Source organism: Burkholderia sp. D-99, from assembly GCF_011605345.1.
Taxonomy (GTDB): domain Bacteria; phylum Pseudomonadota; class Gammaproteobacteria; order Burkholderiales; family Burkholderiaceae; genus Burkholderia.
In genome coordinates this window covers 1-56131 of record NZ_JAAOXM010000021.1, presented here as the reverse complement: position 1 = coordinate 56131, position 56131 = coordinate 1, and the positions used below count along the sequence as shown (strand labels likewise).

General features: G+C 62.6%; 59 protein-coding genes and 4 tRNA genes (1 of these 63 cut by a window edge). 4 read left to right on the top strand and 59 right to left on the bottom strand.

Going from position 1 to position 56131, the window contains the following annotated elements; translation table 11 throughout:
* The 4 genes in view from HAV18_RS38605 to HAV18_RS38590 are tightly spaced (each overlapping or abutting the next) and all read right to left on the bottom strand, a layout consistent with a single transcriptional unit that may run on beyond the window.
* Positions 1 to 1272, bottom strand: partial view of a type IV pilus secretin PilQ gene (locus tag HAV18_RS38605; RefSeq protein ID WP_166966069.1) — the 5' portion only. The gene continues 360 nt to the left of window position 1, outside the view; only the first 1272 of its 1632 coding nucleotides appear in the window; its start codon is at positions 1270 to 1272; its stop codon lies beyond the left edge, outside the window.
* Positions 1269 to 2135, bottom strand: a complete 867-nt coding sequence (locus HAV18_RS38600) for a pilus assembly protein (RefSeq protein WP_166966067.1) — start codon at positions 2133 to 2135, stop codon at positions 1269 to 1271. Before HAV18_RS38600 ends, HAV18_RS38605 begins: the two co-directional genes overlap by 4 nt.
* Positions 2132 to 2740, bottom strand: a complete 609-nt coding sequence (locus HAV18_RS38595) for a fimbrial protein (RefSeq protein WP_166966065.1) — start codon at positions 2738 to 2740, stop codon at positions 2132 to 2134. Before HAV18_RS38595 ends, HAV18_RS38600 begins: the two co-directional genes overlap by 4 nt.
* A complete protein-coding gene (locus HAV18_RS38590) occupies positions 2737 to 3663 on the bottom strand; it encodes a competence protein ComA (RefSeq protein ID WP_166966064.1) in 927 nt (308 codons plus the stop codon). Before HAV18_RS38590 ends, HAV18_RS38595 begins: the two co-directional genes overlap by 4 nt.
* 219 nt (positions 3664 to 3882) lie before the next feature.
* Here HAV18_RS38590 and HAV18_RS38585 point away from each other — a divergent pair, with 219 nt between their 5' ends.
* Positions 3883 to 6276 carry a penicillin-binding protein 1A gene (locus HAV18_RS38585; protein ID WP_208102292.1) on the top strand — a complete coding sequence of 798 codons (2394 nt, stop codon included), beginning with the start codon at positions 3883 to 3885 and terminating at the stop codon, positions 6274 to 6276.
* Positions 6277 to 6355: 79 nt separating this feature from the next.
* On the opposite strand, the gene cyaY is transcribed toward HAV18_RS38585, so the two are convergent.
* Entirely contained in the window at positions 6356 to 6682 is a 327-nt protein-coding gene (gene cyaY / locus HAV18_RS38580; protein ID WP_166966060.1) for an iron donor protein CyaY, read from the bottom strand.
* Between the two features lie 36 nt (positions 6683 to 6718).
* Here cyaY and HAV18_RS38575 point away from each other — a divergent pair, with 36 nt between their 5' ends.
* Positions 6719 to 6997, top strand: a complete 279-nt coding sequence (locus tag HAV18_RS38575) for an LPS translocon maturation chaperone LptM (RefSeq protein WP_166966058.1) — start codon at positions 6719 to 6721, stop codon at positions 6995 to 6997.
* Positions 6998 to 7077: 80 nt separating this feature from the next.
* Here HAV18_RS38575 and msrQ read toward each other — a convergent pair whose 3' ends face one another.
* The 5 genes from msrQ to HAV18_RS38550 all read right to left on the bottom strand — a co-directional run bounded on the left by msrQ (position 7078) and on the right by HAV18_RS38550 (position 13126).
* Positions 7078 to 7764 carry a protein-methionine-sulfoxide reductase heme-binding subunit MsrQ gene (gene msrQ, locus HAV18_RS38570; protein ID WP_166966056.1) on the bottom strand — a complete coding sequence of 229 codons (687 nt, stop codon included), beginning with the start codon at positions 7762 to 7764 and terminating at the stop codon, positions 7078 to 7080.
* A 20-nt stretch (positions 7765 to 7784) separates the two neighbouring features.
* Positions 7785 to 8780: a protein-methionine-sulfoxide reductase catalytic subunit MsrP gene (msrP, locus tag HAV18_RS38565; protein ID WP_166966055.1), complete on the bottom strand. Its 996-nt coding sequence runs from the start codon at positions 8778 to 8780 to the stop codon at positions 7785 to 7787.
* A gap of 158 nt (positions 8781 to 8938) precedes the next feature.
* Positions 8939 to 10129 carry a c-type cytochrome biogenesis protein CcsB gene (gene ccsB / locus HAV18_RS38560; RefSeq protein ID WP_166966053.1) on the bottom strand — a complete coding sequence of 397 codons (1191 nt, stop codon included), beginning with the start codon at positions 10127 to 10129 and terminating at the stop codon, positions 8939 to 8941.
* A gap of 4 nt (positions 10130 to 10133) precedes the next feature.
* Entirely contained in the window at positions 10134 to 12350 is a 2217-nt protein-coding gene (locus HAV18_RS38555; protein ID WP_166966051.1) for a cytochrome c biogenesis protein ResB, read from the bottom strand.
* A gap of 122 nt (positions 12351 to 12472) precedes the next feature.
* Complete coding sequence (locus tag HAV18_RS38550; protein ID WP_166966098.1) at positions 12473 to 13126, bottom strand: cytochrome c; 654 nt, start codon at positions 13124 to 13126, stop codon at positions 12473 to 12475.
* Positions 13127 to 13340: 214 nt separating this feature from the next.
* Between HAV18_RS38550 and yihA the strand changes: the two genes are divergently transcribed.
* Both yihA and hemB read left to right on the top strand, forming a co-directional pair.
* A complete protein-coding gene (yihA, locus tag HAV18_RS38545) occupies positions 13341 to 14000 on the top strand; it encodes a ribosome biogenesis GTP-binding protein YihA/YsxC (RefSeq protein WP_166966049.1) in 660 nt (219 codons plus the stop codon).
* A gap of 253 nt (positions 14001 to 14253) precedes the next feature.
* A complete protein-coding gene (gene hemB / locus HAV18_RS38540) occupies positions 14254 to 15252 on the top strand; it encodes a porphobilinogen synthase (protein WP_021161736.1) in 999 nt (332 codons plus the stop codon).
* A gap of 156 nt (positions 15253 to 15408) precedes the next feature.
* Here hemB and dsbD read toward each other — a convergent pair whose 3' ends face one another.
* The 49 genes from dsbD to HAV18_RS38295 all read right to left on the bottom strand — a co-directional run bounded on the left by dsbD (position 15409) and on the right by HAV18_RS38295 (position 53508).
* On the bottom strand, positions 15409 to 17256 hold the full coding sequence (gene dsbD, locus HAV18_RS38535) for a protein-disulfide reductase DsbD (RefSeq protein WP_166966047.1): 1848 nt from the start codon (positions 17254 to 17256) through the stop codon (positions 15409 to 15411).
* Complete coding sequence (gene cutA / locus HAV18_RS38530; protein ID WP_166966045.1) at positions 17249 to 17575, bottom strand: divalent-cation tolerance protein CutA; 327 nt, start codon at positions 17573 to 17575, stop codon at positions 17249 to 17251. Before cutA ends, dsbD begins: the two co-directional genes overlap by 8 nt.
* Positions 17576 to 17776: 201 nt before the next feature.
* Entirely contained in the window at positions 17777 to 18172 is a 396-nt protein-coding gene (gene rplQ, locus HAV18_RS38525) for a 50S ribosomal protein L17 (protein ID WP_006477175.1), read from the bottom strand.
* Between the two features lie 149 nt (positions 18173 to 18321).
* A complete protein-coding gene (locus HAV18_RS38520) occupies positions 18322 to 19299 on the bottom strand; it encodes a DNA-directed RNA polymerase subunit alpha (protein ID WP_006477176.1) in 978 nt (325 codons plus the stop codon).
* 124 nt (positions 19300 to 19423) lie between these two features.
* Positions 19424 to 20047 (bottom strand): 30S ribosomal protein S4, encoded by a 624-nt coding sequence (rpsD, locus tag HAV18_RS38515; RefSeq protein WP_166966043.1) that lies wholly within the window; start codon positions 20045 to 20047, stop codon positions 19424 to 19426.
* A gap of 154 nt (positions 20048 to 20201) precedes the next feature.
* Positions 20202 to 20603 (bottom strand): 30S ribosomal protein S11, encoded by a 402-nt coding sequence (gene rpsK, locus HAV18_RS38510; protein ID WP_004197937.1) that lies wholly within the window; start codon positions 20601 to 20603, stop codon positions 20202 to 20204.
* A 28-nt stretch (positions 20604 to 20631) separates the two neighbouring features.
* A complete protein-coding gene (rpsM, locus tag HAV18_RS38505) occupies positions 20632 to 20997 on the bottom strand; it encodes a 30S ribosomal protein S13 (protein ID WP_006477178.1) in 366 nt (121 codons plus the stop codon).
* A gap of 38 nt (positions 20998 to 21035) precedes the next feature.
* Positions 21036 to 21152: a 50S ribosomal protein L36 gene (gene rpmJ / locus HAV18_RS38500; RefSeq protein ID WP_004199844.1), complete on the bottom strand. Its 117-nt coding sequence runs from the start codon at positions 21150 to 21152 to the stop codon at positions 21036 to 21038.
* Positions 21153 to 21172: 20 nt separating this feature from the next.
* Positions 21173 to 21391 carry a translation initiation factor IF-1 gene (gene infA / locus HAV18_RS38495; RefSeq protein ID WP_004521905.1) on the bottom strand — a complete coding sequence of 73 codons (219 nt, stop codon included), beginning with the start codon at positions 21389 to 21391 and terminating at the stop codon, positions 21173 to 21175.
* 8 nt (positions 21392 to 21399) lie between these two features.
* Complete coding sequence (gene secY, locus HAV18_RS38490) at positions 21400 to 22749, bottom strand: preprotein translocase subunit SecY (RefSeq protein WP_006482915.1); 1350 nt, start codon at positions 22747 to 22749, stop codon at positions 21400 to 21402.
* Positions 22750 to 22791: 42 nt separating this feature from the next.
* Positions 22792 to 23226 carry a 50S ribosomal protein L15 gene (gene rplO / locus HAV18_RS38485; RefSeq protein WP_006482880.1) on the bottom strand — a complete coding sequence of 145 codons (435 nt, stop codon included), beginning with the start codon at positions 23224 to 23226 and terminating at the stop codon, positions 22792 to 22794.
* A 26-nt stretch (positions 23227 to 23252) separates the two neighbouring features.
* On the bottom strand, positions 23253 to 23435 hold the full coding sequence (rpmD, locus tag HAV18_RS38480) for a 50S ribosomal protein L30 (RefSeq protein ID WP_006400644.1): 183 nt from the start codon (positions 23433 to 23435) through the stop codon (positions 23253 to 23255).
* Positions 23436 to 23450: 15 nt separating this feature from the next.
* A complete protein-coding gene (gene rpsE / locus HAV18_RS38475) occupies positions 23451 to 23969 on the bottom strand; it encodes a 30S ribosomal protein S5 (protein ID WP_006752931.1) in 519 nt (172 codons plus the stop codon).
* Between the two features lie 14 nt (positions 23970 to 23983).
* On the bottom strand, positions 23984 to 24349 hold the full coding sequence (gene rplR / locus HAV18_RS38470) for a 50S ribosomal protein L18 (RefSeq protein ID WP_006477183.1): 366 nt from the start codon (positions 24347 to 24349) through the stop codon (positions 23984 to 23986).
* A 12-nt stretch (positions 24350 to 24361) separates the two neighbouring features.
* Complete coding sequence (rplF, locus tag HAV18_RS38465) at positions 24362 to 24892, bottom strand: 50S ribosomal protein L6 (protein WP_006477184.1); 531 nt, start codon at positions 24890 to 24892, stop codon at positions 24362 to 24364.
* A gap of 18 nt (positions 24893 to 24910) precedes the next feature.
* Positions 24911 to 25306, bottom strand: a complete 396-nt coding sequence (gene rpsH, locus HAV18_RS38460) for a 30S ribosomal protein S8 (RefSeq protein WP_006477185.1) — start codon at positions 25304 to 25306, stop codon at positions 24911 to 24913.
* A gap of 14 nt (positions 25307 to 25320) precedes the next feature.
* Positions 25321 to 25626, bottom strand: a complete 306-nt coding sequence (rpsN, locus tag HAV18_RS38455; protein WP_011350676.1) for a 30S ribosomal protein S14 — start codon at positions 25624 to 25626, stop codon at positions 25321 to 25323.
* A 7-nt stretch (positions 25627 to 25633) separates the two neighbouring features.
* Positions 25634 to 26173, bottom strand: a complete 540-nt coding sequence (gene rplE / locus HAV18_RS38450) for a 50S ribosomal protein L5 (protein ID WP_006477186.1) — start codon at positions 26171 to 26173, stop codon at positions 25634 to 25636.
* Between the two features lie 16 nt (positions 26174 to 26189).
* The gene (gene rplX, locus HAV18_RS38445; RefSeq protein ID WP_006477187.1) at positions 26190 to 26498 is read right to left on the bottom strand and encodes a 50S ribosomal protein L24; all 309 of its coding nucleotides are present in this window, start codon (positions 26496 to 26498) and stop codon (positions 26190 to 26192) included.
* 9 nt (positions 26499 to 26507) lie between these two features.
* Positions 26508 to 26876 carry a 50S ribosomal protein L14 gene (gene rplN / locus HAV18_RS38440; RefSeq protein WP_006482918.1) on the bottom strand — a complete coding sequence of 123 codons (369 nt, stop codon included), beginning with the start codon at positions 26874 to 26876 and terminating at the stop codon, positions 26508 to 26510.
* A gap of 310 nt (positions 26877 to 27186) precedes the next feature.
* Positions 27187 to 27459 carry a 30S ribosomal protein S17 gene (gene rpsQ, locus HAV18_RS38435; RefSeq protein ID WP_006477189.1) on the bottom strand — a complete coding sequence of 91 codons (273 nt, stop codon included), beginning with the start codon at positions 27457 to 27459 and terminating at the stop codon, positions 27187 to 27189.
* Positions 27456 to 27650, bottom strand: coding sequence for a 50S ribosomal protein L29 (gene rpmC / locus HAV18_RS38430; RefSeq protein WP_006400652.1), 195 nt, complete (start codon positions 27648 to 27650; stop codon positions 27456 to 27458). Before rpmC ends, rpsQ begins: the two co-directional genes overlap by 4 nt.
* Positions 27651 to 27659: 9 nt before the next feature.
* Positions 27660 to 28076: a 50S ribosomal protein L16 gene (gene rplP / locus HAV18_RS38425; RefSeq protein WP_006752927.1), complete on the bottom strand. Its 417-nt coding sequence runs from the start codon at positions 28074 to 28076 to the stop codon at positions 27660 to 27662.
* Between the two features lie 2 nt (positions 28077 to 28078).
* Entirely contained in the window at positions 28079 to 28879 is an 801-nt protein-coding gene (gene rpsC, locus HAV18_RS38420; protein WP_006482899.1) for a 30S ribosomal protein S3, read from the bottom strand.
* Between the two features lie 11 nt (positions 28880 to 28890).
* Positions 28891 to 29220, bottom strand: coding sequence for a 50S ribosomal protein L22 (gene rplV / locus HAV18_RS38415; RefSeq protein ID WP_004199272.1), 330 nt, complete (start codon positions 29218 to 29220; stop codon positions 28891 to 28893).
* Positions 29221 to 29232: 12 nt separating this feature from the next.
* Positions 29233 to 29508: a 30S ribosomal protein S19 gene (rpsS, locus tag HAV18_RS38410; protein ID WP_004199273.1), complete on the bottom strand. Its 276-nt coding sequence runs from the start codon at positions 29506 to 29508 to the stop codon at positions 29233 to 29235.
* A gap of 10 nt (positions 29509 to 29518) precedes the next feature.
* The gene (gene rplB, locus HAV18_RS38405) at positions 29519 to 30346 is read right to left on the bottom strand and encodes a 50S ribosomal protein L2 (protein ID WP_006482900.1); all 828 of its coding nucleotides are present in this window, start codon (positions 30344 to 30346) and stop codon (positions 29519 to 29521) included.
* A 2-nt stretch (positions 30347 to 30348) separates the two neighbouring features.
* Entirely contained in the window at positions 30349 to 30663 is a 315-nt protein-coding gene (rplW, locus tag HAV18_RS38400; RefSeq protein WP_004199275.1) for a 50S ribosomal protein L23, read from the bottom strand.
* Complete coding sequence (gene rplD / locus HAV18_RS38395) at positions 30660 to 31280, bottom strand: 50S ribosomal protein L4 (RefSeq protein ID WP_166966041.1); 621 nt, start codon at positions 31278 to 31280, stop codon at positions 30660 to 30662. Before rplD ends, rplW begins: the two co-directional genes overlap by 4 nt.
* Positions 31280 to 31930: a 50S ribosomal protein L3 gene (rplC, locus tag HAV18_RS38390; protein ID WP_006482922.1), complete on the bottom strand. Its 651-nt coding sequence runs from the start codon at positions 31928 to 31930 to the stop codon at positions 31280 to 31282. The genes rplD and rplC overlap by 1 nt, the downstream gene beginning before the upstream one ends.
* 178 nt (positions 31931 to 32108) lie before the next feature.
* On the bottom strand, positions 32109 to 32420 hold the full coding sequence (gene rpsJ, locus HAV18_RS38385; protein WP_004199280.1) for a 30S ribosomal protein S10: 312 nt from the start codon (positions 32418 to 32420) through the stop codon (positions 32109 to 32111).
* A gap of 284 nt (positions 32421 to 32704) precedes the next feature.
* Positions 32705 to 33895: an elongation factor Tu gene (gene tuf, locus HAV18_RS38380; protein ID WP_011350666.1), complete on the bottom strand. Its 1191-nt coding sequence runs from the start codon at positions 33893 to 33895 to the stop codon at positions 32705 to 32707.
* 39 nt (positions 33896 to 33934) lie between these two features.
* A complete protein-coding gene (gene fusA, locus HAV18_RS38375; protein WP_166966039.1) occupies positions 33935 to 36037 on the bottom strand; it encodes an elongation factor G in 2103 nt (700 codons plus the stop codon).
* Between the two features lie 123 nt (positions 36038 to 36160).
* The gene (gene rpsG, locus HAV18_RS38370; protein ID WP_006477195.1) at positions 36161 to 36631 is read right to left on the bottom strand and encodes a 30S ribosomal protein S7; all 471 of its coding nucleotides are present in this window, start codon (positions 36629 to 36631) and stop codon (positions 36161 to 36163) included.
* Between the two features lie 172 nt (positions 36632 to 36803).
* Positions 36804 to 37184, bottom strand: coding sequence for a 30S ribosomal protein S12 (rpsL, locus tag HAV18_RS38365; RefSeq protein WP_166966037.1), 381 nt, complete (start codon positions 37182 to 37184; stop codon positions 36804 to 36806).
* Between the two features lie 227 nt (positions 37185 to 37411).
* Positions 37412 to 39259, bottom strand: a complete 1848-nt coding sequence (gene recQ, locus HAV18_RS38360; protein WP_166966035.1) for a DNA helicase RecQ — start codon at positions 39257 to 39259, stop codon at positions 37412 to 37414.
* A 316-nt stretch (positions 39260 to 39575) separates the two neighbouring features.
* The gene (rpoC, locus tag HAV18_RS38355) at positions 39576 to 43823 is read right to left on the bottom strand and encodes a DNA-directed RNA polymerase subunit beta' (RefSeq protein WP_166966033.1); all 4248 of its coding nucleotides are present in this window, start codon (positions 43821 to 43823) and stop codon (positions 39576 to 39578) included.
* A 21-nt stretch (positions 43824 to 43844) separates the two neighbouring features.
* Complete coding sequence (gene rpoB, locus HAV18_RS38350) at positions 43845 to 47951, bottom strand: DNA-directed RNA polymerase subunit beta (protein ID WP_166966031.1); 4107 nt, start codon at positions 47949 to 47951, stop codon at positions 43845 to 43847.
* Between the two features lie 377 nt (positions 47952 to 48328).
* Positions 48329 to 48703, bottom strand: coding sequence for a 50S ribosomal protein L7/L12 (gene rplL / locus HAV18_RS38345; protein ID WP_047899578.1), 375 nt, complete (start codon positions 48701 to 48703; stop codon positions 48329 to 48331).
* Positions 48704 to 48766: 63 nt separating this feature from the next.
* Positions 48767 to 49264 (bottom strand): 50S ribosomal protein L10, encoded by a 498-nt coding sequence (gene rplJ / locus HAV18_RS38340; protein WP_021161756.1) that lies wholly within the window; start codon positions 49262 to 49264, stop codon positions 48767 to 48769.
* A 295-nt stretch (positions 49265 to 49559) separates the two neighbouring features.
* On the bottom strand, positions 49560 to 50258 hold the full coding sequence (gene rplA / locus HAV18_RS38335; protein ID WP_006482906.1) for a 50S ribosomal protein L1: 699 nt from the start codon (positions 50256 to 50258) through the stop codon (positions 49560 to 49562).
* Positions 50259 to 50690: a 50S ribosomal protein L11 gene (gene rplK, locus HAV18_RS38330; protein WP_006477201.1), complete on the bottom strand. Its 432-nt coding sequence runs from the start codon at positions 50688 to 50690 to the stop codon at positions 50259 to 50261.
* Between the two features lie 141 nt (positions 50691 to 50831).
* Positions 50832 to 51389 carry a transcription termination/antitermination protein NusG gene (gene nusG, locus HAV18_RS38325; protein ID WP_006400672.1) on the bottom strand — a complete coding sequence of 186 codons (558 nt, stop codon included), beginning with the start codon at positions 51387 to 51389 and terminating at the stop codon, positions 50832 to 50834.
* Between the two features lies 1 nt (position 51390).
* On the bottom strand, positions 51391 to 51771 hold the full coding sequence (secE, locus tag HAV18_RS38320) for a preprotein translocase subunit SecE (protein WP_006482892.1): 381 nt from the start codon (positions 51769 to 51771) through the stop codon (positions 51391 to 51393).
* 43 nt (positions 51772 to 51814) lie between these two features.
* A tRNA-Trp gene (locus HAV18_RS38315) sits at positions 51815 to 51890 on the bottom strand.
* Between the two features lie 59 nt (positions 51891 to 51949).
* Complete coding sequence (gene tuf / locus HAV18_RS38310) at positions 51950 to 53140, bottom strand: elongation factor Tu (RefSeq protein WP_011350666.1); 1191 nt, start codon at positions 53138 to 53140, stop codon at positions 51950 to 51952.
* Positions 53141 to 53206: 66 nt separating this feature from the next.
* A tRNA-Thr gene (locus tag HAV18_RS38305) sits at positions 53207 to 53281 on the bottom strand.
* A 24-nt stretch (positions 53282 to 53305) separates the two neighbouring features.
* Positions 53306 to 53379 (bottom strand) — tRNA-Gly (locus tag HAV18_RS38300).
* 43 nt (positions 53380 to 53422) lie between these two features.
* A tRNA-Tyr gene (locus HAV18_RS38295) sits at positions 53423 to 53508 on the bottom strand.
* Positions 53509 to 56131: the final 2623 nt, after the last annotated feature.

The window sequence follows — 56131 nt, the reverse complement described above, 5'->3', positions numbered from 1 at the left end:
GTCGAGCACGACGCGCCCGTCCGGCGTGATCTGCGGCTCGACCTCGAGCTTGAGCGTCGCCCGGCGGAACTGCACGCCGCTCACGCCATTGCCGACCTTCGCCTGGTACGGCAGCTCCGACCCCTGTTCGACGATGGCCTTGACGCGATCGGCGGTCACCACGCGCGGACTCGAAACGATCTGGCCCCGCCCCTGCGCCTCGAGCGCGCTCAGTTCGACGTCGAGCACGCGGCTGAGCGGCGCGGCAAACAGCGTGAAGCCGGCAGTCGCCGCCTCGAAGCCGCCGAGCGGCCGCGCAGCAAGGTCGAGCGCGTTGCGCGCGCCGGCCGCGAACGTGGCGCTCTCGCCCGACGACGGCGGCGCCTGCGCCCGCAGCGCGACGCGTGCGCCGAGATTACGCGAAAAACCCTGCTCGCCCTCGACGATGCGGGCCTCGATCCGGACCTGCCGCGACGGCCGGTCGATCGCATCGATCAGGCTCGCGATCTGGTCGAGACGCGGCGCGAGATCGGTGACGAACAGCAGGTTCGTGCGCGGATCCGCGGCCGCGGCACCGCGCTTCGACAGCAGGCGCTGGCCGGTCGCGCCGGCCAGCAACCGTTGCACGTCCTGCGCGCGCGGGTAGTGCAGTGCGAACGTCCGGCTCGCAAGCGGCTCCAGATCGGCGGCCCGCGCGTGCATTTCGAAGCGCTCGCGTTTGCGCGCGGCCAGCTCGGCCGCCGGCGTGACCCATATCACGTTACCCCGCCGGGACATCGCGAGCCCGTGCGTGTCGAGCAGCGTATCGAAGGCATCGCGCCAGCGGACATTGTTCAGACGTAACGTGACGGTGCCGCGCACCTGCTCGCCGACGACGATGTTGAGTCCGGTGAACCGCGCGAACGCGTCGAACGCGGCGGCGAGCCCGGCTCCCTGCAGATTCAGCGAGATCCGCCGTGCGTCGTCCGCATCGCCCGATTGCCGTGCCGCGGCGTCGCCCATCCGGGCCGGCGGCGCCAACGGGATCGGCGGCCCCTCCAGCGCGGGTGCCGGGGCGGCGGCCTCCGCCTGAAGCCCCGTGCGAGCTGCCTGGTCGAACGGCGGCGGGCCGGCCTCCGCCGAGACGGTGTGATCCGCACCGTCCAGCGTGCCTTGGGGCAACGGCAGGCCCGGCACCGGCATCTCCATCGATGCGGCAGGCCAGACGGCCGGCAGCGGCGGCAACGAGGCGCTTGCGCCGGCCGCCGTCAATCCGGCCCAGACGGCGAGTACCCGACACCCATGCTTCCTCATGGCCGCCTCCCGTCGTCCAGGGTGACTCGGTACGCGCCATCCGCCGTCGCGAGCATCACCGCGACGGGATCGACTCGCACCACCCGTGCGGCCCCGAGGGCTTCGCCGGGCACTACGGCCGTGAACGCGCCGTCACCGTCATCGAACAGCGCGAGACCGGCACGCCCGTCGCGGATCGTGCCGGCCAGGCGGGCAGCCGCCCCCTGCGCTTCAGACGAGCCGGCCTCGCCGAACGGATCGGCGCCGGGCGCGTCGGCCAGAACCGGCGTCTCCCCGCCCTTGGACGTTGTCGCCGGTAATCCCGGAAACACGTCGACCGACATCTCCACGCGCGCGGCCTCCCTTCCTCGTTCGACACGCAGCGCGGTCGGCACCGCCAACACCGGGAAACGCGCCAGCCAGCCGACCATCTGCAGCAACGCACGAAACCCGCCATCGGCGACGATGCGCACCGTGCGCCGGCCGTCCGGCATCGCGCCATCGGCGCGCAGCGGCTCGATCGATACGCCGCGCAGCCCGCTCGACGCGGCGCGATCAGCCAGTTCCAGCATCAACGCGGCCCATTCCGGCGCACGCGACACCGGGTCGCCGTCTGCCGCCGCCGGATGCCCGTCGCGCTGCCGTGCGGCGGCTGCCAAGACACGCTGCGCGTCGGCCTCTCGCTGCTGCGCCGCTGCCAGCAACGTGCGGCTGTGCGCGAGCCCGCTCCAGTCGACGGCATTCGCCAGATGAATGCCGCCAGCCAGCACGGCCGCGAACGCGAGCATGCAGCCCGCGATGTGTGCAGCCGCCGGCGACACGCGCCGCACGCCGCGCCGCCATCCGTCGCCACGCGGTGCGTGCCGATGCGCGAGCGCCGTCATGCGCCACCTCCCGACGCTTTCCGGGACGGCATCGCGTCGTGCCAGCGCAACTGGACCGAGAACCGGAACGGCATCCCGCCCGCAGCGACCGGAGCATCCGGGGCCGGCTTCAACGCATCGATATCGATTCGCCAGCCACGCTGCTCGCGCGCCATCCCCGCGAGCCATCGCGCGGCCGCCCGGTAGCTTGCGGCGCGGGCATCGAGCACGGCACCGGCCGATGTCGTGCGCAGCGCGTCGAGCCGAACGGTGCCATCGCGCACCTGCGCCAGGGTCGCCAGCAGCGCTGCGACGTGCCGGTAAGGCAACGCACTCACGGCCGCCTGCGCGTCACGCTGCGCGACGACGGCCGCTGCATTGGCGGCGCGCGTCGCGGCGCCGACCTGCGGCTGCAACTGCCGCAGCCGCGCCTCCACTATTGCGCGCTCCGCATCCACACGCCACCGCGCCCCGGTGGCGACGCCCGTCCACAGGCCTGCGCCGAGCACACCGAACAGAATCGCCGCACCGCACTGCGCGATCCGGCGACGTCGCAGCGCCTGCGCCAGCCGCTCCCGGTACGGCAACAGGTTGAAGCCGCGCAACTCTATACGACAGGTCGTCATTCCCACACCCCGCGCAAGGCCAGCCCGAATGCGACAGCCAATGCCGGGCCGCCCGGCATGCCGGCGGGCAGGCACGGTTGCCCGCTCCAGCCCGTGCAGTCGAACGACACCGCAACCGCGCCGACCAGATCTCCAATCTCGGCAACGGACGTATCGAAGCGGGCGATACACCGCTCGTCGCCGGCCACGAGGACGCAACACACGGCCCCGAGCGCGCTCCGGCGCAATGCATCGGAAAACGCCCCCGGCTCGGCGCCGGACAGCATCAGCACCGGTGCGGCCAACGGGCCGTCGATTCGCCAGCCGTGCACGCCAGAGTCATGGAACCAGAGCGCCGCGTAGGGGCCCTCCTGCGTGTCGAGTTCGAATTGCGCGGCATAGCGCAACGCACGCAGCGCTGCAGCCGATTCGCCGTCGACCACCGTCAGATCGACACCAGCCTGGGCGGCCACGTCGACTCGCCGTTCGAGCAGCGCCAGCGGAGCCGCGGCAACCTCGATCTCGCCCGACGCCGCATCGCCATCCTGCCGCCAGTCGAACGCGAGACTGTCCGGCGCCAGCCCCGAGATGCGTTCGGCCGCCTGCCGCGCGGCGTCCTCGATGTCGTCCCGCCCGGCCAGGTCCAGCGTCGCGGTGCGCATCTCGTCATCGGGCAACGCCATCACGCCGCGCGCGTCGCACCGCACGTCGGCCGCCGACAGCCTCGACACGGCCGCGGCCAGCGCACGCGCGACCGCCGCCCAACGCGCATCCTCCGGCCCGCCCGCCAACCCGACCGGTTCTCGCTCCAGCCCCTCGACGCACACCTCGGCGCTCCGGCCGCGCCGGCTCAGCACGACCACCCTCACCTCGTCCGCACCGACGTCGATTCCCGTCGACCGGTACCCGCCTTGCGCAAACCGCGCTCCCCATCGTCCCGCCATCCCAGCCTCCCGATATCGTCGCGGCCCACGCCGCGTTTCCGAGACTGATTCTGCAAAGCGGCGCGTATTGCCGACAGTCGGCCTAACGGCCAGCATCCGCTCGCGGCGGCCGTGCGCGGGCTATGCTGGAGGTACGCCAGCCCACTGCTTCACGGCGGGCGGCCCCCGCGTCAGGACCGGTCTTACCGGGCAGCTATAATCGCGGGACTGTTTTCCGGTATGCCTATGCAATCCACGACTCCTACGTCCCCGCCTCCTGCCCCGGAGCCGAAGAAGCGGCCCTGGTGGCAAAAAGTCCTGCTCGGATTCGCCACGATGTGCGTGGCGCTCGTCGTGGCCGGCGGCCTCGTGCTCGGCTACGCGCTCGTCGTCGCGTGGCCGAACATGCCGTCGCTCGACGCGCTGACCGACTATCGCCCGAAGGTGCCGCTGCGCATCTATACGTCCGATCACGTGCTGATCGGCGAATTCGGCGAAGAGCGCCGCGACGTCGTCCATTTCAAGGACGTGCCCGACTCGCTGAAGAAGGCAATCCTCGCGATCGAGGACGCGCGGTTCTACGATCACGGCGGGGTCGACCTCACCGGCATCGTCCGCGCCGGCTTCGTCGCGCTGACGAACGGCCATGCGTCGCAGGGCGCGAGCACGATCACGATGCAGGTCGCGCGCAACTTCTTCCTGTCGAGCGAGAAGACCTACACGCGCAAGATCTACGAGATGCTGCTCGCGTACCGGATCGAGCGTGCGCTGACGAAGGATCAGATTCTCGAGGTCTACATGAATCAGATCTATCTCGGCCAGCGCGCGTACGGCTTCGCGAGCGCCGCGCGGGTCTACTTCGGCAAGGACCTCAAGGACATCACGCTCGCCGAAGCGGCGATGCTCGCCGGGCTGCCGAAGGCGCCGTCCGCGTACAACCCGGTCGTGAATCCGAAGCGCGCGAAGGTACGCCAGGAATACATCCTGCAACGGATGCTCGAGCTGAACTTCATCTCGCGCGAGCAATACGACGAGGCCGTCGCACAGCCGCTCGTCGTCAAGGGTCCGGGCCGCGATTTCAGCGTGCACGCCGAGTACGTCGCGGAAATGGTCCGACAAATGATGTACGCGCAGTACCGTGAGGAAACCTACACGCGCGGCTTCAACGTCGTCACGACGATCGACTCCGCGGACCAGCAGGTCGCATATACCGCGCTGCGCAAGGGCATCATGGATTACGAACGCCGGCACGGCTATCGGGGGCCGGAAGGCTTCATCGAGCTGCCGGCCGGTGCCGACGACCGCGAACAGGCGATCGACGATGCGCTGCTCGAACACCCCGACAACGGCGAGCTGATTGCCGCGGTGGTCACGGCCGCAAACCCGCGCCAGATCACGGTTGCGTTCATCGACGGCAGCAATGCGACGATCGAAGGCGACAACCTGCGCTTCGCGTCGGGCGCACTGTCGGCCAATGCGCAGCCGAATCGCCGCATCCGCCCGGGCGCGATCGTCCGCGTCGTGAAGAACGACACCGGCAAATGGTCGATCACGCAGTTGCCGCAGGTCGAGGGGGCGTTCCTGTCGATCGTCCCGCAGGACGGCGCGATCCGCTCGCTCGTTGGCGGCTTCGACTACAACAAGAACAAGTTCAACCACGTCACGCAGGCGTGGCGGCAGCCGGGTTCGTCGTTCAAGCCGTTCATCTATTCGGCGTCGCTCGACAAGGGCCTCGGGCCGGCAACCGTGATCAACGACGGCCCGCTGTATTTCAGCGCGGCCGAAACGGGCGGCCAGCCGTGGGAGCCGAAGAACTACGGTGGCGGCTTCGAAGGCCCGATGTCGATGCGCACCGCGCTGCAGCGCTCGCGCAACCTCGTGTCGATCCGGATCCTGAACCACATCGGCACGAAGTACGCGCAGCAGTACATCACGCGCTTCGGCTTCGACGCCGAACGCCATCCTGCCTACCTGCCGATGGCACTCGGCGCGGGCCAGGTCACGCCGCTGCAGATGGCGGGCGCGTACTCGGTATTCGCGAACGGCGGCTACCGCGTCAATCCGTACCTGATTGCGGAAGTCACCGATCCGAACGGCGCGATCGTCGTGCGCGCGCAGCCGCTCGTCGCCGAGCAGAATGCGCCGCGCGCCATCGACGCGCGCAACGCGTACGTGATGAACAGCCTGCTGCAGAGTGTCGCGCAGCGCGGCACGGGCGCACGGACCAACGTGCTGAAGCGCACCGACCTTGCGGGCAAGACCGGCACGACGAACGACTCGCACGACGCATGGTTCGCCGGCTACCAGCACTCGCTCGCCGCGATCGCGTGGATCGGCTACGACAATCCGCGCAGCCTCGGCGATCGGGAAACGGGCGGCGGCCTGTCGCTGCCCGTCTGGATCGACTACATGGGCGCCGCGCTGAAGGGCGTGCCCGAGTTCAAGCCGACGGTGCCGGACGGCGTCGAATCACTCGGCGGCGAGCTGTACTTCACCGAGTTCGCGCCGGGTCACGGCTTCGTGTCGACGGTCGGCGTGCCGCAGGCGCCGGCCGCGCAGAACGTCGACGCGACCGTGCCACACGTCGACGAGCAGGAAAAGCAGGACATCATGAACCTGTTCCAGGCGCACTGACCATCGCCCCGGACACGAAAAAAGCGCCCCGCTGGGGCGCTTTTTCTTTGGGTCACGCGTCGGGGCCGGGCCCCGATCGTCACGCGCTGAACGTGATCGGCAGGCCGGCCTGCTGCGTCGCGTATTCGGTGAGCGCCGAGAAAAACTCGGTGCCGGTGCGCGTATCGCGCCATGCACCGTCGATGAATCGGTAGTGGAAACCGCCCGCCTTCGCGGCGATCCACACTTCCTTCATCGGCGGCTGCAGGTTGACGATGATCTTCGAGCCGTTCTCGAACGTCAGCGTCAGGACGCTGCCGTTGCGCTCCAGATCGATGTCGTGATCGCCGTCGTTGGCGTCGTCGACGGTACGCTCGACGGCCACCAGCACGGCCTCGGCACGGGTCAGGTATTCGGTATCGGACATGCTAAACTCTATCGGTTCAATTGTTCAGGGACGATCATGCGAGTCGTTTTCCGGATGAGCGCGATTGTAGCGGCTTTGGCGATTCTTGCCGGCTGCGGTCAAAGCGGCGCGCTCTATCTGCCCACCGTGCCTCCGTTGCCCAAGCCACTCCAGCAGCAGGACACGCCGCCGTCGGACGTGACGCCGACCGATGAAAACGCGTCGTCCGACAGTGTGCCCGATTCGTCCGGCACGCCGCTCATGCTGTCGCCCGAATTGTCGAGCGGGGCATCCGCCACGCCCGCACCGGCGTCGAGCCCGGCCGTCGCGAAGTAACGACGCGCCGCCCCGGCACTGGCTCGCGAAACAAGGCGGTGACTTCCCGGTCATCGCCTTTTGTTTATTTGGCTGCGCCGTCACGCGCGCACGCGCCGCCACCCCCATGCAACCAGCCGCCAGCCGAGCAGCGCGGCGACAATCGCCGCATAAAGCCTCGGCTGCGCGAGATTGTGCTTGCCGGCCCTCATCCACCAGAAGTGCAGCACGCCGAACAGCGCGATCGCGTAGATCGCGCTGTGCAGCGTCGCCCAGTGGCGGCCGAGCCGGCGCACCATCGCGCGCGGTGACGTTGCCGCGAGCGGAATCAGCAGCACGAACGCGGCGAAACCGACCGTGATGAACGGGCGCTTGCCGACGTCCTTCAGGATCGCGACGACGTCGAACCACTTGTCGAACCATAGATAGGTCGTGAAGTGCAGCGTCGCGTAGAAGAACGCGAACAGCCCGATCATGCGGCGAAAGCGCAGCAGCGTGGCGAACCCCGTCATGCGCCTAAGCGGCGTGACGGCGAGCGTGACGCACAGCATCACGAGTGTCCAGAGCCCCGTCGAGCGCGTGATGAACTCGATCGGATTCGCGCCGAGCCGGTCGGTCAGCCCGAACAGCACGAGACGCGTGAGCGGATAAAGGCCTGCGGCGAATACCAGCACCTTGGCCGGCGCGAGCCAGCGCGGCGCGGCAGGGCGGACCGCGCCGGCCCGCGCGGCGCGTGCAGCCGGGCCGGTGCCCGCTGCAGGCGCGGGTGTCAGCGTCGAAGGAGGCATGTCGTTTCTCACCGTCGCCCTCAGAAATTCTTCTTCAGGTCCATGCCCTGATACATCGACGCGACCAGATCGCCGTAGCCGTTGAACATCAGCGTCTTGCGCTTCGGCGTGAAAAAGCCGTCCGCGCCGATGCGCCGCTCGGTCGCCTGGCTCCAGCGCGGATGATCGACGTTCGGGTTCACGTTCGAATAAAAGCCGTACTCGTTCGATGCGTACGTGTTCCAGCTCGTCTTCGGCTGCTTGTCGACGAAGCGAATCTTCACGAGCGACTTCGCGCTCTTGAAGCCGTACTTCCACGGCACGACGATACGCACCGGCGCGCCGTTCTGGTTCGGCAGCACCTGCCCGTAGACGCCCATCGTCAGCAGCGTCAGCGGATTCATCGCCTCATCCATCCGCAGCCCTTCCGAGTACGGCCAGTCGAGCACGGGTGTCGACAGGCCGGGCATCTGCGACGGATCGGCCAGCGTGATGAATTGCACGTATTTCGCGTTGCCGGTCGGCTGCACCCGCTTGATCAGCTCGGACAGCGGCACGCCGATCCAAGGGATCACCATCGACCATCCCTCGACGCAACGCAACCGGTACACGCGCTCCTCGAGCGGCGCGAGCTTCAGCAATTCGTCGAGATCGAACACCTTCGGATGCAGCACCTCGCCCTCGACGCTCACGCGCCACGGGCGCGGCCGCAGCGTGCCTGCGTTCTGCGCGGGGTCACTCTTGTCGGTGCCGAATTCGTAGAAGTTGTTGTAGGACGTGATGTCCTTGAACGGCGTCACCTTGTCGGCCGCGACGAATTTCGGGTTCGTTTTCGCCGCGAGCTTCGCGGCCCGCGCGTCGGGTGACGCATAGGCGGCAAATGCTGCACCGCTGCCGCCGAGCAGCCCGCCCGCCGCCGCGAGGCCGGCCGCCTGCAACACGCGCCGCCGGTTCTCGAAGACCGTGCGCGGCGTGATTTCGCCTGGCGCAATATCACCGCCGGTCAGTACGTTTAGCAAAGGGCGTTTGATCCACATCGTGCTGCTCCTCCTGCCTGCGCCGCGCGCAGCTTCATGAGCGTTCGACCCGACCCGTCTTGCGCCGTTCGACGCCCGGACCGCCCGCCCGTTCCAAAAGAAAACCGCCGGGCACACAGTGCACCGGCGGTCTCATAGTCGGACGAGCAGCGGAAATCTTACAGCTTGCCGTAGCTGTGCAGCCCGGACAGGAACATGTTGACACCGAGGAACGCGAAGGTCGTCACAAGCAGCCCCGTGAGCGCCCACCATGCGGCCACCGTGCCGCGCAGGCCCTTCATCAGGCGCATGTGCAGCCACGCCGCATAGTTGAGCCACACGATCAGCGCCCAGGTTTCCTTCGGGTCCCAGCTCCAGTAGCCGCCCCATGCCTCCGCCGCCCACAGCGCGCCGAGGATCGTCGCGATCGTGAAGAACGCGAAACCGACCGCGATCGACTTGTACATCACGTCGTCGAGCACTTCGAGCGTCGGCAGGCGATCAGCGAGCACGCCGCGCTCCTTCATCAGGTACGCGACCGACACCATCGCCGACAACGCGAAGCTGCCGTAGCCGATGAAGTTCGCCGGCACGTGGATCTTCATCCACCAGCTCTGCAGCGCCGGCACGAGCGGCTGGATCTGCTGTGCATCGCGCGCGACCGAGTACCACATCAGGAAGCCCACCGCCGCGCTGATCACCAGCAGCACGAACGCGCCGAGCGAACGCGTGCCGTAATGGCCTTCGTAATACAGATACAGCAGCGCGGTGATCAGGCTGAACAGCACGAACACTTCATACAGGTTCGACACCGGAATGTGCCCGACGTCCGCGCCGATCAGGTAGGACTCATACCAGCGCACCATCAGGCCGGTGAAGCCCATCAGCACGGCGACCCACGTGAGCTTCTGGCCGATCGCGGAGCCCGATTCCGAGCGCGCGAGCAAGCCGATCCAGTAGAAGATCGTCGCGAGCACGAACAGCGCGCTCATCCACAGGATCGCCGACTGGCTCGACAGGAAGTACTTGAGGAAGAACGCCGAATCGGCCCGCGCGAGATCGCCCTGGTAGATCTGGATCGACAGCAGCGCCAGCACGGCGATCGACGCCATCATCAGCCGCGCGGGCTTCCAGCGCCAGCCGAGCGTGATGAGCGCCGGCACGGTGCCGATCATCACCGCCTTGTCGTAGTAATCCATGTGCGCGTTGTAGTGCACGAGCGCATAGCCCGCGCCCGCCACGAGCGCCAGTGCGAACAGCCAGTCGAGCAACGACAGCCGTGCGAGAAACGGACGTTCGTCGAACAGCGGCGCCGTAACCGGAACCTGGGCCGACGCCCGATGGGAAGAGGAAACTTGCGTGAGATCCATGATGTTACCGGGTGGAATTCTCGGAATCGGAACCGCCGCCGGCAGGCGGACGGGCCGTCGATGCTGCACCGGCCGGTGCGGCATCGCGAGGTGCTGCGCGCAGGGCGGCACCGGCCGCGTCGCGCGTCTGCACGTATTCTTTCTCGAAATCGAAGGTCTTGCGGGCCGTGGACATTGCCATCACCACATCGACGCCCGAACCGGCGTCCTTCAGCCAGAACCAGAGGCGCCGCTCGCGCACGTAGAACATCGAGAAGATGCCGGCGACCAGCAGCAGGCTGCCAAGATACACCAGATTCTTGCCGGGTGCGCGCGTCAACTGAAATACCGAAGCTTGCACCTGCTTGAATGAGTCAAGCTGCAAATAGACGGGCGATCCATACAAAAAGCTGTCGGATAGCGCATTGATCGCGTTCTGTACGAAGCGGATCGTGTCGGTGCCCTGCTGGGCGGCCGGCTCGCCGGCTCGCTCGCGCGCGATCTGCCAGACCTCCCACATCGAGCCTTCGAGCATCCGCAGCAGCAGGCTCGCGGCCTTCTCCTGCTCGGCCTTGGGCACCGAGCGGTCGATGAACGTCGCCACGGCCTGGAAGCCGCCGATCGGCTGGCCGTCGGCACCGCGGCCGATGCTGTCGTCGCTCGCCGCAAAAAGGGTCAACACCTTCAATGCACTGTCCTGCAGGCGGCTGCGCAGCGATGCATCGGTGCCCGGCAACGAACGCTGCGCGAAGCGCGAGGCGGCTTCGGCACGCACCGACGGATCCTCGAGCGCGGCGCGCAGGTGCATCCAATCGCCGATCGAATCCTGGCTGTCGGCCGGAATCCGCATGTAGCGGAACGGGTCGTTCGGGCTCGCGCGCACGCCGGCGAGGAACACGCGCTCGCCGTTCATGTCGACGGGCAGCATGTAGTTGTTGAATTCGCGCGCCTGACCGTCCTTGCCGCGGATCTTGTACTGCACGGACGGGCCGATGTTGTGGAGCTGCGTCGGCTTCGACGTCTTCGCGCCGGAGCCGAGCCGTTCGTCGAACGCTTCCTTCAGCGAGTTCGTCGTCGCCACACCACGCACGTCCGGCTTGCCGTTCGCGTCGGCCATGTTCTCGACGTTGATCGCGCGGAAATCGGAGAACTCGATCGTGTCACCGTCGTTGCCCGGCATCTGCAGCGGCGCCGAACTGCCGATCGTGCCCTGCACGGGGAAGGTCTTCGCGTTGCCGCCCGTCATCGGGTAGGCCGTCATCTGCATCTGCGAGCCGCCGTCCTGGAAGCTCGACTGGTAGATCGACACGCCCTTGTACGTGAACGGCTTGTTGACCTCGACGCGCGCCGGGATCTTCTGGCCGGTCTCGCGATCGATCACGACGATGTCGCTCGCGAACAGCTTCGGCATACCCGTCGTGTAGTAGTCGACGATGAATTTGTTGAGCTGGATCGAGAACGGCAGGTCCTGGATCAGCGAGCCGCTCGGCTGGTTCAGAATCGCGGTCGACACGAACTGGCCCTCGGGCACCCACGCATAGCCGCGGAACGTCGGGTTCGACGCGGACAGGCGATGGTCGGGCGAGATCTCGCTGATCGTCGCGCTCGTATTGACCGGGCTCTTGCCGAACATCCACATCTGGAATTTGATCGGCAGGTTGCTGTCGAGCAGGCCGCCGATACAGATCACGACGATCGCGAGGTGCGCGGAGATGTAGCCCCACTTGGTCATCGCGCCGCGCTTCGCGGAGATCAGCGTCGCGCCGTCGTTTTCACGCACGACGTGCTTGTAGCCGGCCTTGGTGACGAACGTGGCGAGCGTCGCCGTGACGGTCGCGCGCGTGCCGGAAGCCGTGTACTCGGCCTTGTGGTGGAAAGCCCGCAGGCTGCCTTCGCGAACCTTGTCCTTCCAGCTCTTCGCATCGGCGAGCATCTTCGGCGCGTTGCGGATCACGCACAGCGAGATCGACGTGACGAGGAAGATCAGGATCAGCATGAACCACCACGCGCTGTACACGTTGTACAGGCCGAGCGAGCGGAAGATGTCCGCCCAGAACGGCCCGAACTGGTTCACATAATTCGGATACGGATCATCCTGGGTCAGGACCGTGCCGATGATGCTCGCAATCGACAGCACCACCAGCAGCGCGATCGCGAAGCGCATCGAGCTCAACAGCTCGACCGCGCGCTTCGACGCACCCTGACCCGACTTCGACTGCAACCCCGACGTGGTAACGCTCATTCAAACTCCGACTGACAACAAAAAAGGGCAAGGCGGCCGCACTAGCGCGGCGCCCCACCCTTTTCTTGTTCTGACTCCGGCCGCCCTTCGGGCGACCGGTCATTCCGTTCGCGGCTGACCGCTCAACGCAGGCCCGCGATGTAATCTGCGACGGCCTTGATCTCGTTGTCCGACAGCCGCGTCGCGATCTGATGCATCGCCTCGTTGTTGTTGCGCGCGCCGGCACCCTGCTGGAACGCGGTCAACTGCGCGACCGTGTAATCGGCCCATTGCCCCGACAGACGCGGGTACTGGACCGGGATCCCCTGCCCCGTCGGCCCGTGGCAGCTCGCGCAGGCGGGTACGCCCTTCTCCGCGATGCCGCCGCGATAGATCTTCTGGCCGACCGGCACGGTCGCCGCATCGCGTGCGGTGCCGAGCTTCGTCGTCTGCGACCCATAGTACGCGGCGACGTTACGCATGTCGTCCGCGCTCAGCGCGCTCGCGAATCCGACCATCACCGCGTTGGTACGGACCGGCCCTTTCGCGCCCGGCTGCGCCTTGAAATCGTTCAACTGCTTGACCAGATATTCGGGATGCTGGCCGGCAAGCTTCGGGAAACTGCCCGACGCGCTGTTGCCGTCGGCGCCGTGACACGACGCGCAAACCTGCCCGGCAATCGCCTTGCCGCGGTCGAGATCCGGCTTTGCCGCATCCGCCGCGTTTGCCTCCGCTACGAAACCTACGAACCCTGCTGCAACCTGAAGCACCATCAGAGACTTGCACAGTCGATTCATTCGCACACCCTGTTTCGTCTTGTGGGAATTTGAGGTTCTGCAAAAAACGACGGCGTTCAGTCTACCGCAGAAGCCACATAAAAGCGCGAGGCAGGCGCCCGGTGGCCTTCGGTAAAACCGCCGTATTGTACAATATCGTGTTGAAAGCTCCCGCGCCTATCGGGGCTACCCCGCCTCCACCAAGCGGCTTGCGCCGCCCGTCCTTCCGGTTCCCATGGCCTTTTTGCTCCATCAAGCCCGCTTCTACACGACCGTCAACCATCTGCGCGACCTGCCGCCGACGGTTCAGCCGGAAATCGCGTTCGCGGGCCGCTCGAATGCCGGCAAGTCGACGGCGATCAACGTGCTGTGCAACCAGAAGCGGCTCGCCTTCGCGTCGAAGACGCCCGGCCGCACGCAGCATATCAACTACTTCTCCGTCGGCCCGGCCGCCGAGCCCGTCGCGAATCTCGTCGACCTGCCCGGCTACGGCTACGCGGAAGTGCCCGGTGCCGCCAAGGCCCACTGGGAAATGCTGCTGTCGTCCTACCTCGCGACCCGCTCGCAGCTTTGCGGCCTGATCCTGATGATGGATTCGCGCCGTCCGCTGACCGACCTCGATCGCCGCATGATCGAGTGGTTCACGCCGACCGGCAAGCCGATCCACACGCTGCTGACGAAGTGCGACAAATTGACGCGGCAGGAAAGCATCAACGCGCTGCGGACCACGCAAAAGGGGCTCGATGCGTATCGTGACCAGGGCGTCCAGGGCAAGCTGACGGTCCAGCTGTTCTCCGCGCTGAAGCGCACGGGGCTCGACGAGGCGCACGAGCTGATCGAGAGCTGGCTGCGGCCGTCCGTCGCCGACGAAGAAAGCGCGCCTGTAGCACAATGATCGGGCAACGCGCGGCCGGGATCGGCGGCGCGCACCTGACGGCGCCTGCGGATTCGGCCGGCTCATAAAAAAACCCGCCGTTGAACGGCGGGTCAAACAGCCTAATCGAAAAACGACAGGCACCCGCTCAGGGAGGAGAAGCGGGGAGCTGCACGCGACGCGTGCCGCTCGATCGCTATCATATACCAACGCTCCCAAAAATGACCGAAGGGTTCCGTAAGGTCCTTCTTGCCCTGATTTCTACCCAATCGCCATGAGCTTCCATCCGCTTCATCGTCCGCGCCGGATGCGCCGCGACGACTTCTCCCGGCGCCTGATGCGCGAAAACCGCCTGACTACCGACGACCTGATCTATCCGGTATTCGTCGTCGAAGGCACCAACGAACGGCAGCCGGTGCCGTCGATGCCGGGCGTCGAGCGCGTGTCCGTCGATCTGCTGATGCATGTCGCCGAGCAATGCGTCGAACTCGGCGTGCCCGTGCTGTCGCTGTTCCCGGCGATCGAGCCGTCGGTGAAAACGCCTGACGGCCGCGAGGCAGCCAATCCGGAAGGCCTGATCCCGCGCGCGGTGCGCGAGCTGAAGAAGCGCTTCCCCGAACTCGGCGTGCTGACCGACGTCGCACTCGATCCGTACACGAGCCACGGCCAGGACGGCGTGCTCGACGAAAACGGCTACGTGATCAACGACGACACGATCGAGATCCTGATCGATCAGGCGCGCGCGCAGGCGGAAGCCGGCGTCGACATCGTCGCGCCGTCGGACATGATGGACGGCCGTATCGGCGCAATCCGCGAGATGCTGGAAAGCGACGGCCATATCCATACGCGAATCATGGCCTATTCGGCCAAGTTCGCATCGGCGTTCTACGGCCCGTTCCGTGACGCGGTCGGCTCGGCGTCCAATCTGGGCAAGGGCAACAAGATGACCTACCAGATGGATCCGGCGAACAGCGACGAAGCGCTGCGCGAAGTGCGCCTCGACATCGACGAAGGCGCCGACATGGTGATGGTCAAGCCCGGCATGCCGTACCTCGACATCGTGCGCCGCGTGAAGGACGAGTTCCGCTTCCCGACCTACGTGTACCAGGTGAGCGGCGAATACGCGATGCTGAAGGCTGCCGCGATGAACGGCTGGCTCGACCACGACAAGGTCGTGCTCGAATCGCTGCTAGCGTTCAAGCGTGCGGGCGCCGACGGCGTGCTCACGTACTTCGCACTCGACGCCGCGCGTCTGCTGAAAGCGCAACGCTAAGCCGCGCGCCGGCAGGCACCAGGAAAAACGGCGGGACACTTCGGTGTCCCGCCGTTTTTTGTTTGCCGTCGATCAGGGCCGCCTGCCCTTGTCGATTGTCGGCTCATGCCACGCGAGCGTGCCTGCTCGCCACCGGCACGCCCCCGACACGCAGGGTCATACCGTCGGTACCGCCGCGCGATCGAGGCTGCGCAGGAACGTCTCGGCCGCCTGATAACCGACCACACGACCGATTTCGTTACCGTTGCGATCGAAAAAGATGATGCCCGGTGGCCCGAACAGGTTGAAGCGCTTGAGCAGCGCCTGGTCGTCCGGATTGTTCGCGGTGACGTCCGCACGTACCAGGTGAAGCTGCGCGAGCCGCGCCTGCACGCGAGAATCGGTAAACGTCAGATGCTCCATCTCCTTGCAGCTCACGCACCAGTCCGCGTAGAAGTCGAGCATCACGGGCTGGCCCGACGTCTTCAGCAGCGCGTCGAGTTCGCCGCTCGAGCGCACCGAAGCGAATGCGGGCCCCTGCTGCCCGGCAGCCGCACCGGCTGCCGACACATCGCCCGACGCAACGGTACGCGCCGCGAGGATGGCCAGCGGCTTCACGGGGTCGTTGGAGCCCGCCGCGAGACCGACGAGCAGCGTCGCCGCCCAGATTGCGAGCGCGGCACCAAGGCCACGGCCGAGGCGGCGCCAGATCGGCGCGGCGCCGGCATTCGGCGTGAACAGGCCGAGCGCCGCGGCCGCGATAAGCAGCCACAAGGCAGCGAGCACCATCTTCAGGCCACCGGCAAGCACCGGCCACACGATCCACAGCGCGGCCGCGAGCAGCACGATGCCGAAGAACACCTTCACGCCATCCATCCACGCACCTGCGCGCGGCAGCACCGTGCCGGCACCGACGCCGACGACCAGCAGCGGCACGCCAAGCCCCAGCCCCATCGCGAACAGCGCGGCACCGCCGAGCAGCGCATTGCCGGTATGCGCGATGAAGGCGAGCACCGCGAACAGCGGCGCCGTCATGCATGCGCCGACGACCAGCGCCGACAATGCACCCATCGCCGCGACCGCGACGAAGTGGCCGCCCTGGCGCGCGCTCGATTTCTCGGCCGCGCCGTTCTGCCAGCGCTCGGGAAGTGCAATGTCCTTGCCCGAAATCAGCGAAACGGCGAATGCGGTAAGCAGCACGCCGAACGCGCCGAGCACCCACGGGTTCTGCAGCCACGCGCCGAGGCTCTGGCCGACCAGCGCCGCGGCGATGCCGAGCACCGTATAAACCAGCGCCATGCCGACCACATAGGTCAGCGACAGCGCGAAGCCGCGCGCATGCGTCGCGCGCGTGCCCTGGCCGATGATGATCGCCGACACGATCGGGATCATCGGGTACGAACACGGCAGGAGGCTCAGCACGACGCCGGCGACGAAATACAGTGCGACGATCGTGAAGAAGCCATGCCCTTCGAGCAGCGACTGCGCGAAATCGGCGCTCGTGACCTTGTCGAACCAACTGCCCGCGGCAGCCGCATCGCCAGACGACGAGGCGGCACCCAGCGCGGCACCGTCGACCTTCACGAGGTGCTCGGCCGGCGGATAGCAGATGCCCTCGTCCGCACACCCCTGCGACGTCACCGCAAGCTCGAACGGCCCCGACGCCTGCTTGACGGGCACGTGAACGACGACTTCATCACGGTAGGTCTCGACGTTCTTCTGGAACGTCTGGTCGAACTTCACGTGGCCGGCCGGGAATTGCGGCTCGCCGAGCGTCGCCTGCCCGCTCTTCACCGCGAACGCGAACCGCTCACGGTACAGGTAATAACCGTTGGCAACCTTGAAGCGGACGTCCACCTGCCCCGGCGATTCGCTCGCGCTGAACTTGAACGCGACCGACGGATCGAGGAAATCGTCGGCCGCGCGCGCGACCGACAGGCCGCCCAGCACGAGCATGAACGACAACAGGACTGCGAGGAACCGCAGCGCGCGCACGCGCACGGGAAGCGCCATACCGTTAAACATGAAATAGACGTTGAGTTTCGCTGGTCACCCATTGGCCGTACGCGGCCGATGCCGTCGCCTGCCACGAGACGATTTCGGGCGTCTCGTAAGGATGATGCGCAAGGATAAATCGCTCCAGTTCGAGCGCCCGCACGGGGCTCGTCTTGAACAACAACTGGATCTCGTCGGCCGTTTCGACCTTGCCTTGCCAGTGGTAGCGCGACTTGATCGCACCGAGCTCCGACACACACGCGGCAAGCCGCGCGTCGAGCGCACCGTCGGAAAGCGCTTTGGCAGTCGCGGCATCGGGCACCGTCGTCAGCATCAGCACCACTATCATCCGCGCCCTCCTGGCTGGTCTATCGGCACCTGCCGGCACGGATTGCCCACCTGGGCACGCGCCGGCTGCCCCGTATCGTAGCGCAGCCCGCGCAACCCTGCCGGCACCGCCCTGCGACAATCGATCGCAGCCGACGCTTCAAAAACAAAAAGGGCCAAGCAATTGCTCGGCCCCTTTCAGATACTGCTGCGTACCGGAAGCTTACTCAGCTTCTTGCACGTTTTCCGTTTCGTCGACTTCCGGACGATCGAGCAGCTCGACCAGTGCCATCGGTGCGTTGTCGCCGACGCGGAAGCCGAACTTCAGCACGCGCAGGTAGCCGCCCGGACGGTTCGCGAAACGCGGACCGAGCACGTCGAACAGCTTCGCCACCGAGTCACGATCGCGCAGGCGGTTGAACGCCAGGCGACGGTTTGCCAGCGACGGCTTCTTGCCGAGCGTGATCAGCGGCTCGACGACTTTACGGAGTTCCTTCGCCTTCGGCAGCGTCGTCTTGATGACTTCGTGCTCGATCAGCGAGTTGGACATGTTACGGAGCATAGCCAGACGGTGGCTGCTCGTGCGGTTCAGTTTCCGCAGACCATGACGATGGCGCATTTCAGTTTCCTTGATTCAAAGTTTTGGTCCAGCTCTTCTATCGCACCTCGAAGGGTGCACGGGCCGGTAACGAAAAAAAGCAAGATGCGGATTTTAAAGGAAAATCCGCATCTTTGCCAACTACAGCAACAGCCGGGCTACAAGCGGGTTTACTTGTCGAGACCAGCCGGCGGCCAGTTCTCGAGCTTCATGCCCAGCGTGAGACCGCGCGAAGCGAGCACTTCCTTGATCTCGTTGAGCGACTTGCGACCGAGGTTCGGCGTCTTCAGCAGCTCGTTTTCCGTGCGCTGGATCAGGTCGCCGATGTAGTAGATGTTCTCGGCCTTCAGGCAGTTCGCCGAACGAACCGTCAGCTCGAGATCGTCCACCGGACGCAGCAGGATCGGATCGATCTGCGGTGCACGCGACGGCGCTTCGGCTGCCGTTTCCGTGCCTTCCAGCGCCGCGAACACGGACAGCTGGTCGACCAGGATGCGGGCCGATTGACGGATCGCTTCTTCCGGCGTGATCACACCGCTCGTCTCGATGTTCATGACAAGCTTGTCGAGGTCGGTACGCTGCTCGACACGTGCGCTTTCCACAGCGTAGCTCACACGGCGAACCGGCGAGAACGATGCGTCGAGGACGATGCGGCCGATGATCTTGGCCGTGTCTTCGCCGTAGCGACGGACGTTGCCGGGCACATAGCCGCGACCCTTTTCGATCTTGATCTGAACGTCGAGCTTGCCGCCCTTCGACAGGTGCGCAATCACGTGATTCGGGTTGATGACTTCGCAGTCGTGAGCCAGCTCGATATCGCCGGCCGTGACAACGCCTTCACCTTCCTTGCGCAGCGTAACCGTCACTTCGTCACGGTTATGCAGCTTGAACACCACGCCCTTCAGGTTCAGCAGCAGGTTGACGACGTCTTCCTGCACGCCATCCAGCGTCGAGTACTCGTGCACCACGCCCGCGATCGTCACTTCGGTCGGCGCGTAGCCAACCATCGACGACAGCAGCACGCGGCGAAGCGCATTGCCCAAGGTATGGCCGTAACCGCGTTCGAACGGTTCCATGACCACCCTCGCGTGGTTCTCGCCCAGCGATTCCACGGCGATGATCTTGGGTTTCAGCAAACTGGTTTGCATGGGCTTTCCTTTTCAATACCCTCGGCTCGTTACACCGATAAGGCTGACCGGTAACAACCAGAAAATAAACAGCCGAGGCCCCTCCTTGCGCAACGCAATCGGGGTACCTCGGCCGTCAATCGGATTAACGCGAATACAATTCGACGATCAGGCTTTCGTTGATGTCGCCTGCGATGTCAGCGCGTTCCGGCATTTGCTTGAACGTGCCTTCGAACTTCTTCGCATCGACTGCAACCCAGCTCGGCATGCCGCCTTGCTCGGCCAGCGACAGCGCTTCGACGATACGCGCTTGCTTCTTCGCCTTTTCGCGGATCGCGACGACGTCACCCGACTTCACTTGCTGCGACGGGACGTTCGCGACGACGCCGTTCACGGTGATCGACTTGTGGCTCACCAGCTGACGCGCTTCAGCGCGGGTCGAGCCGAAGCCCATGCGATACACGACGTTGTCGAGGCGCGACTCGAGCAGTTGCAGCAGGTTTTCACCCGTGTTGCCCTTGCGGCGGTCGGCTTCAGCGAAGTAGCGGCGGAACTGACGCTCCAGCACGCCGTAGATGCGCTTGACCTTCTGCTTTTCGCGCAGCTGCGTACCGTAGTCGGACGTACGTGCGCCCGAGGTACGGCCGTGCTGACCCGGCTTGCTGTCGAGCTTGCACTTGTCGGCGAGCGAGCGGCGCGCGCTCTTCAGGAACAGGTCGGTGCCTTCACGGCGGGACAGCTTGGCTTTGGGGCCGATATAACGTGCCACTTTGCATTCCTTTATCAATCAGTCACGCGGATCGAAATCCGCGCTAGTCCGCTCCCTTTGGGGCGAACGGTGGGCTTAGTCAATCAAAAAAGCAACGCCCGTCGACGCTAAGCGGCGACAGGCAATGTGCTAGCACGAACGTGCCAGCACATCTTTAGATACGACGACGCTTCGGCGGACGGCAGCCGTTGTGCGGAATCGGGGTGACGTCCGAAATCGCGGTGATCTTGATGCCGAGGCCGTGCAGTGCGCGCACTGCCGACTCACGACCCGGGCCCGGGCCCTTGATCCGCACTTCCAGATTCTTCACGCCGTATTCCATCGCGACGCGGCCAGCCGACTCGGCTGCGACCTGGGCAGCGAACGGCGTCGATTTGCGCGAGCCCTTGAAGCCCTGACCGCCCGACGTCGCCCATGCCAGTGCGTTACCTTGGCGATCGGTGATCGTGATGATCGTGTTGTTGAACGACGCGTGAACGTGAACCACGCCTTCAGCGACGTTCTTCTTAACCTTCTTGCGAACGCGTTGCGCCGCGGTGTTCGAAGCCTTAGCCATTACGTTTTCCTGTAACTGTCAGTTCCGCTTACTTCTTCAGCGCTTGCGCTGCACGACGCGGACCCTTACGGGTACGTGCGTTCGTACGCGTACGCTGACCGCGCATCGGCAGGCCCTTGCGATGACGGACGCCACGGTAGCAACCGAGGTCCATCAGGCGCTTGATGTTCATCGTCACTTCACGGCGCAGATCGCCTTCGACGACAAACTTGCCCACTTCTTCACGCAGCTTTTCCAGGTCTGCGTCGGTCAGATCCTTGACCTTCTTCGAAAAATCGACGCCAGCTGCCACGCAGATGCTGCGCGAACGGGTGCGGCCGACACCAAAGATAGCCGTCAGGCCAATCTCGGTGTGCTGGTGATTCGGGATGTTAACCCCTGCGATACGAGCCATTGTTTTTCCTCAAACAAAAAGCGCAAACAAACGCGCGGTCAGCCTTGGCGCTGCTTGTGGCGCGGATCCGAGCTGCAGATCACGCGAACGACGCCCTTGCGCTTGATGATCTTGCAATTGCGGCAAATGCGCTTAACCGATGCCATCACTTTCATGATAATACCCTTTTTTCAAATCACTTCGCCCGGAACACGATCCGCGCACGAGACAGATCGTAAGGCGTCAACTCAACCGTCACCTTGTCGCCCGGGAGAATGCGGATGTAGTGCATCCGCATCTTTCCGGAAATATGCCCCAATACGACATGGCCGTTTTCCAGCTTCACACGGAAGGTCGCATTCGGGAGGTTTTCGATCACCTCACCCTGCATCTGGATTACATCGTCTTTGGCCATAGTCCTATTTAACGCATCGGGATGTTGCCGCCCTTGAAGTTCGCCTTCTTGAGCAGTGACTCATACTGTTGCGACATAACGTACGACTGCACCTGCGCCATAAAGTCCATCGTGACGACGACAATGATCAGCAGCGACGTTCCACCAAAATAAAACGGCACGTTCCAGCGCAGCACCAGGAATTCCGGCAGCAGACACACGAAGACGATGTAGATCGCACCGGCCAGCGTCAGACGCGTGAGGATGCGGTCGATATATCGTGCGGTCTGATCGCCCGGACGGATGCCCGGAACAAACGCGCCGCTCTTCTTCAGGTTGTCTGCGGTTTCCCTGCTGTTGAACACCAGTGCGGTGTAGAAGAAGCAGAAAAACACGATCGCCAGCGTGTACAGCAGCACATAGACCGGCTGGCCCGGCTTCAGCGCTTCCGCTACGTTATGCAACGTATTGGAAATCCAGCTTCCCGTCGGCTGACCGGTACTGAACCAGCCGAGAATCGTTGCCGGGAACAGAATGATCGACGATGCGAAGATCGGCGGAATCACACCCGACATGTTCAACTTCAGCGGCAGATGCGACGACTGCCCACCGTAGATCTTGTTGCCGACCTGGCGTTTCGCGTAGTTCACGAGGATCTTGCGCTGACCGCGTTCGATGAACACGACCAGGTAAGTCACCGCGGCAATCAGAACGACGATGATGATCGCCGAAATGATGCTCATCGAACCCGTACGCACCAGCTCGAACAACCCACCGACGGCATTCGGGAACCCTGCTGCGATCCCGCCGAAGATGATGATCGAGATACCGTTGCCCAGACCACGCTCGGTAATCTGCTCGCCGAGCCACATCAGGAACATCGTGCCCGTAACCAGCGTCACGACCGTCGTCAGACGGAACAGCATGCCGGGATCAGTGACGAGGCCTGGCTGGTTTTCCAGCGCAGCCGCGATACCGAAAGCCTGGAAGGTCGCGAGCACCACGGTGAAATACCGCGTGTACTGCGTGATCTTCCGTTGCCCTGCCTGCCCTTCCTTCTTCAGCGCCTCGAGCTGCGGCGATACGATTGCCAGCAACTGCATGATGATCGACGCCGAGATGTACGGCATGATCCCCAGCGCAAAGATCGTGAAGCGGGAAAGTGCGCCACCCGAGAACATGTTGAACATGCCCAGGATGCCACCCGCCTGGCTCTGGAACAGCTTAGCCAGTTGATCCGGATCGATGCCCGGCACGGGAATGTGCGCGCCGATGCGATAGACGATCAGCGCCAGGAGCAGGAACATCGCTCGCCGACGCAGATCGCCGAATTTCGCCGTGCTTCGACCGGGTTTTGCAAGACTCGGGCTGTTAGCCAAGTACCTTCTCCGATGAATGCAAGTGACGACGCGCTACGCGTGTCACTCGGCGAACGAACCGCCAGCCGCTTCGATCGCAGCGCGCGCACCCTTGGTGGCACCGAGACCCTTCACGACGATCTTGCGCTTCAGTTCGCCCGTCGCGATGATCTTTGCGCTCTTCGTCAGCTCGCCGACCAGGCCGGCTTGCTTCAGTGCGAGCAGATCGATCTCATCGACCGGCAGCTTCTCGAGGTCGCCCAGACGCACTTCACCGACGAATTCCTTCGTCAGCGACGTGAAGCCGCGCTTCGGCAGACGACGTTGCAGCGGCATCTGACCGCCTTCGAAACCGACTTTGTGGAAGCCGCCCGAACGCGATTTCTGACCCTTGTGACCACGGCCAGCCGTCTTGCCGAGGCCCGAACCGATGCCACGGCCGACGCGACGCTTGGCGTGCTTGGCGCCAGCTGCCGGCTTCAGGTTATTCAATTCCATATCAACTCCTTGATCCGTAGGGCCGCTTACGCGATGACCTTAACGAGGTACGAGACCTTGTTGATCATGCCGCGGACCGCCGGCGTGTCCTGAAGCTCGCTGACCGAGTTGAGTCGGCGCAGGCCCAGGCCACGCACGGTCGCGCGGTGCGATTCGCGGGTCCCGATCAGGCTCTTAACGAGCTGAACCTTGACAGTTTTTTCAGACATGGTGACCACCCGGGCTTAGCCCAAAATATCTTCGACGGACTTGCCGCGCTTCGCCGCGATGTCTGCCGGGGTGGACTGCTTACGCAGGCCGTCCAGCGTGGCGCGAACGAGGTTGTACGGGTTCGTCGAACCGTGGCTCTTCGCCACGACGTTCTGAACGCCCATCACGTCGAACACTGCGCGCATCGGGCCGCCGGCGATCACGCCCGTACCTGCCTTCGCCGGGGCGAGGAGGACAGCCGATGCGCCGTGCTTGCCGTGCACTTCGTGTTGCAGCGTGCCGTTCTTGAGCGGCACCTTGAACATGTTGCGGCGAGCTTGTTCCATTGCCTTCTGGACAGCGACCGGCACTTCCTTCGCCTTGCCCTTGCCCATACCGATGCGGCCATCACCATCGCCGACCACGGTCAGTGCGGCGAAGCCGAGAATACGGCCACCCTTCACGACCTTGGTCACGCGGTTGACCGAAATCATCTTTTCACGAAGGCCGTCGTCGCGCTCGTCAGCCTGAACTTTCGCTTGCATCTTTGCCATGACGAATTCCTTCCTTAGAACTTGAGCCCAGCTTCGCGAGCTGCCTCAGCCAGCGCTTTCACGCGGCCGTGGTAGCGGAAGCCCGAGCGGTCGAAGGCGACGGATTCGATGCCGGCGGCCTTTGCCTTCTCGGCAATACGCTTGCCGATCAGCGTCGCGGCGTTAACGTTGCCGCCCTTGCCCGACTTGTCGGCGAGCTCGGCGCGCACTTCTGCCTCGAGCGTCGACGCGCTGGCGAGCACCTTGGTGCCGCACGGCGAGAACACTTGAGCGTAGATGTGCGTGTTCGTGCGATGCACGGCGAGACGCGCGACCTGCAGCTCAGCGATCTTGATACGCGTCTGGCGAGCGCGGCGCAGGCGAGATTGAGTCTTATCCATGATTGCGCACCCTTACTTCTTCTTCGTTTCTTTGAGGATCACAACCTCGTCGGCATAGCGCACGCCCTTGCCCTTGTAGGGCTCCGGCGGACGGTAACCGCGAACTTCCGCAGCTACTTGACCGACTTGTTGCTTGTTGATCCCCTTGATCACGATTTCGGTTTGCGTCGGGGTTTCTGCCTTGACGCCTTCCGGCATCTGGTGCACCACCGGGTGCGAGAAACCCAGCGACAGGTTCAGCTTGTCGCCTTGCGCTTGCGCACGATAACCGACGCCAACCAGCGTCAGCTTGCGCTCGAAACCCTTGGTCACGCCGTGCACGGCATTCGCGATAATCGCGCGCATCGTGCCCGACAGTGCATTTGCTTCGCGGCTTTCGTCCACCGGCGACAGGTTCAGCGTGCCGTCGTTGTTCGCCACGTTCACGAGCGGATTGATCGCTTGCGTGATGGTGCCCAGCGGGCCCTTGACGGTGATTGCACCGTCGGCCAGCTTGACTTCCGCGCCTTGCAGCGCGATCGGGCTCTTACCTACTCGAGACATGTTTCTCTCTCCTCGGCTTTAAGCGACGTAGCAGATGACTTCGCCGCCGACGCCGGTAGCGCGCGCCTTGCGGTCGGTCATCACGCCCTTGGGCGTCGACACGATTGCCACGCCGAGGCCATTCATGACCTGCGGAATGTCGTTACGACCGCGGTAGACGCGCAGGCCAGGCTTCGACACGCGCTCGAGGCGTTCGATGACCGGACGGCCAGCGTAGTACTTCAGCGCGATATTCAGTTCGGACTTCGCACCTTCCGCCTTCACGGCGAAATCGTCGATATAACCTTCGTCCTTCAGGACTTGCGCGATTGCAACCTTGACCTTCGACGAGGGCATCGCGACCGATACCTTCTCGACCATCTGCGCGTTGCGGATGCGAGTCAGCATATCGGCGATAGGATCACTCATGCTCATTTACGTTTCTCCTATTACCAGCTCGCCTTGGTCAGGCCAGGAATCTCGCCACGGAATGCGATTTCACGAATCTTGTTACGCGCGAGGCCGAATTTACGGAACGTGCCACGCGGGCGGCCCGTGATCGCGCAGCGGTTACGCTGGCGGGTCGGGTTTGCGTTGCGGGGCAGTTGCTGCAGCTCCAGGCGTGCTTCGTAGCGCTCTTCTTCCGACTTGCTTTGGTCTTCGACGATCGCCTTCAGCGCATCGCGCTTTGCTGCGAACTTCGCGACCAGGCGGGCGCGCTTCTTTTCACGTTCGATCAGTGCCAGTTTAGCCACGGTAACCTCAGTTTCTGAACGGGAACTTGAAGCTGGCGAGCAGAGCCTTTGCTTCGTCGTCGGTCTTCGCAGTCGTCGTGATGCTGATGTTCAGCCCACGCAGTGCGTCGATCTTGTCGTAATCGATTTCGGGGAAAATGATCTGCTCTTTCACACCGATGTTGTAGTTGCCGCGGCCATCGAAGGCACGACCCGACACACCGCGGAAGTCACGCACGCGGGGCAGGGCAACGGTCACGAAACGGTCGAGGAATTCATACATCGCCTGGCCGCGCAGCGTCACCATCGCGCCGATCGGGTAACCCTGGCGGATCTTGAAGCCTGCGATTGCCTTGCGTGCCTTCGTCACGACCGGCTTCTGACCAGCGATCTTCGTGAGGTCGCCAACGGCGTTCTCGATGATCTTCTTGTCAGCGATCGCTTCGCCAAGACCCATGTTCAACGTGATCTTGGTGATACGCGGCACTTCCATGACCGACTTGTAACCGAACTTCTCGATCAGGCCGGGCACAACCTTTTCTTTGTAAAACTCTTGAAAACGAGCCATTTTTTACTCCGCTGCGTCAGGCGCTCAGTACGGCACCGGTCGTCTTCAGGAAGCGAACCTTCTTGCCTTCCTCGACCTTGATGCCAACACGCGACGCCTTGCCATTCGCGTCGACCAGTGCGACGTTCGAAATATGCAGGGGCATCGTCTTCGCTTCCACGCCGCCCGTCGTACCCTTCATCGGGTTCGGCTTCACATGCTTCTTGACGAGGTTGATACCTTCAACCGTCACATGTTCAGCACCGACAGCCAGCACGACGCCGCGCTTGCCCTTGTCCTTGCCGGTGACGACGATGACTTCGTCACCCTTGCGAATCTTGTTCATCGCGACTCCTTACAGCACTTCCGGCGCCAGCGAAACGATCTTCATGAATCGTTCGCTACGCAGCTCACGCGTCACCGGCCCGAAGATACGGGTGCCGATCGGCTCGAGCTTGTTATTCAAAAGCACAGCGGCGTTGCCGTCGAACTTGATCAGCGAGCCGTCTTGACGGCGCACGCCCTTGGCGGTGCGGACCACCACGGCGTTGTAAATTTCGCCTTTCTTCACGCGCCCGCGCGGCGTTGCCTCTTTGACGCTCACCTTGATGATGTCGCCAATGCCGGCATAACGACGCTTCGAGCCGCCGAGCACCTTGATGCACAGGACTTCACGTGCACCCGTGTTGTCGGCTACTTCGAGCCGAGATTCGGTCTGGATCATGGTTTGTCTTTCCCAACTTAATCCGGATGCACCACCATGATGCATTCGGTCAGTCTTGGTCCCGTCAGCCAATCGGCTGCTTGGGTTGGAACAGCAGCGACGGCAAACGAAACCCGCCATCGCAATTCGGTGAATCTTTCGGACAGGCTGGCGCCAGTCCGCTTCCCCCACCAACTTCGCCCGCGACGGGGCTCCCATAAAGAGGGAAGACCAGGATTATAACAAATAATCCTGGTCACGCAAGCAAAAACTTTGCGATTTCAAGCACTTCGTGGAGAAGTGCCTGTTGCTGCCTACTGCACGGCCCCGCTTAGATCACGCGAGCCGCTTCGACGAGGCGCGACACCGTCCAGGCCTTCGTCTTCGAAACAGGACGAGTTTCCTGGATTTCGACGAGATCGCCTTCGTTGTAGGTGTTCGCTTCATCGTGCGCGTGGTACTTCTTCGAGCGCACGACATACTTGCCGTAGATCGGGTGCTTGACGCGGTGCTCGATCAGCACGGTGACGGTCTTGTCCATCTTGTTGCTGACGACCCGACCGACCAGCGTCCGCTTCAGCGAGGTTTTCACGCTATCGTTCATTTCTGGTTCGCCTTCTGAGTCATGACGGTCCGCACACGTGCGATGTCGCGACGAACCTTCTTCAGCTGGCTCGTGTTCGTGAGCTGCTGGGTCGCGAGTTGCATGCGCAGGCCGAATTGCGCCTTCAGCAGGTCCGCCAGCTCCTTGTTGAGCGCGGCCTGGTCTTTCTGGAGAAGTTCGGAAGCCTTCATGTTTTCTCCTTAGGCGCCGAGCTGGCGCACGATGAATGCCGTCTTGAGCGGCAGCTTGGCTGCAGCCAGACGGAACGCTTCGCGTGCCAGTTCTTCGGTTACGCCGTCCATTTCATAGAGCATCTTGCCCGGCTGAATCTCGGCGACGTAGTACTCCGGGTTACCCTTACCGTTACCCATACGCACTTCGGCCGGCTTCTGCGAAATCGGCTTGTCCGGGAAGATCCGGATCCAGATGCGGCCGCCACGCTTGATGTGACGCGTCATTGCACGACGCGCCGCTTCAATCTGGCGTGCGGTCAAACGACCGCGACCGATAGCCTTCAGGCCGAAGTCACCGAACGACACTGCGTTGCCGCGCGTCGCCTTGCCGGTGTTACGACCTTTCTGCTCTTTACGATACTTTCTGCGTTTCGGTTGCAGCATCGTTATTCTCCAGTCTTGCCGTCTTCGGGCTTGCCGGCGCCACGGCGCGGTGCGCCACGGCGAGCACCCGGAGCGCCGCCTTCGCCATCACGGCGCGGACGACGGTCGCCCGGACGCGCATTGCGACGCGGACGCTTGTCTTCGGCTACTTCTTCCACCACCGGTGCGTCGTTGCGGCCGAGCGTATCGCCCTTGTAGACCCACACCTTGACGCCGATGATCCCGTAAGTCGTCTTCGCTTCCGAAGTCGCGTAGTCGATGTCGGCACGCAGCGTGTGAAGGGGCACGCGACCTTCGCGATACCACTCCGTACGAGCGATTTCGATACCGTTCAGACGGCCCGCGCTCATGATCTTGATGCCTTGAGCACCCAGACGCATCGCGTTCTGCATCGCACGCTTCATCGCGCGACGGAACATGATCCGGCGCTCGAGCTGTTGCGTGATCGAGTCAGCGATCAGCTGAGCATCGGTTTCCGGCTTGCGGATTTCTTCGATGTTGACGTGAACCGGAACGCCCATGCGGCGTTGCAGTTCCGTCTTCAGCTGCTCGATATCCTCGCCCTTCTTGCCGATGACCACGCCCGGACGCGAGCTGTAAATCGTGATGCGCGCGTTCTTCGCCGGACGCTCGATGACGACCCGACCGACCGAAGCGTTCTTCAGCTTCTTCTTCAGGTATTCACGAACACCGATGTCTTCCTGCAGCATCGCCGCGAAATTGTTGTTGTTCGCGTACCAACGCGAAGCCCAATTACGGCTGACAGCCAGGCGGAAGCCAGTCGGATGAATTTTCTGTCCCATCGTATGGCTCCTTAATTCCCGACCGTCACAGTGATGTGACAGGATTGCTTCTCGATGCGGTTACCGCGGCCCTTGGCGCGCGCGGTGAAACGCTTGAGCGATGCAGCCTTGTCGACGTAGATGCTCTTGATCTTGAGCTCGTCGATATCGGCGCCTTCGTTGTGCTCCGCATTCGCGATTGCCGACAGCACAACCTTCTTCACGATGCCAGCCGCTTTCTTCGGCGAGAACGTCAGAACGTTCAGCGCCTTGTCGACCGGCAAACCGCGGATCTGGTCAGCCACAAGGCGCGTTTTTTGCGCCGAGATGCGGGCACCGCGATGAATTGCTTTCACTTCCATCTTGATTGCCCCTTATTTCTTGGCCTTCTTGTCGGCTGCGTGACCCTTGAACGTACGGGTCAGTGCGAACTCGCCAAGCTTGTGGCCGACCATGTTTTCCGAGATGTACACCGGAACGTGTTGACGGCCGTTGTGAACAGCGATCGTCAGGCCGATGAAATCCGGCAGAATCGTCGAGCGACGCGACCAGGTCTTGATCGGCTTTTTGTCGCGCGAAGCTGCAGCCGCCTCAACTTTCTTCAGCAAATGGGCGTCGCAGAACGGACCTTTTTTAACAGAACGTGCCATTGCCTACTCCTTAACGCTTGTGACGGCGCTGGACGATCATCGTCGTCGTGCGCTTGTTGCTACGGGTGCGATAACCCTTAGCCGGAGTACCCCACGGGCTAACCGGATCGCGACCTGCAGCCGTCTTGCCCTCACCACCACCGTGCGGGTGATCAACCGGGTTCATCGCAACGCCACGCACCGTCGGGCGGATACCGCGCCAGCGGTTCGCGCCAGCCTTGCCGATCTGGCGCAGGCTATGCTCTTCGTTGCCGACTTCACCGATCGTTGCACGGCACTCGATGTGCACGCGGCGGATTTCGCCCGAACGCAGACGAACCTGCGCGTAGACGCCTTCACGTGCGAGCAGCATGGCCGACGTACCAGCCGAACGCGCCATTTGCGCGCCCTTGCCCGGCAGCATCTCGATGCAGTGGATCGTCGTACCGACCGGAATGTTGCGGATCGGCAGCGTGTTGCCTGCACGGATCGGCGCTTCCGAACCCGACATCAGCTGTTGGCCGACCGTCAGGCCCTTCGGGGCGATGATGTAGCGACGCTCGCCGTCTGCGTAGAGCACCAGCGCGATGTTCGCGCTACGGTTCGGGTCGTACTCGAGACGCTCGACCTTTGCCGGGATGCCATCCTTCGTGCGACGGAAATCGACGATACGGTAGTGTTGCTTGTGACCACCACCCTTGTGACGCGTGGTGATACGACCGTTGTTGTTACGGCCGGCGGTCGAGCTCTGCGAGTCGAGCAGTGCCGCGAACGGCTTGCCCTGGTGCAGGTTCTTGTTGACCACCTTGACCATCGCGCGGCGACCCGGCGATGTCGGCTTAACTTTAACGATTGCCATGATTACTTGGCCTCCGCTTCAAAGTTGATTTCCTGGCCGGGCTTCAGGCAAACGTACGCCTTCTTCACGTCCTTGCGGCGGCCCATCGAACGGCCAAAGCGCTTCTGCTTGCCCTTCTGAACCAGCACGTTGACGGAATCAACTTCAACCTTGAACAGCAGCTCGACAGCCGCCTTCACTTCCTGCTTCGTGGCATCCGGTGCGACTTCGAACACGACTTGCTCGTTCTTGTCGGCAACCAGCGTCGCCTTTTCCGAGATCACCGGTGCGAGCAGGACCTGCATCAAACGATGATCGTTCTTGCGAATCTCGCTCATGACAGCAACTCCTCGATCTGGGCGACCGCAGCCTTCGTGACCAGCACTTTCTTGAAGTAGATCAGCGACAGCGGGTCAGCGTAGCGCGGCTCGACAATTGCCACGTGCGGCAGGTTGCGCGATGCCAGGTACAGGTTTTCGTCAACCGTGTCGGTGATGATCAGCACGGAGTCGAGACCCATGGTCTTGAATTTTTCGGCCAGCAGCTTGGTCTTCGGCGCTCCGAGGATGATGTCCTCGACAACCGACAGACGGCCTTCACGGGCCAGCTGCGAGAAGATCGAGCAGAGGCCTGCGCGATGCATCTTCTTGTTGACCTTGTGCGAGAAGTTTTCTTCCGGCGAATTCGGGAAGATACGACCACCGCCACGCCACAGCGGGCTGGACGACATACCGGCACGAGCACGGCCCGTACCCTTCTGGCGCCACGGCTTCTTGGTCGTGTGCTTGACTTGCTCACGGTCCTTCTGTGCGCGGTTACCTTGGCGAGCATTCGCCTGGTAAGCGACGACGACCTGGTGGATCAGCGCTTCGTTGTAGTCACGACCGAACACGACGTCCGATGCGTTGACCACTGCACCTTCCTGACCATTTTCGTTCAGGAGCTTGAGTTCCATTATTTCGCCCCCTTGGTCTTGACGGCCGGCGTCACGAAGACCTTGCCGCCCTTCGCGCCCGGAATCGCACCCTTCACGAGCAGCAGCTTGCGCTCTGCGTCGATACGAGCGATTTCGAGGTTCTGCACCGTCACCGTCACATCACCCATGTGACCCGTCATGCGTTTACCCGGGAAAACACGACCCGGATCCTGCGCCATACCGATCGAGCCCGGCACGTTGTGCGAGCGCGAGTTACCGTGCGTGGCACGGCCGGAGGAGAAGTTGTAACGCTTGATCGTACCGGCGTAGCCCTTACCGATCGACACGCCTTGCACGTCGACCTTCTGGCCCACTTCGAAAAGATCTGCACCGACCACGGCGCCATTCGACAGCTCAGCTGCCTTGGCCGCGTCAATGCGGAATTCCTTGAGGATTTCACCGGCTTCGACACCGGCTTTGGCGAGATGACCTGCCAGCGGCTTCGTCACGCGCGATGCGCGGCGGGAGCCGAATGCAACCTGCACGGCCGTGTAGCCGTCGGTTTCAACAGTCTTGATCTGCGTCACGCGGTTGTCCGACACGTCCAGCACGGTGACGGGAATCGAATCCCCTTCCGCCGTGAAGATACGGGTCATGCCAACCTTGCGACCTACGAGTCCAAGGCTCATCATTTTCTCCATTCCCGACTGCGATTGGTCGGGGCTGATTTACAAAATGCCGGGCACGCAAGGCCCAACTTTTTTACGCGAATACGCGAAAAGCCAAGCAGTATAGCCCGACCTCGCGATTTCCGCAAGCAATACAAAGACTTAGCACCGACCGGCAAGCCGATTGGCGTCGAAAGCCTTACTGCAGCTTGATTTCCACGTCGACGCCAGCCGGCAGGTCGAGCTTCATCAGCGCGTCAACCGTCTTGTCGGTCGGATCGACGATGTCCATCAGGCGCTGGTGGGTGCGGATTTCGAGCTGATCGCGCGACGTCTTGTTGACGTGCGGCGAACGCAGGATGTCAAAACGCTGAATGCGCGTCGGCAGCGGCACCGGGCCACGGACGATTGCGCCAGTCCGCTTCGCGGTATCGACGATCTCGGCAGCCGATTGATCGATCAGACGATAGTCGAAAGCCTTCAGGCGAATGCGGATTTTCTGTTGCTGCATGACGATTCCTTGAAAAGAGCGAGGCGATCTTGCATCGCCGGACACCAAAAGAACGTGAAACATGACGCCTGCGGGGAGCGAGACATCAGGTTCCGAACGGTACTTCCACTGCTAAGCCCGCGATTCTACACGAAATTCTGGAGCGATGGTGCGAGTTTGTCGTTCCACGCGATGCACCAGAAAAACAAAACCGGGTGCCAGCGCAAGCTGGACACCCGGTTTCGACGGTACGACTTGCATACCGCGGAATCGCGGACCCCGTCGGGATCCGCGGATCGTCGATATTACTCGATGATCTTGGCGACGACGCCGGCGCCGACCGTACGGCCGCCTTCGCGGATTGCGAAGCGCAGACCTTCTTCCATCGCGATCGGAGCAATCAGCTTCACCGTGATCGACACGTTGTCGCCCGGCATCACCATTTCCTTGTCCTTCGGCAGCTCGATCGAGCCCGTCACGTCCGTCGTACGGAAGTAGAACTGCGGACGGTAGTTGTTGAAGAACGGCGTGTGACGGCCGCCTTCGTCCTTGCTCAGCACGTACACTTCAGCCGTGAAGTGCGTGTGCGGCGTGATCGAACCCGGCTTCGCCAGAACCTGGCCACGCTCCACGTCTTCACGCTTCGTGCCGCGCAGCAGGATACCAACGTTGTCGCCTGCCTGACCTTGGTCCAGCAGCTTGCGGAACATTTCAACGCCCGTGCAGGTCGTCTTCACCGTCGGCTTGATACCGACGATTTCGATTTCTTCGCCAACCTTCACGATGCCGCGCTCGACACGACCCGTCACAACCGTACCACGGCCCGAGATCGAGAACACGTCTTCCACCGGCATCAGGAACGCGCCGTCAACTGCACGCTCCGGCGTCGGGATGTACGTGTCCAGCGCGTCGGCCAGGCTCATGATCGCCACTTCGCCCAGCTCGCCCGTGTCGCCTTCCAGCGCCAGCTTCGCCGAACCCTTCACGATCGGCGTGTCGTCGCCCGGGAAGTCGTACTTCGACAGGAGTTCGCGAACTTCCATCTCGACCAGCTCGAGCAGTTCAGCGTCGTCCACCATGTCGCACTTGTTCAGGAACACGATGATGTACGGAACGCCAACCTGACGTGCCAGCAGGATGTGCTCACGCGTTTGCGGCATCGGGCCGTCTGCTGCCGAGCAAACCAGGATCGCGCCGTCCATCTGCGCTGCGCCCGTGATCATGTTCTTCACATAGTCAGCGTGGCCCGGGCAGTCGACGTGTGCGTAGTGGCGGTTAGCCGTTTCGTACTCGACGTGTGCCGTGTTGATCGTGATGCCGCGTGCCTTTTCTTCCGGTGCCGCGTCGATCTGGTCGTATGCCTTCGCTTCGCCGCCGAACTTCTTCGTCAGAACCGTCGTGATCGCTGCCGTCAGCGTCGTCTTGCCGTGGTCAACGTGACCAATCGTACCAACGTTCACGTGCGGCTTGGTCCGCTCGAATTTACCTTTTGCCATGATTCTCTTCTTTCAAAAATAATCGATTGTGATAGCGAATTACTTCGACTTCGCGCTGATGATCGCTTCTGCAACGTTCTTCGGAGCTTCAGCGTAGTGCTTGAACTCCATCGTGTACGTTGCGCGACCCTGCGTGAGCGACCGCAGCGACGTGGAATAGCCGAACATTTCCGACAGCGGCACTTCGGCGCGCACGATCTTGCCGCCGCCCACCATGTCGTCCATGCCCTGGATAATGCCGCGACGACCCGACAGGTCGCCCATCACGTTACCCATGAAGTCTTCCGGCGTTTCCACTTCCACGGCCATCATCGGCTCGAGCAGAACCGGATCCGCGCGGCGCATTGCTTCCTTGAACGCCATCGAACCAGCCATGCGGAACGCATTTTCGTTCGAGTCGACGTCGTGGTACGAACCGAACGTCAGCGTGACCTTCACGTCGACGACCGGGAAGCCTGCCAGCACGCCGCTCTTCAGCGTTTCCTGGATACCCTTGTCAACCGACGGAATGTATTCACGCGGAATCACGCCGCCCTTGATCGCGTCGATGAACTCGTAGCCCTTGCCCAGTTCGCTGCGCTCGAGCGTGATGACCGCATGGCCGTACTGACCGCGACCGCCCGACTGCTTGACGAACTTGCCTTCGACGTCCGCGGCCGACTTGCGGATGGTTTCGCGGTAAGCAACCTGCGGCTTGCCGACGGTCGCTTCCACGCCGAATTCACGCTTCATCCGGTCAACCAGAATTTCGAGGTGGAGCTCGCCCATACCCGAAATGATCGTTTGACCCGATTCTTCGTCGGTCTGCACGCGGAACGACGGATCTTCCTGAGCCAGACGGTTCAGCGCCAGGCCCATCTTTTCCTGGTCAGCCTTCGTCTTCGGCTCGACGGCCTGCGAAATCACCGGCTCCGGGAAGATCATGCGTTCGAGCACGATCGGATGTGCCGGATCGCACAGCGTGTCGCCCGTGGTCGCTTCCTTCAGGCCCACCGCTGCAGCGATGTCACCTGCGCGCACTTCCTTGATTTCTTCGCGCTGGTTCGCGTGCATCTGCAGAATACGGCCGAGACGTTCCTTCTTGCCCTTGGTCGCATTGAGCAGCGTGTCGCCCGAATTGACGACGCCCGAGTAGACGCGGAAGAAGATCAGCTGGCCGACGAACGGGTCGGTCATGATCTTGAACGCGAGCGACGAGAACTTCTCGTCGTCGGAAGCACGACGCTCCGTCTTCTCGCCGTTTTCGAGTTCGCCCGTAACCGGCGGAATGTCGACCGGCGACGGCAGGAAGTCGATCACGGCGTCGAGCATACGCTGAACGCCCTTGTTCTTGAACGCGGTACCGCACAGCATCGGCTGGATTTCGCACGCGATCGTACGGTCACGCAGACCCTTCACGATCTCGTCTTCCGACAGCGAACCTGCTTCCAGGTACTTGTTCATCAAGTCTTCGCTCGACTCGGCGGCAGCTTCGACCATCTTTTCACGCCACTCGTTGCACGTGTCGGCGAGTTCCGCCGGGATGTCGACGTAGTCGAACTTCGTGCCTTGCGACGCTTCGTCCCAAATGATCGCCTTCATCTTGATCAGATCGACGACGCCCTTGAAGCCTTCTTCCGCACCGATCGGCACCACGACCGGAACCGGGTTCGCCTTCAGGCGCAGACGGAGCTGGTCGTAGACCTTGAAGAAGTTCGCGCCGGTACGGTCCATCTTGTTGACGAACGCGAGACGGGGCACCTTGTACTTGTTAGCCTGGCGCCACACCGTTTCCGACTGCGGCTGCACGCCGCCCACTGCGCAGTACACCATGCACGCGCCGTCGAGCACGCGCATCGAACGCTCCACTTCGATCGTGAAGTCGACGTGGCCCGGGGTGTCGATGATGTTGATGCGGTGTTCCGGATAGTTGCCGCCCATGCCCTTCCAGAAGGCCGTGGTAGCAGCGGACGTGATCGTGATGCCACGCTCCTGTTCCTGCTCCATCCAGTCCATCGTGGCTGCGCCGTCGTGGACTTCACCGATCTTGTGGTTCACACCGGTGTAAAACAGAATGCGCTCGGTCGTCGTCGTTTTGCCGGCGTCGATGTGAGCGCTAATACCGATATTGCGGTAGCGCTCGATAGGAGTCTTGCGAGCCACTTTGATCCTCTACTGGGATGACGTGATGCAGCCCTGCTGCATCACGCTTCAACACAAACGGGCGAGGCGCCTGAAAAGCGCACCCGCCCGGAATTTATTTCCGCTAACAGCCCAGCCAGGCGCTTAGAAACGGAAATGCGAGAACGCGCGGTTGGCTTCTGCCATGCGGTGAACTTCGTCGCGCTTCTTCATCGCGCCGCCACGGCCTTCGGCCGCTTCGGAGAGTTCACCTGCCAGGCGCAGGGCCATCGACTTCTCGCTACGCTTCTTCGCAGCCTCACGCAGCCAGCGCATCGCCAATGCCATACGACGCGACGGGCGCACTTCGACCGGAACTTGATAGTTGGCACCACCAACGCGACGGCTCTTCACTTCGACCACCGGCTTCACGTTGTTGAGCGCAACCGTGAACACTTCCAGCGGGTCCTTGCCACCCTTGGTCTGGATTTGTTCGAATGCGCCATAAACGATGCGCTCTGCGACCGACTTCTTGCCGGACAGCATCAGCATGTTCATGAACTTGGCAACATCAACGTTACCGAACTTCGGATCCGGCAACACTTCCCGCTTGGGGACTTCGCGACGACGCGGCATGATTCTTCCTTTACTTGTTCAGTTGGAGCTGGTTCCAGCTCCGCGGCCACCAACAAACCCGATCACATCTTCACGACTAACCAGCTTGGCCGGGTGACCACTTACTCGACAGCACCGGCAATCCGGCACTCCCGCCTTGACCGCCCTGCGGCGATCCCTGATCAAAAACTGCTTACTTGGCAGCCTTTGTACGCTTCGCGCCGTACTTCGAGCGCGCTTGCTTACGGTCCTTGACGCCCTGGGTATCCAGCGAGCCGCGAACCATGTGGTAACGCACACCCGGCAAGTCCTTCACACGGCCGCCGCGGATCAGCACAACCGAGTGTTCCTGCAGGTTGTGGCCTTCACCGCCGATGTACGAAATCACTTCAAAGCCGTTCGTCAGACGAACCTTGGCGACCTTACGGAGTGCCGAGTTCGGCTTCTTCGGCGTCGTCGTGTACACACGGGTGCACACGCCGCGACGCTGGGGGCAGTCCTGCAGGGCCGGGCTCTTGCTCTTCGTCGTTTCCGACTGACGGCCTTTGCGAACCAGTTGGTTGATGGTTGGCATTGTTTATTCCTGAAATTGAACAAAATCTGCGCATCGATTTCGGGCAAAGCGAAAATCGGCGCACAGTTGACTTCCGAACCGGTGAATCGGGTGCGAGCTTTCGAACGCAACACGGCCCACCGAATACCGGAACCCAGCATCATATTCCGGAAATACCAACTAAGTCAACGGCTTGCGTGATTCGCCGGCCGGACACGTGGTTTACCGGAAGGGTCGGAACGCCTGTGTCAGGCCGACTCGACGACGTCGATGATCTCGTCGCCGAAGCGCTCCAGCTTGCGCACACCCATGCCGGGGATATGGCGGAGGTCGTCGATCGTCTCCGGCGCGTTGCGTGCGATCTCGGCGAGCGTCGCGTCGTGGAAGATCACGTAGGCCGGCACGCCGTCCGTCTTCGCCGTTTCCGCGCGCCATGCGCGCAGCGCATCCCACCGTGCGCGCTCACGCGTGCCCATGCCGGCCGTCGGATCGACGCGCGTACCGCTGCGGCTCGACGACTGGCGCGTGCGCTGCGGCTTCACGTAACGGCGCAGCGTGACCTTCTCCTCGTTCTTCAGCACGGGCTTCGCGGCCTCGGTCAGCACGAGCGCGCCGAAGCCGCCATGATCGACGGCCAGGTAGCCGTACGCGACGAGCTGCCGGAATATCGCGCGCCACTCGGGTTCCGACAGCGACGCGCCGATCCCGAACGTCGTCAGCTGGTCGTGCCCCCGCTGCAACACCTTCTCGGTGCGCCCGCCGCGCAGGATTTCGATCAGGTGGCTCGAGCCGAAATTGAAGCCGCTTGCCCGCTGCGCACGGAACACGCAAGACAGCGCCATCTGCGCCTCACGCGTCGCGTCCCACGAGGCGGGCGGCTCAAGGCACGTATCGCAGTTGCCGCACGGCTTGCTCTCCTCGCCGAAGTAGTTCAGCAGCCGCACGCGGCGGCACGAGATCGTCTCGCACAGCCCGAGCAACGCGTCGAGCTTCGACGTCTGGACGCGCTTGTGTGCGTCGTCCGCATCGGACTCGTCGATCATCTTGCGCTGCTGGACGACGTCGCCGAGACCGTACGCCATCCACGCATTCGCGGGCATCCCGTCGCGGCCCGCTCGGCCCGTTTCCTGGTAGTAACCTTCGACGCTCTTCGGCAGATCCAGGTGCGCGACGAAGCGCACGTCCGGCTTGTCGATGCCCATGCCGAACGCGATCGTCGCGCACATCACGATGCCCTCCTCGCGCTGGAACATTTCCTGGTGCTTCTGCCGCACCTCGAACTCCATCCCCGCGTGATACGGCAGTGCACGCACACCCTGCGCCTTCAGCCATTCGGCCGTTTCCTCGACCTTGCGACGCGACAGGCAATAGACGACCCCCGCATCCGTCGTACCGTCGGCATTCGTGTGTTCGGCGCGGATGAAATCGAGCAGCTGCGATCGCGCGTTGTCCTTTTCGACGATCCGGTAGCGGATGTTCGGGCGGTCGAAGCTCGACACGAACACGCGCGCGTCGTCGAGCGCGAGACGGTGGATGATCTCGTCGCGCGTGATCGCGTCGGCCGTGGCGGTCAACGCGATGCGCGGCACCGACGGGAATCGCTCGTGCAGCACCGACAGCTGGATGTATTCCGGGCGGAAATCGTGCCCCCATTGCGACACGCAGTGCGCTTCGTCGATCGCGAACAGGCCGATCTTCGCGCGCTCGAGCAGGTCGAGGAAGCGCCCGGTCATCAGCCGTTCGGGCGCGACGTACAGCAGGTCGATTTCGCCTTCGCGCAGCGCACGCTCGGTCGCGGCGGCCTCGGCGCCCGACAGTGTCGAATTCAGGTACGCCGCGCGCACGCCCACTTCTCGCAGTGCGGCGACCTGGTCCTGCATCAGCGCGATCAGCGGCGACACGACGATACCGGCACCCTGTCCGGCCTCGCGACGCAGCAGCGCGGGAATCTGGTAGCACAGCGACTTGCCGCCGCCGGTCGGCATCAGCACGAGACAATCGCCGCCGCCGGCGACGTGCTCGACGATTTCGCCCTGCTGGCCGCGAAAGGCGGGATAACCAAATACTTCGTCGAGGATTTCGAGGGCGCGGGACATGAAAGAGGACAGGGACGGCTAAACGATGACCGCGATTTTAACAACCCGCTCGCGCGACGCGTGGCGAATCGTGCGGTTTTGGCCGATCGGCCAGGGTTCGTTCGCGCGCATGACGGGCCTGCCACGGCCGCGCCGCAGGTGATTGCGATGCGTCGGCAGCGCTTGCAGTCAGGCCGGACATCGCTCGCAAGCAAGCTCGGCCGGCACGGCACAGGCGCGTCATGCGCGCGAACGACAGATGAAAAAAAACCGCCCGGCAGAACCGGGCGGTTTCGGTGACAGCGTCGTGAGGCAAGGCGGCTCGCGCCGCCCGCGCTTACTCGGCTGCCGGGTGCTGTTGCGGCTCTTCCGCGGCAGGCGCGCTCGGCGTGCCGAAGTCGAATGCTTCTTCCGCTGCGATCTGGTCGAAACGCTCGCGATCCGACGATTCCTTCGCCTTGCGTGCCTTGTGGAACGCGAGACCCGTACCGGCCGGAATCAGACGGCCGACGATCACGTTTTCCTTCAGGCCACGCAGATCGTCGCGCTTGCCCATGATCGCCGCTTCGGTCAGCACGCGGGTCGTTTCCTGGAACGATGCCGCGGAGATGAACGAGTCGGTCGACAGCGATGCCTTCGTGATACCGAGCAGCACGTTGTCGTACGAAGCCGGACGCTTGTCCTCGGCGATCATGCGATCGTTCTCGTCCAGCATGTCGGAACGTTCGACCTGTTCGCCCGGGATGAAGCGCGTATCGCCGTTGTCGGTGATCTGCACACGACGCAGCATCTGGCGAACGATCACCTCGATGTGCTTGTCGTTGATCTTCACGCCCTGCAGACGATACACGTCCTGCACTTCGTCGACGATGTAGCGCGACAGCGCCTCGATACCCTGCAGACGCAGGATGTCGTGCGGATCGGCCGGACCGTCCACGATCATTTCGCCCTTGTTGACGACCTGAGCATCGTGAACCAGAACCTGCTTTTCCTTCGCGATCAGGAACTCGTGCTGGTTGCCCTCGAGATCCGTGATGACGAGACGCTGCTTGCCCTTCGTGTCCTTACCGAACGACGTCGTACCGGTGACTTCCGCGAGAATGCCGGCATCCTTCGGCGAACGCGCTTCGAACAGTTCCGCCACCCGCGGCAGACCGCCGGTAATGTCACGCGTCTTCTGCGCTTCCGTCGGGATACGTGCGAGCACTTCACCGACCTGCACCTGCTGGCCATCCTTCACGGTGATCAGTGCGCCGACCTGGAAGCCGATCTGCACTGCGTGCTCCGTGCCCGGAATCTTCACTTCTTCGCCGTTCGCGTCGAGCAGCTTCACCTGCGGACGCACGCTCTTCGAAGCCTGCGAACCGCGACGCTTCACGTCGATCACGACCAGCGTCGACAGGCCGGTCACGTCGTCGATCTGCTTCGCGACGGTCACGCCTTCCTCGACGTTCTCGAACTTCACCGTACCACCGTACTCGGTGATGATCGGACGCGTCAGCGGATCCCACGTGGCGAGCTGCGTGCCTGCCTTGATCGTCACGCCGTCGAGCTGCAGCAGCGTCGCGCCGTACGGCACTTTGTGACGCTCGCGCTCGCGACCGAAGTCGTCGGTGATCATCGCTTCGCCCGAACGGGAAATGACGATCTGCTCGCCCTTCGCGTTCGTGACGTAGCGCATCGTCGCCGTGAAGCGCACGATACCGTTGCTCTTCGCTTCGACCGACGAAGCCACTGCCGCACGCGATGCCGCACCACCGATGTGGAACGTACGCATCGTCAGCTGCGTGCCCGGTTCACCGATCGACTGGGCCGCGATCACGCCGACTGCTTCGCCGACGTTCACGAGCGAGCCGCGGCCGAGGTCACGGCCGTAGCAGGCTGCGCACAGGCCGTAGCGCGTTTCGCAGGTCAGCGGCGTGCGCACGCGCACTTCGTCGATGCCGAGGCGTTCGATTTCTTCGACCGCCGTCTCATCGAGCAGCGTGCCCGATTCGTACACCGTTTCCTGCGTTTCCGGATTCACGACGTCCGCAACCGCAACGCGGCCGAGGATACGGTCGCGCAGCGCTTCGACGACTTCACCGCCTTCGACCAGTGCCTTCATCGCCACGCCGTTCGACGTGCCGCAATCGTCTTCCACCACGACCAGATCCTGCGTGACGTCGACGAGACGACGCGTCAGGTAACCCGAGTTCGCGGTCTTCAGTGCCGTATCAGCCAGACCCTTACGTGCACCGTGGGTCGAGATGAAGTACTGCAACACGTTCAGACCTTCGCGGAAGTTCGCGGTAATCGGCGTCTCGATAATCGAGCCGTCCGGCTTCGCCATCAGGCCCCGCATACCGGCCAGCTGACGAATCTGAACCGCCGAACCCCGGGCGCCCGAGTCGGCCATCATGTAGATCGAGTTGAACGACTCCTGGCGCGTCTCGTTGCCGTCGCGGTCCGTCACCGGCTCCGTCGACAGCTGCTCCATCATCGCCTTGCCGACCGCTTCCGACGTTGCCGACCAGATGTCGACCACGTTGTTGTAGCGTTCCTGCGCGGTGACGAGACCCGACATGTACTGGCGGTCGTATTCCTTCACCTTCTTCGCGGCGTCGCCGACGATCGTTTCCTTCTGCGGCGGCACGAGCATGTCGTCCACGCAGATCGAAATACCGGCGCGCGTCGCGAGACGGAAACCCGACTGCATCAGCTGGTCGGCAAACACCACCGTCGCGCGCAGACCGCACTTGCGGAACGCCGTGTTGATCAGGCGCGAGATTTCCTTCTTCTTCAGCGGCTTGTTCAGCACCGAGAACGGCAGGCCGTGCGGCAGGATCTCCGACAGGATCGCGCGGCCGACGGTCGTCGCGTACAGCGAGATCTTCGGCACGAACTGCGGCGCGCCTTCCGACGTGTCCTCGTTGCGGACCATTTCGGTGATCCGCACGTTGACGCGCGATGCGAGCTCGACTTCCTTGTTCTCGTACGCACGGATCGCTTCCGACACGCCCGTGAACGACAGGCCTTCGCCCTTGCCGTTGATCGCTTCGCGGGTCGCGTAGTACAGACCCAGCACGATATCCTGCGACGGCACGATCGACGGATCGCCGTTGGCCGGGAACAGCACGTTGTTCGACGCCAGCATCAGCGTACGCGCTTCCATCTGCGCTTCGAGCGACAGCGGCACGTGAACGGCCATCTGGTCACCGTCGAAGTCGGCGTTGAACGCCGCGCAGACAAGCGGGTGCAGCTGGATCGCCTTGCCTTCGATCAGCACGGGCTCGAACGCCTGGATACCGAGACGGTGCAGCGTCGGCGCACGGTTCAGCATCACCGGATGCTCGCGGATCACCTCTTCGAGGATGTCCCACACCACCGGCGTCTGGTTCTCGACTTCCTTCTTCGCAGCCTTGATGGTCGTCGCGACGCCCATCACTTCCAGCTTGTTGAAGATGAACGGCTTGAACAGCTCGAGCGCCATCAGCTTCGGCAGACCGCACTGGTGCAGCTTCAGCGTCGGGCCGACCACGATGACCGAACGGCCCGAGTAGTCGACGCGCTTGCCCAGCAGGTTCTGACGGAAACGACCGCCCTTGCCCTTGATCATGTCGGCAAGCGACTTCAGCGGACGCTTGTTCGCGCCCGTCATCGCCTTGCCGCGACGACCGTTGTCGAGCAGCGAGTCGACGGCTTCCTGCAGCATCCGCTTTTCGTTGCGGACGATGATTTCAGGTGCCTTCAGCTCGAGCAGGCGCTTCAACCGGTTGTTACGGTTGATCACGCGGCGGTACAGGTCGTTCAGGTCCGACGTCGCAAAACGACCGCCGTCCAGCGGCACGAGCGGACGCAGTTCCGGCGGCAGCACCGGCAGCACTTCGAGGATCATCCACTCGGGCTTGATGCCCGAGCGCTGGAATGCCTCGAGGACCTTCAGGCGCTTCGCGTACTTCTTGATCTTCGCTTCCGAGCCGGTGTTCTTCAGCTCGGTACGCAGCGTCTCGACCTGCTCGTCGATGTTGATCGCGCGCAGCAGTTCACGCACGCCTTCCGCGCCCATTTCGGCACGGAATTCGTCGCCGTATTCCTCGACCTTGTTGTAGTAATCCTCTTCGGTCATGATCTGCCGCGCCTTCAGCGGCGTCATGCCCGGTTCGATCACCACATAGGCTTCGAAGTACAGCACGCGTTCGATGTCGCGCAGCGTCATGTCGAGCACCATGCCCAGACGCGACGGCAGCGACTTCAGGAACCAGATGTGCGCGACCGGCGAGGCCAGCTCGATGTGGCCCATCCGTTCACGACGCACCTTCGCCAGCGTCACTTCGACGCCGCACTTCTCGCAGATCACGCCGCGGTGCTTCAGGCGCTTGTACTTGCCGCACAGGCACTCGTAGTCCTTGATCGGCCCGAAGATCTTCGCGCAGAAGAGACCATCGCGTTCCGGCTTGAACGTACGGTAGTTGATGGTCTCCGGCTTCTTCACTTCGCCGAACGACCACGAACGGATCTTGTCAGGCGAAGCCAGACCGATCTTGATCGCGTCGAAAACTTCTTCCTGTTGGACTTGCTTGAATAGATCGAGCAGAGCTTTCATTGCTTTCTCTCCGTAGTCCGATTAATTGCGGTCGAGATCGATATCGATACCGAGCGAGCGGATTTCCTTCACGAGCACGTTGAAGGATTCCGGCATGCCTGCATCGATGACGTGATCACCCTTGACCAGGTTTTCGTACACCTTGGTCCGGCCGTTCACGTCGTCCGACTTCACCGTCAGCATTTCCTGCAGCACGTAGGACGCGCCGTACGCTTCGAGCGCCCACACTTCCATTTCACCGAAACGCTGGCCACCGAACTGCGCCTTACCACCCAGCGGCTGCTGCGTGACGAGCGAGTACGGGCCGGTCGAACGCGCGTGCATCTTGTCGTCGACCAAGTGGTGCAGCTTCAGGTAGTGCATGTAGCCGAGCGTCACGCGACGTTCGAACATTTCACCCGTGCGGCCGTCGTACAGACGGACCTGGTTCTTCGACGGGTTCATGCCGAGCTGTTCAGCGATGTCGTCCGGGAACGCGAGGTTGAGCATCTTGCCCATTTCTTCCTCGGTCGCACCGTCGAACACCGGCGTTGCGAACGGCACGCCTTCGCGCAGGTTCTTCGCGAGTTCGAGGATCTCGTCGTCGGTGAAGCTTTCCAGATCTTCCTGGCGGCCCGAGTCGTTGTAGATCTTCGTCAGGAACACGCGCATTTCCTCGATCTTCGCCTGACGCTGCAGCATTTCGCCGATACGCCAGCCGAGGCCCTTCGCGGCCCAGCCGAGGTGCACTTCCAGAACCTGACCCACGTTCATCCGCGACGGAACGCCCAGCGGGTTCAGCACGACGTCAGCCGGACGGCCATCGGCCATGTACGGCATGTCTTCGATCGGGACGATCTTCGACACGACACCCTTGTTACCGTGACGGCCTGCCATCTTGTCGCCAGGCTGCAGACGACGCTTCACCGCAAGGTACACCTTGACCATCTTCAGCACGCCCGGCGGCAGTTCGTCGCCTTGCGTGAGCTTCTTGCGCTTCTCTTCGAACGCGAGGTCGAACTGGTGACGCTTTTCTTCGATCGAGTTCTTGATCGCTTCGAGCTGCGCCGCTGCTTCGTCGTCCGCCAGGCGGATGTCGAACCAGTGGTAGTGGTCGAGGTCTTCCAGGTAAGCCTGGTCGATCTTCGTGCCCTTCGCGAGCTTCTTCGGACCGCCGTTCGCGACCTTGCCCACGAGCATGCGCGCGAGACGCTGGAACGCGTCGCCTTCCACGATGCGCAGCTGGTCGTTCAGGTCGAGACGGTAGCGCTTCAGTTCATCGTCGATGATCTGTTGCGCACGCTTGTCGCGCTGGATGCCTTCACGCGTGAACACCTGGACGTCGATCACGGTGCCGCTCATGCCCGACGGCACGCGCAGCGACGTGTCCTTCACGTCCGAAGCCTTCTCACCGAAGATCGCGCGCAGCAGCTTCTCTTCCGGCGTCAGCTGGGTTTCGCCCTTCGGCGTGACCTTGCCGACCATCACGTCGCCCGCTTCGACTTCGGCACCGATGTACACGATGCCCGATTCGTCGAGACGGCCGAGCTGGACTTCCGCCAGGTTCGAGATGTCGCGCGTGATTTCTTCCGGCCCGAGCTTCGTGTCGCGTGCAACGACGTTCAGCTCTTCGATGTGGATCGACGTGTAGCGATCGTCCGCAACCACCTTCTCCGAGATCAGGATCGAATCTTCGAAGTTGTAGCCGTTCCACGGCATGAACGCGATCAGCATGTTCTGACCGAGCGCGAGCTCACCCAGGTCCGTCGAGGCGCCGTCGGCCAGCACGTCGCCGCGCGAGACCTTGTCGCCCATCTTCACGATCGGACGCTGGTTGATGTTCGTGTTCTGGTTCGAACGCGTGTACTTGATCAGGTTGTAGATGTCGACACCGACTTCACCTGCGACCGCTTCGTCGTCGTTCACGCGAATCACGATACGGCCTGCGTCGACATAGTCGACGACGCCGCCGCGGAACGCCTGAACCGTCGTACCCGAGTCGACCGCGCAGGTGCGCTCGATACCCGTACCGACGACCGGCTTTTCCGGACGCAGACACGGCACGGCCTGACGCTGCATGTTCGAACCCATCAATGCACGGTTCGCATCGTCGTGCTCGAGGAACGGGATCAGCGAGGCTGCAACCGACACGATCTGCGACGGCGCGACGTCCATGTACTGGATGCGGTCCGGCGTGACCATCATCGTTTCGCCGGCTTCACGCGACGACACGAGTTCGTCGATCAGCGTGCCGTTCTCGTCGATCGCGGCGTTCGCCTGCGCGATCATGTAACGGCCTTCCTCGATCGCCGACAGGTAATCGATCTGGTCGGTCACCTTGCTGTCCACGACCTTGCGGTACGGCGTCTCGAGGAAGCCGTACTCGTTCAGGTGCGCGTACAGTGCGAGCGAGTTGATCAGGCCGATGTTCGGACCTTCCGGCGTTTCGATCGGGCACACGCGGCCATAGTGGGTCGGGTGCACGTCGCGGACTTCAAAGCCTGCGCGCTCACGCGTCAGACCGCCCGGGCCCAGTGCGGAAACGCGGCGCTTGTGCGTGATTTCCGACAGCGGGTTGGTCTGGTCCATGAACTGCGACAGCTGCGACGAACCGAAGAACTCGCGGATCGCCGACGAAATCGGCTTCGAGTTGATCAGGTCGTGCGGCATCAGGTTTTCGCTTTCGGCCTGGCCGAGGCGTTCCTTGACTGCGCGCTCGACACGCACGAGACCTGCGCGGAACTGGTTTTCCGCCAGTTCGCCGACGCAACGCACGCGACGGTTGCCGAGGTGGTCGATGTCGTCCACTTCGCCCTTGCCGTTGCGCAGCTCGACGAGGATCTTGATCGTCGCGAGGATGTCGTCGTCCTGCAGCGTCATCGGGCCGGTGATCTCGTCACGGCTGACGCGGCGGTTGAACTTCATGCGGCCGACCTTCGACAGGTCGTACGCTTCTTCGCTGTAGAACAGACGGTTGAACAGTGCCTCGACCGCTTCTTCGGTCGGCGGCTCGCCCGGACGCATCATGCGGTAGATCGCGATGCGCGCGGCGGTCCGGTCGGTCGTTTCGTCGACACGCAGCGTCGACGAGATGTACGGGCCCTGGTCCAGATCGTTCGTGTAGAGCGTCTGGATGTCCTTGATGCCCGCTTCGCGCAGCTTCTCGAGCACGCTTTCCGTGACTTCTTCGTTCGCGCTCGCGATCACTTCGCCGGTGTCGCCGTCGACGACGTTCTTCGCCAGCACGCGGCCGAGCAGATAGTCTTCCGGCACCGAGATGAACTTGGTCTTCGCGGCTTCGAGGTCGCGAATGTGCTTCGCGTTGATCCGCTTGTCCTTCTGGACAATGACCTTGCCGTCGCGATCCGTGATGTCGAAACGCGCGACTTCACCACGCAGGCGCTCGGGCACGAACTCGAGTTGCGCGCCTTCGTCCATCAGCGTGAAGTTGTCGAACACGAAGAAGTTCGCGAGGATCTGTTCCGGCGTAAGGCCGATGGCCTTCAGCAGGATCGTGACCGGCATCTTGCGGCGGCGGTCGACGCGGAAGTACAGGATGTCCTTCGGGTCGAATTCGAAGTCGAGCCACGAACCGCGGTACGGAATGATCCGCGCCGAGAACAGCAGCTTGCCCGAGCTGTGGGTCTTGCCCTTGTCGTGCTCGAAGAACACGCCCGGCGAACGGTGCAGCTGCGAGACGATGACTCGCTCGGTGCCGTTGATGACGAACGAGCCCGTCGGCGTCATGAGCGGAATTTCGCCCATGTACACTTCCTGCTCCTTCACTTCCTTGACGACCGGCTTGTTCGGCGATTCCTTGTCGAGGATGACAAGGCGCACCTTCGCGCGCAGCGCGGAACAGTACGTCAGGCCCCGTTGCTGGCATTCCTTGATGTTGAATGCCGGCGAGGACAGCGCATAGCTCACGAACTCGAGGCGCGCGAAGCCGTTGTGCGAAACAATGGGAAATACCGATGTGAACGCAGCCTGCAAACCTTCAGGCTTGCGTTGCGTCGCGAGCACATCGGCTTGCAGAAACGTGCTGAATGATTCAAGCTGGGTAGCCAGCAAGAAAGGAACTTGGTGAACGATGGGGCGCTTCGCGAAACTCTTGCGAATGCGCTTCTTCTCGGTGAAGGAATATTGCATACGATCTCCGAATCACGGCGGGTGCTATCGAGGCGGAATACCTGGACGTTTCAAACCCGAGTGTTCACCGACTGAGACCCGATGGCCGTCCGACGGCTTGAACGAGCCGAGAAGCTTGGTGGTTGGCCGCTACCAACCGCTGGCTGACGGCAGCGGATGCCTGTGTTGCCCGCTACCCGACCAAACTTGCCTTCTGCAGTCGCTTCAGAAGACAAAGAGAAACGCCAATCGTGACCAACGACACCGATTAGGCGGTTTTCTTTGGCCTCTGGGGCCGATTATTCGGGCTCCCGAATGAGTGCCAGAATAACGTCCCCACAAAGCACAAAAAGGCCGGCGGTGAAAATACCGCCAGCCTTCGCACAGCGCGCCGAAACTTACTTGATTTCGGCCTTCGCGCCTGCGTCTTCCAGCTTCTTCTTCGCTTCTTCAGCAGCAGCCTTAGCGACGCCTTCCTTGACAGCCTTCGGTGCGCCGTCAACCAGGTCCTTCGCTTCCTTCAGGCCCAGGCCCGTCAGTTCACGAACGGCCTTGATGACCGAAACCTTGTTGGCGCCTGCTTCAGCCAGAACGACCGTGAATTCGGTCTGTTCTTCAGCAGCAGCAGCAGCGCCGCCGCCTGCCGGGCCAGCGACTGCCACTGCAGCTGCCGACACGCCAAACTTCTCTTCGAACGCCTTGACCAGTTCGTTCAGTTCCAGAACGGTCATCCCTTCGACTGCTGCCAGGATGTCTTCTTTTGCGATTGCCATTTGAAATACTCCTAAATTGAATTCGGATACAGCCAGCGATCAATGACGCTGATGCACGCTCGATTACGCAGCTTCCGCTTGCTTCTTCTCGGCCAGCGCGGCCAGAGCACGCGCGAAGCCCGAAACAGGCGATTGCATAACGAACAGCAGCTTCGAGAGCAGTTCTTCGCGGCTCGGGATGCTTGCCAGCGCTTGCACGCCAGCCTTGTCCATCACCTTGCCATCGAACGAACCAGCCTTGATGACCAACTTGTCATTGCTCTTGCTGAAGTCGTTGACGACCTTAGCAGCAGCAATTGCATCTTCCGAGATGCCGTAGATCAGCGGACCAGTCATCTGCTCTGCCAGCGGAGCAAACGGCGTACCTTCGACAGCGCGACGCGCCAGCGTGTTCTTCAACACGCGCAGGTAAACCTGTTGCTCACGCGCTTTCGCGCGCAGCTTGGTCAGATCGCCAACCGCAATTCCACGATACTCAGCCAGCACAACGGTCTGGGCCTTCGCGACTTGCGCGGAAACCTCAGCGACGACGGCTTGCTTGTCTTCTCTATTAAGCGGCACGGTTAGCCTCCAGAAACGATACGTTCGGCACGAAACCTCACGTACCTCGTTCAACAACGGCGTCCGACCTCGTTAGGAGTATTTCCACCTCATGCCACGAATCGCTTCATGACCTGCGGCTTCACCACTGCAAAACTTTTTCGGGTTCGCCATCTGCGTTGGCTTGAATTAAGGGATCACCTGACTGCTGCGCCCCACCAACGGTCTTTGATAACCGGTTGCCCGCCTTGCTGCACGAACAACCGCCCAAAGCCCATGTAGGCCGCTTCGCGAACGAAGCGGCCCGAATACTTGCTTACTGTGCTGCCAGCGTAGCCTGGTCGACACGCACGCCAACGCCCATCGTGCTCGACAGTGCGATCTTGCGCAGGTAGACGCCCTTGCTCGTTGCCGGCTTGGCCTTCTGCAGCGCTTCGATCAGTGCCGACAGGTTCGAACGCAGTGCGGTCGGCTCGAACGATGCACGGCCGATGGTCGCGTGGATGATACCGGCCTTGTCGACACGGAATTGCACCTGACCAGCCTTCGCGTTCTTGACGGCGGTTGCGACGTCCGGCGTGACCGTGCCGACCTTCGGGTTCGGCATCAGGCCGCGCGGGCCGAGGATCTGGCCGAGCGTACCGACGATACGCATCGTGTCCGGCGAAGCGATCACGATGTCGAAGTCCATCTGGCCAGCCTTGATCTGCTCAGCCAGGTCTTCCATACCGACGATTTCCGCGCCTGCTGCACGTGCCTGCTCGGCCTTCTCGCCTTGCGCGAACACCGCAACGCGAACCGACTTGCCCGTACCTGCCGGCAGAACGACCGAACCACGAACGACCTGGTCCGACTTCTTCGCGTCGATGCCGAGCTGGACTGCGACGTCGATCGACTCGTCGAACTTCGCGCTCGCGCATTCCTTCACGAGGCTCAGTGCGTCTTCGATCGCGTACAGCTTCTGACGATCAACCTTGGCGGCAAATGCCTGACGGCGCTTGGAGATCTTAGCCATTTACACGCCCTCCACAGTGATGCCCATCGAGCGTGCGCTACCAGCGATGGTGCGAACAGCTGCGTCCAGATCAGCTGCCGTAAGGTCCGGCATCTTGGTCTTTGCGATTTCTTCAGCTTGAGCCCGCGTGATCGAACCGACCTTGTCGGTGTGCGGCTTGCTCGAGCCCTTGTCCACCTTCGCCGCCTTCTTGATCAGGACGGTCGCCGGCGGCGTCTTCATCACGAACGTGAAGCTCTTGTCAGCGAATGCCGTGATGACCACCGGCACCGGCAGACCCGGCTCCATACCTTGAGTCTGCGCGTTGAACGCCTTGCAGAACTCCATGATGTTCAGGCCGCGCTGGCCCAGTGCCGGACCGACCGGCGGCGACGGGTTGGCTTTACCTGCAGGGATCTGCAGCTTGATAAAGCCGATAATCTTCTTTGCCATTTGTGAACCTCATTGGAACGCCGGAAGGGCGTTCGGTGAGTGATAACGCGCTTTCGCCTCTGGCTACTGACGCTCCTCAACGGCCATGACGCGGGCCGTAAGCGCGAAGGTGGGCAGCCGAGGCTGCCCACCGAATCGGGATCAAACTTTTTCGACCTGGCCGAACTCGAGTTCGACCGGAGTGGATCGGCCAAAGATGGTGACCGACACACGCACGCGCGATTTTTCGTAGTTGACTTCTTCGACGGTGCCGTTGAAGTCCGTGAACGGGCCTTCCTTGACACGCACCATCTCGCCGACTTCGAACAGGGTCTTCGGGCGCGGCTTTTCGACGCCTTCCTGCATCTGCGACATGATCTTCTCGACTTCCTTCGGGGAAATCGGGGTCGGGCGATTACGTGCACCGCCAACGAAACCGGTGACCTTCGCGGTGTTCTTCACGAGGTGCCACGTTTCGTCCGTCATTTCCATTTCCACCAGCACGTAGCCGGGGAAGAATCGACGCTCGGTTACTGCCTTGTGGCCGCCTTTGACTTCGACCACTTCTTCGGTCGGAACCAGGATCTGACCGAATTTGTCCTGCATGCCAGCACGTTCGATGCGCTCCTGAAGCGCACGTTGCACGCTCTTCTCCATACCGGAGTAGGCGTGCACGACGTACCATCGCTTTCCGCTCGGGGATGCCGGAGTATCGCTCATATCATTTCCAACCCAGAATCGCCGAGAAAATCACCCATTCGATCGATTTGTCACTCAACCAGAGGAAAATCGCCATTACGAGCACGAAACCGAACACGACGAGTGTGGTTTGCGTTGCTTCCTTGCGGGTGGGCCAAACGACCTTCCGGACTTCCTTGTACGAATCCTTGGCAAAGGCGATGAGGCTCTTGCCAGGGGCGGACATCAGCCCGACGGCCACGCCGGCGATGATACCTACCGCCAACGCGGCACCGCGGACATACCACTGCTGATTGGCCAGCCAGAAGAAGCCCACGAATCCGGCCAAGACCAACAATACGCCCAGGGCCAGCATCAGCTTATCGCCGGAGGTATTTACAGTTTCGACGGATGGATTCGCCATAACACCTTAAAACAAATGCCACGTAGGACACGTGGCTATTTTTTGGCAGGGGCAGAGGGAATCGAACCCCCAACCTTCGGTTTTGGAGACCGACGCTCTGCCAGTTGAGCTATACCCCTAAACCATGTTGGGGCTGGCTGCTACCAGCCCCAAAACTGTCGATCAACGAATAACTGGCTTACTCGATGATCTTGGCGACGACGCCAGCGCCGACCGTACGGCCGCCTTCGCGGATTGCGAAGCGCAGACCTTCTTCCATCGCGATCGGAGCAATCAGCTTCACCGTGATCGACACGTTGTCGCCCGGCATCACCATTTCCTTGTCCTTCGGCAGCTCGATCGAGCCCGTCACGTCCGTCGTACGGAAGTAGAACTGCGGACGGTAGTTGTTGAAGAACGGCGTGTGACGGCCGCCTTCGTCCTTGCTCAGCACGTACACTTCAGCCGTGAAGTGCGTGTGCGGCGTGATCGAACCCGGCTTCGCCAGAACCTGGCCACGCTCCACGTCTTCACGCTTCGTGCCGCGCAGCAGGATACCAACGTTGTCGCCTGCCTGACCTTGGTCCAGCAGCTTGCGGAACATTTCAACGCCCGTGCAGGTCGTCTTCACCGTCGGCTTGATACCGACGATTTCGATTTCTTCGCCAACCTTCACGATGCCGCGCTCGACACGACCCGTCACAACCGTACCACGGCCCGAGATCGAGAACACGTCTTCCACCGGCATCAGGAACGCGCCGTCAACTGCACGCTCCGGCGTCGGGATGTACGTGTCCAGCGCGTCGGCCAGGCTCATGATCGCCACTTCGCCCAGCTCGCCCGTGTCGCCTTCCAGCGCCAGCTTCGCCGAACCCTTCACGATCGGCGTGTCGTCGCCCGGGAAGTCGTACTTCGACAGGAGTTCGCGAACTTCCATCTCGACCAGCTCGAGCAGTTCAGCGTCGTCCACCATGTCGCACTTGTTCAGGAACACGATGATGTACGGAACGCCAACCTGACGTGCCAGCAGGATGTGCTCACGCGTTTGCGGCATCGGGCCGTCTGCTGCCGAGCAAACCAGGATCGCGCCGTCCATCTGCGCTGCGCCCGTGATCATGTTCTTCACATAGTCAGCGTGGCCCGGGCAGTCGACGTGTGCGTAGTGGCGGTTAGCCGTTTCGTACTCGACGTGTGCCGTGTTGATCGTGATGCCGCGTGCCTTTTCTTCCGGTGCCGCGTCGATCTGGTCGTATGCCTTCGCTTCGCCGCCGAACTTCTTCGTCAGAACCGTCGTGATCGCTGCCGTCAGCGTCGTCTTGCCGTGGTCAACGTGACCAATCGTACCAACGTTCACGTGCGGCTTGGTCCGCTCGAATTTACCCTTGGCCATTTTCGACTCCCAAAAGGAATTTCACAGGTTGCGCCGCGCGCAAACAAGACACTGACTTTGTACTGCTGGTGCCCATGGGCAGGATCGAACTGCCGACCTCTCCCTTACCAAGGGAGTGCTCTACCACTGAGCCACATGGGCGCTTTACGCTTCAACTTCGCGGTCTGGAGCGGGTGAAGGGAATCGAACCCTCGTCGTAAGCTTGGAAGGCTTCTGCTCTACCATTGAGCTACACCCGCACGGGCCACAAACGATTCCTTACCACTCACTGCGCTGATATCTTGGTGGAGGAGGTTGGATTCGAACCAACGTAGGCGTAAGCCAACAGATTTACAGTCTGCCCCCTTTAGCCACTCGGGCACCCCTCCGTAGAGAACTGACGATTATGGGGGTGCATCGCACCTCTGTCAAGCACATCCGGAAGATTATTTTCACTCTCTTCCCGACACCTACCTAACCACCGATCTCCCGCCCTTGCCCGGCTAAGGCAAGCATGGGTACTACCGATCAGTGCCACATCTTCGTCAGACTCCGCCCTCAACGTCGATCTGCATCTACGCTGAAAACGAAAGACCGCCATCATACGACCTCTTGAGCACTCTGCCAAGCGGGCAGACGCAAATTTTTTGCAAATTTCGTGCCGGGCGACTTCAATGATCTGTTTCAGATATCTCGCGGGACTTCACTGCCGATTTCACGGGTTGCCTGGCCAGACTCGCCGCGCTATACGCGACAAGGCTTTCGAGCGGTTCGCAGCAGTCGCACCAGGAGTTCGCGCCGAGGCATCCAACGAGAAATCTTGGTCGCGGCGCTGGTCTTTGCCAACTTCAGCGACAGGCGGGATACGATCCCGGGTCTCCTGCTCGCCCCTCGCGACTCGGATCCTCAAGCGTCTGTCCGCCCTTTTGATGGTCTTCATGGTTTTGACCGCACATGCCACCGGCCCGGCAAGCGCCTGGTGTCGCTTGAGCATGATCGCCCAGTTCTGTCAGCAGGCCCTGACTTACCGGCGCACCCCAAAGACGACCGCCAGCAACTGCGGCGCTCGCCGCATATGGCAGGTTCAAGCCCGCGCTCACTGCCGAGTGCCTCGATTCGATTGACGCGCCCTCGTGGACTGAGGATGCGATCGCCCATGCGTGGTTGAGCAACAGTGCGTCGACGGACCTCAACGCCTCCGGCGCCTGTGATGGCGCGTCGCCAAATGAATTGGGCAGCCCAGCCTGGATCGACGCATAGCAGCCGTTACTCGGCGACGGCATAAGGCCGCGCCAACGGCTGCCGCCCAGGCTTGTTGCAGCAATCTCGACGAACTTTCTGCCGTACGCTGCCCAATGCGTTTTGGCGTCGCGCAAACCGGCCAACGTCAGCATCTGGTCAACCTATCGCGGCGAATCCGCGACACATCCCGCATGCCCGTACGATGCCCGCCCCGTGCAGCTAAACGCCAATACCTGCGTGCGACTCGACACCGGCGCGCTCTCCGCGCCGCACTCATCCGAAAACACGGGAAAGCTGGCGTGCGACATCCGGTCGTTAACGACCACCGCTCGCTGCCCAGCTCTGCCCTCGCTGACTCGAGATCAAGGCCGGAACACGACGCCTCGGTTTTCGCCGGGCGATGACTCCGCACTCAGCGATACGGGTACCGCATGCGCAGTGCGATCGACCAGCGTCGACGCGGGCGGCACGCCCTTCGCGCCAATGGGCGAAGGGCGAAGGGCGAAGGGCGAAGGGCGAAGGGCGAAGGGCGATGGGCGATGGGCGATGGGCGATGGGCGAGACTGCCTTGGTGGCGCCTCCTATTCACTCGTCAAAGAAATCTACATGTTGAGAGACATGCAGCCCGCGCTCACCAAAAAAGGAACAGCGCGGATTTCCGACGCCATCCGATTGAGGAACTCGCGTACGTCCGGTTCGCGCTACGCGTCGAGGGTTTCCGTGCGGCGGGCCGCACGCGGCCGTTTCTTCGCGCGAGTCAGCTTGAGAGAGGATGCGACAAGTTGAGACACAAAAGACTCATAATGACTACACGATGTCGTTTTGGGTGCAATCCGACTTCGCGCTCTCGAGTGGCAACAGTCGCTCGGCGCTTACGCGCCAAAACACGCCAAACGCCAGGAATACACGACTCGTTACCCGGATCACGCCGACCGCTCACGGGCGTGCCGGGGACCGCCAGCCCCGCCCTTTGGGTACGAAATCGCAAAGTTGATTTTTGGCTGAGGATGAACTCAATACATCGATAAACGGCGCACGATAACCGGTAATCGAGCAGTTGGCGATGCCGCTCCAGGCCGCAACCAGCAACACTCAAATCTGCGTCGAGAGGCAGTCAGGTACGTGCTGAGGTCGCCGCTCGAGCTGATCAGCATTGTCGTGGACAGCGGGTGGCTGGATGTTTGAATGGTGGTCCCGGCCAGCGCCGGATAGCGGTGCGAGGCCAGGCCGATCGGGTCGACCACCTCCTGCGGCGAGAGGCAGTCGGGTACGCGCCGAGGTCGCCGCTCGACCTGATCAGCATTGTCGTGGACAGCGGGTGGCTGGATGTTTGAATGGTGGTCCCGGCCAGCGCCGGATAGCGGTGCGAGGCCAGGCCGATCGGGTCGACCACCTCCTGCGGCGAGAGGCAGTCGGGTACGCGCCGAGGTCGCCGCTCGACCTGATCACCATTGTCGTGGACAGCGGGCGGCTGGATGTTTGAATGGTGGTCCCGGCCAGCGCCGGCTAGCGGTGCGAGGCCAGGCCAGGCCAGGCCGATCGGGCCGACCACCTTTTGCGCCATCCAGTAGATGGCAATCCTGGAGAATCCGCACCCCGGCCCCAGCTCGAGCTGCAGCCAGGCCGCCCATCCCGATCCTCCACGCATTTCCGTCGCCGAAATGCAAAAACCCCCGCCTTTCGGGCGGGGGTTTCTGGCTTAGGGAGCCTGACGATTACCTACTTTCACACGGGAATCCGCACTATCATCGGCGTAGAGTCGTTTCACGG

Bases quoted from the DNA above. Each gene is read 5' to 3' on its own strand.
- dsbD (WP_166966047.1), bottom strand. From the start codon at position 17,256: ATGTTTAACGGTATGGCGCTTCCCGTGCGCGTGCGCGCGCTGCGGTTC.
- rpsG (WP_006477195.1), bottom strand. From the start codon at position 36,631: ATGCCGCGTCGTCGCGAAGTCCCCAAGCGGGAAGTGTTGCCGGATCCG.
- cyaY (WP_166966060.1), bottom strand. From the start codon at position 6,682: ATGTCCGATACCGAATACCTGACCCGTGCCGAGGCCGTGCTGGTGGCC.
- infA (WP_004521905.1), bottom strand. From the start codon at position 21,391: ATGGCCAAAGACGATGTAATCCAGATGCAGGGTGAGGTGATCGAAAAC.
- msrQ (WP_166966056.1), bottom strand. From the start codon at position 7,764: ATGCCTCCTTCGACGCTGACACCCGCGCCTGCAGCGGGCACCGGCCCG.
- rpsC (WP_006482899.1), bottom strand. From the start codon at position 28,879: ATGGGACAGAAAATTCATCCGACTGGCTTCCGCCTGGCTGTCAGCCGT.
- rpsM (WP_006477178.1), bottom strand. From the start codon at position 20,997: ATGGCTCGTATCGCAGGGGTTAACATCCCGAATCACCAGCACACCGAG.
- secE (WP_006482892.1), bottom strand. From the start codon at position 51,771: ATGGCGAATCCATCCGTCGAAACTGTAAATACCTCCGGCGATAAGCTG.
- HAV18_RS38595 (WP_166966065.1), bottom strand. From the start codon at position 2,740: ATGACGACCTGTCGTATAGAGTTGCGCGGCTTCAACCTGTTGCCGTAC.
- rplC (WP_006482922.1), bottom strand. From the start codon at position 31,930: ATGAGCCTTGGACTCGTAGGTCGCAAGGTTGGCATGACCCGTATCTTC.
- nusG (WP_006400672.1), bottom strand. From the start codon at position 51,389: ATGAGCGATACTCCGGCATCCCCGAGCGGAAAGCGATGGTACGTCGTG.
- rplV (WP_004199272.1), bottom strand. From the start codon at position 29,220: ATGGAAGTGAAAGCAATTCATCGCGGTGCCCGCATCTCGGCGCAAAAA.
- rplX (WP_006477187.1), bottom strand. From the start codon at position 26,498: ATGAACAAGATTCGCAAGGGTGACGAAGTCATCGTCGTCACCGGCAAG.
- rpmD (WP_006400644.1), bottom strand. From the start codon at position 23,435: ATGTCTGAAAAAACTGTCAAGGTTCAGCTCGTTAAGAGCCTGATCGGG.
- HAV18_RS38550 (WP_166966098.1), bottom strand. From the start codon at position 13,126: ATGAATCGACTGTGCAAGTCTCTGATGGTGCTTCAGGTTGCAGCAGGG.
- HAV18_RS38590 (WP_166966064.1), bottom strand. From the start codon at position 3,663: ATGGCGGGACGATGGGGAGCGCGGTTTGCGCAAGGCGGGTACCGGTCG.
- HAV18_RS38575 (WP_166966058.1), top strand. From the start codon at position 6,719: ATGCGAGTCGTTTTCCGGATGAGCGCGATTGTAGCGGCTTTGGCGATT.
- rplB (WP_006482900.1), bottom strand. From the start codon at position 30,346: ATGGCAATCGTTAAAGTTAAGCCGACATCGCCGGGTCGCCGCGCGATG.
- rpsQ (WP_006477189.1), bottom strand. From the start codon at position 27,459: ATGAACGATAGCGTGAAAACCTCGCTGAAGCGGACGCTGGTCGGTCGG.
- rplW (WP_004199275.1), bottom strand. From the start codon at position 30,663: ATGAGCGAGATTCGCAAGAACGATCATCGTTTGATGCAGGTCCTGCTC.
- rplD (WP_166966041.1), bottom strand. From the start codon at position 31,280: ATGGAACTCAAGCTCCTGAACGAAAATGGTCAGGAAGGTGCAGTGGTC.
- rplL (WP_047899578.1), bottom strand. From the start codon at position 48,703: ATGGCAATCGCAAAAGAAGACATCCTGGCAGCAGTCGAAGGGATGACC.
- ccsB (WP_166966053.1), bottom strand. From the start codon at position 10,129: ATGGATCTCACGCAAGTTTCCTCTTCCCATCGGGCGTCGGCCCAGGTT.
- rplR (WP_006477183.1), bottom strand. From the start codon at position 24,349: ATGGATAAGACTCAATCTCGCCTGCGCCGCGCTCGCCAGACGCGTATC.
- HAV18_RS38520 (WP_006477176.1), bottom strand. From the start codon at position 19,299: ATGCAAACCAGTTTGCTGAAACCCAAGATCATCGCCGTGGAATCGCTG.
- cutA (WP_166966045.1), bottom strand. From the start codon at position 17,575: ATGATAGTGGTGCTGATGCTGACGACGGTGCCCGATGCCGCGACTGCC.
- rpsS (WP_004199273.1), bottom strand. From the start codon at position 29,508: ATGGCACGTTCTGTTAAAAAAGGTCCGTTCTGCGACGCCCATTTGCTG.
- tuf (WP_011350666.1), bottom strand. From the start codon at position 33,895: ATGGCAAAAGGTAAATTCGAGCGGACCAAGCCGCACGTGAACGTTGGT.
- yihA (WP_166966049.1), top strand. From the start codon at position 13,341: ATGGCCTTTTTGCTCCATCAAGCCCGCTTCTACACGACCGTCAACCAT.
- rplO (WP_006482880.1), bottom strand. From the start codon at position 23,226: ATGGAATTGAATAACCTGAAGCCGGCAGCTGGCGCCAAGCACGCCAAG.
- recQ (WP_166966035.1), bottom strand. From the start codon at position 39,259: ATGTCCCGCGCCCTCGAAATCCTCGACGAAGTATTTGGTTATCCCGCC.
- HAV18_RS38600 (WP_166966067.1), bottom strand. From the start codon at position 2,135: ATGACGGCGCTCGCGCATCGGCACGCACCGCGTGGCGACGGATGGCGG.
- msrP (WP_166966055.1), bottom strand. From the start codon at position 8,780: ATGTGGATCAAACGCCCTTTGCTAAACGTACTGACCGGCGGTGATATT.
- rplF (WP_006477184.1), bottom strand. From the start codon at position 24,892: ATGTCTCGAGTAGGTAAGAGCCCGATCGCGCTGCAAGGCGCGGAAGTC.
- rplQ (WP_006477175.1), bottom strand. From the start codon at position 18,172: ATGCGCCATCGTCATGGTCTGCGGAAACTGAACCGCACGAGCAGCCAC.
- rpoC (WP_166966033.1), bottom strand. From the start codon at position 43,823: ATGAAAGCTCTGCTCGATCTATTCAAGCAAGTCCAACAGGAAGAAGTT.
- HAV18_RS38555 (WP_166966051.1), bottom strand. From the start codon at position 12,350: ATGAGCGTTACCACGTCGGGGTTGCAGTCGAAGTCGGGTCAGGGTGCG.
- rpmC (WP_006400652.1), bottom strand. From the start codon at position 27,650: ATGAAGGCTTCCGAACTTCTCCAGAAAGACCAGGCCGCGCTCAACAAG.
- hemB (WP_021161736.1), top strand. From the start codon at position 14,254: ATGAGCTTCCATCCGCTTCATCGTCCGCGCCGGATGCGCCGCGACGAC.
- tuf (WP_011350666.1), bottom strand. From the start codon at position 53,140: ATGGCCAAGGGTAAATTCGAGCGGACCAAGCCGCACGTGAACGTTGGT.
- rpsK (WP_004197937.1), bottom strand. From the start codon at position 20,603: ATGGCTAAGGCTTCGAACACCGCGGCGCAACGCGTTCGCAAGAAGGTT.
- rpsJ (WP_004199280.1), bottom strand. From the start codon at position 32,420: ATGCAGCAACAGAAAATCCGCATTCGCCTGAAGGCTTTCGACTATCGT.
- rplE (WP_006477186.1), bottom strand. From the start codon at position 26,173: ATGGCTCGTTTTCAAGAGTTTTACAAAGAAAAGGTTGTGCCCGGCCTG.
- rpsH (WP_006477185.1), bottom strand. From the start codon at position 25,306: ATGAGCATGAGTGATCCTATCGCCGATATGCTGACTCGCATCCGCAAC.
- rplK (WP_006477201.1), bottom strand. From the start codon at position 50,690: ATGGCAAAGAAGATTATCGGCTTTATCAAGCTGCAGATCCCTGCAGGT.
- rpmJ (WP_004199844.1), bottom strand. From the start codon at position 21,152: ATGAAAGTGATGGCATCGGTTAAGCGCATTTGCCGCAATTGCAAGATC.
- rplN (WP_006482918.1), bottom strand. From the start codon at position 26,876: ATGATCCAGACCGAATCTCGGCTCGAAGTAGCCGACAACACGGGTGCA.
- rpoB (WP_166966031.1), bottom strand. From the start codon at position 47,951: ATGCAATATTCCTTCACCGAGAAGAAGCGCATTCGCAAGAGTTTCGCG.
- rpsE (WP_006752931.1), bottom strand. From the start codon at position 23,969: ATGGCAAAGATGCAAGCGAAAGTTCAGGCTGACGAGCGCGACGACGGC.
- rplP (WP_006752927.1), bottom strand. From the start codon at position 28,076: ATGCTGCAACCGAAACGCAGAAAGTATCGTAAAGAGCAGAAAGGTCGT.
- HAV18_RS38585 (WP_208102292.1), top strand. From the start codon at position 3,883: ATGCCTATGCAATCCACGACTCCTACGTCCCCGCCTCCTGCCCCGGAG.
- rpsL (WP_166966037.1), bottom strand. From the start codon at position 37,184: ATGCCAACCATCAACCAACTGGTTCGCAAAGGCCGTCAGTCGGAAACG.
- rplA (WP_006482906.1), bottom strand. From the start codon at position 50,258: ATGGCTAAGATCTCCAAGCGCCGTCAGGCATTTGCCGCCAAGGTTGAT.